49 protein-coding genes and 2 pseudogenes (2 of these 51 running past the window's edge) are annotated in these 57671 nt (G+C 42.3%); 18 read left to right on the forward strand and 33 right to left on the reverse strand.

The features are described 5' to 3' along the window. The 5 genes from QYC40_RS17090 to QYC40_RS18595 all read right to left on the reverse strand — a co-directional run. On the reverse strand, nt 1-495 hold the 5' portion of the coding sequence (locus tag QYC40_RS17090) for a UDP-glucuronic acid decarboxylase family protein (protein WP_301991423.1). The gene continues 435 nt to the left of window position 1, outside the view; only the first 495 of its 930 coding nucleotides appear in the window; the start codon lies at nt 493-495; its stop codon lies off the left edge, out of view. A gap of 50 nt (nt 496-545) precedes the next feature. Beyond that, nucleotides 546-1676: a hybrid sensor histidine kinase/response regulator gene (locus QYC40_RS17095; RefSeq protein ID WP_301991424.1), complete on the reverse strand. Its 1131-nt coding sequence runs from the start codon at nt 1674-1676 to the stop codon at nt 546-548. A 92-nt stretch (nt 1677-1768) separates the two neighbouring features. Beyond that, the gene (locus tag QYC40_RS17100) at nt 1769-1915 is read right to left on the reverse strand and encodes a hypothetical protein (RefSeq protein WP_301991425.1); all 147 of its coding nucleotides are present in this window, start codon (nt 1913-1915) and stop codon (nt 1769-1771) included. Nucleotides 1916-1921: 6 nt separating this feature from the next. Continuing rightward, the gene (locus QYC40_RS17105; protein ID WP_367652295.1) at nt 1922-2752 is read right to left on the reverse strand and encodes an endonuclease/exonuclease/phosphatase family protein; all 831 of its coding nucleotides are present in this window, start codon (nt 2750-2752) and stop codon (nt 1922-1924) included. Nucleotides 2753-2817: 65 nt separating this feature from the next. Further along, complete coding sequence (locus QYC40_RS18595) at nt 2818-3060, reverse strand: ATP-binding protein (protein WP_367652296.1); 243 nt, start codon at nt 3058-3060, stop codon at nt 2818-2820. A gap of 2406 nt (nt 3061-5466) precedes the next feature. Here QYC40_RS18595 and QYC40_RS17110 point away from each other — a divergent pair. The 6 genes and pseudogenes from QYC40_RS17110 to QYC40_RS17135 form a co-directional block, all read left to right on the forward strand. Beyond that, nucleotides 5467-5559: pseudogene (locus QYC40_RS17110) on the forward strand (integrase core domain-containing protein); the annotation flags it as partial. Between the two features lie 266 nt (nt 5560-5825). Beyond that, on the forward strand, nt 5826-6389 hold the full coding sequence (locus QYC40_RS17115) for a hypothetical protein (RefSeq protein WP_301991428.1): 564 nt from the start codon (nt 5826-5828) through the stop codon (nt 6387-6389). A 617-nt stretch (nt 6390-7006) separates the two neighbouring features. Beyond that, nucleotides 7007-7342 (forward strand): hypothetical protein, encoded by a 336-nt coding sequence (locus QYC40_RS17120; protein ID WP_301991429.1) that lies wholly within the window; start codon nt 7007-7009, stop codon nt 7340-7342. Nucleotides 7343-7360: 18 nt separating this feature from the next. Then, nucleotides 7361-7813 (forward strand): annotated as a pseudogene (locus QYC40_RS17125) (glycosyltransferase); the annotation flags it as partial. 3 nt (nt 7814-7816) lie between these two features. Further along, complete coding sequence (gene glf, locus QYC40_RS17130) at nt 7817-8914, forward strand: UDP-galactopyranose mutase (RefSeq protein ID WP_301991430.1); 1098 nt, start codon at nt 7817-7819, stop codon at nt 8912-8914. Next, nucleotides 8904-10049 (forward strand): amine oxidase, encoded by a 1146-nt coding sequence (locus tag QYC40_RS17135; RefSeq protein ID WP_301991432.1) that lies wholly within the window; start codon nt 8904-8906, stop codon nt 10047-10049. Before glf ends, QYC40_RS17135 begins: the two co-directional genes overlap by 11 nt. A gap of 727 nt (nt 10050-10776) precedes the next feature. Here QYC40_RS17135 and QYC40_RS17140 read toward each other — a convergent pair. The 16 genes from QYC40_RS17140 to QYC40_RS17215 form a co-directional block, all read right to left on the reverse strand. Continuing rightward, entirely contained in the window at nt 10777-11352 is a 576-nt protein-coding gene (locus QYC40_RS17140) for a ferritin-like domain-containing protein (RefSeq protein WP_301991434.1), read from the reverse strand. A 457-nt stretch (nt 11353-11809) separates the two neighbouring features. Continuing rightward, nucleotides 11810-12583, reverse strand: coding sequence for a hypothetical protein (locus QYC40_RS17145; RefSeq protein WP_301991435.1), 774 nt, complete (start codon nt 12581-12583; stop codon nt 11810-11812). 21 nt (nt 12584-12604) lie between these two features. Further along, nucleotides 12605-13432: a conjugative transposon protein TraN gene (gene traN, locus QYC40_RS17150; RefSeq protein WP_367652297.1), complete on the reverse strand. Its 828-nt coding sequence runs from the start codon at nt 13430-13432 to the stop codon at nt 12605-12607. A gap of 10 nt (nt 13433-13442) precedes the next feature. Then, complete coding sequence (gene traM / locus QYC40_RS17155; protein ID WP_301991436.1) at nt 13443-14690, reverse strand: conjugative transposon protein TraM; 1248 nt, start codon at nt 14688-14690, stop codon at nt 13443-13445. Next, on the reverse strand, nt 14680-15096 hold the full coding sequence (locus QYC40_RS17160; protein ID WP_301991437.1) for a hypothetical protein: 417 nt from the start codon (nt 15094-15096) through the stop codon (nt 14680-14682). The genes traM and QYC40_RS17160 overlap by 11 nt, the downstream gene beginning before the upstream one ends. After that, nucleotides 15096-15716 carry a conjugative transposon protein TraK gene (gene traK, locus QYC40_RS17165; protein WP_301991438.1) on the reverse strand — a complete coding sequence of 207 codons (621 nt, stop codon included), beginning with the start codon at nt 15714-15716 and terminating at the stop codon, nt 15096-15098. Before traK ends, QYC40_RS17160 begins: the two co-directional genes overlap by 1 nt. A gap of 11 nt (nt 15717-15727) precedes the next feature. Further along, nucleotides 15728-16921: a conjugative transposon protein TraJ gene (gene traJ, locus QYC40_RS17170; RefSeq protein ID WP_301991439.1), complete on the reverse strand. Its 1194-nt coding sequence runs from the start codon at nt 16919-16921 to the stop codon at nt 15728-15730. Between the two features lie 26 nt (nt 16922-16947). Then, entirely contained in the window at nt 16948-17574 is a 627-nt protein-coding gene (locus tag QYC40_RS17175; protein ID WP_301991440.1) for a TerB family tellurite resistance protein, read from the reverse strand. Next, nucleotides 17564-18223 (reverse strand): hypothetical protein, encoded by a 660-nt coding sequence (locus tag QYC40_RS17180; protein ID WP_301991441.1) that lies wholly within the window; start codon nt 18221-18223, stop codon nt 17564-17566. Before QYC40_RS17180 ends, QYC40_RS17175 begins: the two co-directional genes overlap by 11 nt. Before the next feature lie 11 nt (nt 18224-18234). Then, complete coding sequence (locus tag QYC40_RS17185; RefSeq protein WP_301991442.1) at nt 18235-18915, reverse strand: conjugal transfer protein TraI; 681 nt, start codon at nt 18913-18915, stop codon at nt 18235-18237. Between the two features lies 1 nt (nt 18916). Next, on the reverse strand, nt 18917-21400 hold the full coding sequence (locus QYC40_RS17190) for a TraG family conjugative transposon ATPase (protein ID WP_301991443.1): 2484 nt from the start codon (nt 21398-21400) through the stop codon (nt 18917-18919). 10 nt (nt 21401-21410) lie between these two features. Next, nucleotides 21411-21734, reverse strand: a complete 324-nt coding sequence (locus QYC40_RS17195) for a DUF4133 domain-containing protein (protein ID WP_301991444.1) — start codon at nt 21732-21734, stop codon at nt 21411-21413. A gap of 13 nt (nt 21735-21747) precedes the next feature. Continuing rightward, the gene (locus tag QYC40_RS17200; protein WP_286651439.1) at nt 21748-22023 is read right to left on the reverse strand and encodes a DUF4134 domain-containing protein; all 276 of its coding nucleotides are present in this window, start codon (nt 22021-22023) and stop codon (nt 21748-21750) included. 171 nt (nt 22024-22194) lie between these two features. Beyond that, nucleotides 22195-22551: a hypothetical protein gene (locus QYC40_RS17205; RefSeq protein WP_301991445.1), complete on the reverse strand. Its 357-nt coding sequence runs from the start codon at nt 22549-22551 to the stop codon at nt 22195-22197. Between the two features lie 752 nt (nt 22552-23303). Then, entirely contained in the window at nt 23304-24980 is a 1677-nt protein-coding gene (locus tag QYC40_RS17210) for a RagB/SusD family nutrient uptake outer membrane protein (protein ID WP_301991446.1), read from the reverse strand. 8 nt (nt 24981-24988) lie between these two features. Next, nucleotides 24989-28087 carry a TonB-dependent receptor gene (locus QYC40_RS17215; protein WP_301991447.1) on the reverse strand — a complete coding sequence of 1033 codons (3099 nt, stop codon included), beginning with the start codon at nt 28085-28087 and terminating at the stop codon, nt 24989-24991. 458 nt (nt 28088-28545) lie between these two features. Between QYC40_RS17215 and QYC40_RS17220 the strand changes: the two genes are divergently transcribed. The 6 genes from QYC40_RS17220 (at nt 28546) to QYC40_RS17245 (ending at nt 35094) form a co-directional block, all read left to right on the forward strand. Continuing rightward, nucleotides 28546-29052: an RNA polymerase sigma factor gene (locus QYC40_RS17220; RefSeq protein WP_301991448.1), complete on the forward strand. Its 507-nt coding sequence runs from the start codon at nt 28546-28548 to the stop codon at nt 29050-29052. 690 nt (nt 29053-29742) lie between these two features. After that, nucleotides 29743-30651: a toprim domain-containing protein gene (locus QYC40_RS17225; RefSeq protein ID WP_301991449.1), complete on the forward strand. Its 909-nt coding sequence runs from the start codon at nt 29743-29745 to the stop codon at nt 30649-30651. An 11-nt stretch (nt 30652-30662) separates the two neighbouring features. After that, nucleotides 30663-31013 carry a hypothetical protein gene (locus tag QYC40_RS17230; protein WP_260041191.1) on the forward strand — a complete coding sequence of 117 codons (351 nt, stop codon included), beginning with the start codon at nt 30663-30665 and terminating at the stop codon, nt 31011-31013. Then, a complete protein-coding gene (locus QYC40_RS17235) occupies nt 30997-32124 on the forward strand; it encodes a relaxase/mobilization nuclease domain-containing protein (protein ID WP_301991450.1) in 1128 nt (375 codons plus the stop codon). The genes QYC40_RS17230 and QYC40_RS17235 overlap by 17 nt, the downstream gene beginning before the upstream one ends. Nucleotide 32125: 1 nt before the next feature. Then, entirely contained in the window at nt 32126-34114 is a 1989-nt protein-coding gene (gene mobC, locus QYC40_RS17240; RefSeq protein ID WP_301991452.1) for a conjugal transfer protein MobC, read from the forward strand. Between the two features lie 776 nt (nt 34115-34890). Next, nucleotides 34891-35094, forward strand: coding sequence for a hypothetical protein (locus tag QYC40_RS17245; RefSeq protein ID WP_301991453.1), 204 nt, complete (start codon nt 34891-34893; stop codon nt 35092-35094). A gap of 172 nt (nt 35095-35266) precedes the next feature. Here the strand turns inward: QYC40_RS17245 and QYC40_RS17250 are convergent, their stop codons facing one another. The 4 genes from QYC40_RS17250 to QYC40_RS17265 all read right to left on the reverse strand — a co-directional run bounded on the left by QYC40_RS17250 (nt 35267) and on the right by QYC40_RS17265 (nt 38975). Further along, the gene (locus QYC40_RS17250) at nt 35267-36154 is read right to left on the reverse strand and encodes a hypothetical protein (protein ID WP_301991454.1); all 888 of its coding nucleotides are present in this window, start codon (nt 36152-36154) and stop codon (nt 35267-35269) included. Between the two features lie 395 nt (nt 36155-36549). Further along, the gene (locus QYC40_RS17255; protein ID WP_301991455.1) at nt 36550-37296 is read right to left on the reverse strand and encodes a LytTR family DNA-binding domain-containing protein; all 747 of its coding nucleotides are present in this window, start codon (nt 37294-37296) and stop codon (nt 36550-36552) included. Between the two features lie 18 nt (nt 37297-37314). Then, complete coding sequence (locus QYC40_RS17260; protein WP_301991456.1) at nt 37315-38352, reverse strand: hypothetical protein; 1038 nt, start codon at nt 38350-38352, stop codon at nt 37315-37317. 83 nt (nt 38353-38435) lie between these two features. After that, entirely contained in the window at nt 38436-38975 is a 540-nt protein-coding gene (locus tag QYC40_RS17265) for a hypothetical protein (RefSeq protein ID WP_301991457.1), read from the reverse strand. 821 nt (nt 38976-39796) lie between these two features. Between QYC40_RS17265 and QYC40_RS17270 the strand changes: the two genes are divergently transcribed. The 3 genes from QYC40_RS17270 to QYC40_RS17280 all read left to right on the forward strand — a co-directional run bounded on the left by QYC40_RS17270 (nt 39797) and on the right by QYC40_RS17280 (nt 41480). Further along, nucleotides 39797-40207: a hypothetical protein gene (locus QYC40_RS17270; RefSeq protein ID WP_301991458.1), complete on the forward strand. Its 411-nt coding sequence runs from the start codon at nt 39797-39799 to the stop codon at nt 40205-40207. 441 nt (nt 40208-40648) lie between these two features. Then, nucleotides 40649-41080, forward strand: a complete 432-nt coding sequence (locus QYC40_RS17275) for a MauE/DoxX family redox-associated membrane protein (RefSeq protein WP_301991459.1) — start codon at nt 40649-40651, stop codon at nt 41078-41080. A 127-nt stretch (nt 41081-41207) separates the two neighbouring features. Then, nucleotides 41208-41480 (forward strand): hypothetical protein, encoded by a 273-nt coding sequence (locus tag QYC40_RS17280; protein ID WP_301991461.1) that lies wholly within the window; start codon nt 41208-41210, stop codon nt 41478-41480. 59 nt (nt 41481-41539) lie between these two features. Here the strand turns inward: QYC40_RS17280 and QYC40_RS17285 are convergent, their stop codons facing one another. Genes QYC40_RS17285 through QYC40_RS17295 form a run of 3 tightly spaced genes read right to left on the reverse strand, consistent with a single transcriptional unit; the run spans nt 41540 to nt 47549 of the window. Next, nucleotides 41540-43003, reverse strand: coding sequence for a TlpA disulfide reductase family protein (locus QYC40_RS17285; protein WP_301991462.1), 1464 nt, complete (start codon nt 43001-43003; stop codon nt 41540-41542). Between the two features lie 37 nt (nt 43004-43040). Then, the gene (locus QYC40_RS17290) at nt 43041-44423 is read right to left on the reverse strand and encodes a RagB/SusD family nutrient uptake outer membrane protein (protein WP_301991464.1); all 1383 of its coding nucleotides are present in this window, start codon (nt 44421-44423) and stop codon (nt 43041-43043) included. 15 nt (nt 44424-44438) lie between these two features. Then, the gene (locus QYC40_RS17295) at nt 44439-47549 is read right to left on the reverse strand and encodes a SusC/RagA family TonB-linked outer membrane protein (RefSeq protein WP_301991465.1); all 3111 of its coding nucleotides are present in this window, start codon (nt 47547-47549) and stop codon (nt 44439-44441) included. 665 nt (nt 47550-48214) lie between these two features. Between QYC40_RS17295 and QYC40_RS17300 the strand changes: the two genes are divergently transcribed. Next, nucleotides 48215-48349, forward strand: coding sequence for a hypothetical protein (locus tag QYC40_RS17300; protein WP_301991466.1), 135 nt, complete (start codon nt 48215-48217; stop codon nt 48347-48349). 42 nt (nt 48350-48391) lie between these two features. On the opposite strand, the gene QYC40_RS17305 is transcribed toward QYC40_RS17300, so the two are convergent. From QYC40_RS17305 to QYC40_RS17315, 3 genes are read right to left on the reverse strand one after another with little or no spacing between them, the layout of a single operon-like run. Beyond that, nucleotides 48392-49750, reverse strand: coding sequence for a RagB/SusD family nutrient uptake outer membrane protein (locus tag QYC40_RS17305; RefSeq protein ID WP_301991467.1), 1359 nt, complete (start codon nt 49748-49750; stop codon nt 48392-48394). Between the two features lie 19 nt (nt 49751-49769). Continuing rightward, the gene (locus QYC40_RS17310) at nt 49770-52979 is read right to left on the reverse strand and encodes a SusC/RagA family TonB-linked outer membrane protein (RefSeq protein WP_301991468.1); all 3210 of its coding nucleotides are present in this window, start codon (nt 52977-52979) and stop codon (nt 49770-49772) included. A gap of 21 nt (nt 52980-53000) precedes the next feature. Continuing rightward, the gene (locus QYC40_RS17315) at nt 53001-54395 is read right to left on the reverse strand and encodes a TlpA disulfide reductase family protein (protein ID WP_301991470.1); all 1395 of its coding nucleotides are present in this window, start codon (nt 54393-54395) and stop codon (nt 53001-53003) included. A 408-nt stretch (nt 54396-54803) separates the two neighbouring features. On the opposite strand from QYC40_RS17315, the gene QYC40_RS17320 reads away from it, so the two are divergent. After that, on the forward strand, nt 54804-55082 hold the full coding sequence (locus QYC40_RS17320) for a helix-turn-helix transcriptional regulator (protein WP_301991472.1): 279 nt from the start codon (nt 54804-54806) through the stop codon (nt 55080-55082). On the opposite strand, the gene QYC40_RS17325 is transcribed toward QYC40_RS17320, so the two are convergent. Then, complete coding sequence (locus QYC40_RS17325) at nt 55079-55942, reverse strand: HEPN domain-containing protein (RefSeq protein WP_301991473.1); 864 nt, start codon at nt 55940-55942, stop codon at nt 55079-55081. The two genes, QYC40_RS17320 and QYC40_RS17325, sit on opposite strands and share 4 nt — an antisense overlap. Before the next feature lie 51 nt (nt 55943-55993). On the opposite strand from QYC40_RS17325, the gene QYC40_RS18600 reads away from it, so the two are divergent. Further along, nucleotides 55994-56464, forward strand: coding sequence for a sensor histidine kinase (locus tag QYC40_RS18600; RefSeq protein WP_367652298.1), 471 nt, complete (start codon nt 55994-55996; stop codon nt 56462-56464). Nucleotides 56465-56834: 370 nt separating this feature from the next. On the opposite strand, the gene QYC40_RS17330 is transcribed toward QYC40_RS18600, so the two are convergent. After that, nucleotides 56835-57671, reverse strand: partial view of a glutaminyl-peptide cyclotransferase gene (locus QYC40_RS17330; RefSeq protein WP_301991474.1) — the 3' portion only. It continues 216 nt past the right edge of the window; only the last 837 of its 1053 coding nucleotides appear in the window; its start codon lies beyond the right edge, outside the window; it ends in the stop codon at nt 56835-56837.

A 57671-nucleotide genomic window follows, 5' to 3' on the forward strand; every position in this document is an offset into this window, starting at 1 on the left:
GCGTACAATCTTGATATCGAGCTGATGCTGCCGATGATAATCCATAAACAGTGTTTCGGCACAACGCTTCCCTTCATCGTAGCAGGATCGAATTCCCACGGGGTTCACATGTCCCCAGTAGCCCTCTTTTTGAGGATGTTGCTGGGGGTCGCCATATACTTCACTGGTGGACGCTTGCAGAATCCGAGCCTTCACTCGTTTGGCAAGGCCAAGCATATTGATTGCACCGGCAACAGAAGTCTTGATCGTTTTAATGGGATTAAATTGATAGTGAATTGGACTGGCTGGACATGCGAGGTTAAAAATCTGATCTACTTCCGCTAAAAACGGTTCAATAACGTCATGTCGGATGACTTCAAAGTATTTCTTTTCTTGGAGATGAACTATATTTGCTTTGGATCCTGTAAAAAAATTATCCAAACATAAAACTTCGCAATTCCGTTTTAACAGTTCCTCACAGAGATGCGAACCGATAAATCCTGCTCCCCCCGTCACAAGTACTCTTTTTCTTGATCTTATCATTGAAAGTATTATTGAAAATATAATTACAGCTCTTTTCGGTCCAATTTTGGTATTCGCAATCCAAATTTGGAACCCTCATTTTCAACAGATTCGAAGAAGAACTCGCCTTCTTTACCCTGCACAAACTGCTTGACGATCCACAAACCCAGTCCGGAACCCTGCTCATTTGCTGTACCCGGCCTAGAGCCAGACGGCAGAGATTCGCGAATAGACTTTTGAATACTTTCATCCATTCCTATGCCCGTATCGACAACTTCCATCACAGCACAACTTCCCTCGGAATAAAGCAAAATCTTTACCGAAGAGCCTTTATGGCTAAATTTTAAAGCGTTTATAAGCAAGTTGCGTATAACACTTTTTAGAATATCTGTGTCGAAATATATCGTAATGCACGATTCGATACACGTCTCAATTGTTATATCTTTCAGCAGCGCACTGGGCCTCAATACCTCAACAACTCCAAAAATTACTTCATCGAATTGAACGAATTGAGGAACGAAACTTAGCATACCCAAACGCGATTTGGTCCACTTAAGCAGGTTGTCCAGAAGCGAAAACAACTGTTCAGCAATATCATTACCGGAGTATACCATTTGACGCAAGGATTCCTGATCCTTGTGAACTTCTTGAAGGGAAAGGATATTTAAGATCATCTTCAGCGAAGCAATGGGGGTACGTAAATCGTGAGATATGATCGCATAAATTTGGTCTCTGCTAGCTATAGCAGCCTCTAAAGACTTTTTCTGTTCCTCTATAATTTTACGTTGATACAACAAATTAATTTGCTGTCTAACCCGTCGAAGAAGAATTTGCGGCTCGAAGGGTTTCCTAATATAATCAACGGCACCAGCATCGAATCCTCTTATAATGTCCTCCGTACTTTCCAATGAAGTGATAAATATAACTGGAATATCCTGATACTCGGGTGTTTCCATAATACTTTTCACGATATCAAAACCCGACATATCGCCCATGATGACATCCATCAGAATTAAATCAACATGGTCTTTTGATAGAATAGAAAACGCTTTATCGAAGCGATCCGCTAATAACACACCATAGCCTTGCATTCGCAAAATATTTTCTAAGATCAGGGAATGTATTGGATTGTCTTCGGCGACCAGTATATTAAACTGGTTTAACTGTATGTTCATGGTCTTTAAACTCCTTTCCTAAAACTCCCAAAGCAAACAATATATGTAAAGATACCTTTATTTTAAACATTTTAAAGGCACAATCGCTAACCTTACTGTTTATCATCGCTAACTTTATATTTCATATCGACCACGACGGGCAAATGGTCACTATACTCAAAATTTTCTGTACGATATCTTAACGCTTTGAAGTGTTCCTCATCATAAAAAACATAGTCGATTCGAAAAAACTTCATCATGTACCTTTAGGTATACCCATATCCGATCCCCGCTGTCTTAAACGCATCTTTCAGCCCCTTTAATCGTGAATAAGAATATGAAATGGGTGGGACATTAAAATCGCCACAAATAATATTTACAGCATGAATACTCAATTCTTTTTGAAGCATCTCAGCTTGCTCCCCCCGGATTTTAGCATTTTTCAATATCAGTTTAACACCTTGAAGCAACCCCATGTTTTTACTCTTCTTTACTTGATTTATATTAGTGGTCTGCAGGTGACAATTCATCAAACGAACCCGTCTGTTAGGCAATATGATATCAACCAGTTGCGCTAAATGCGGACGCCCAGGAAAATGCAAAGTGCGATGTTTAGCTAAAGGATGCTGTGAAAGTACCGCCAAGCGCTGATCATGAGGTATTCCTTCACACACCGCTAGATAGGGCATTTTAGTCATCTTCTGTAACAGACGAATCGTTTGCTCATCGGACACCTCTTGAGGACAAATTATTTGTGGGTTATTTTCGATCAAAAAATCGGAAATATGCATTAATGAGGGCATATTATGTTTCATCTGAAACTTTGCAACGTTATATGTAATGATACGAAGGTCTGCCGGGCTGGGATCTGTCAACGACTGGCGGTAAGGTTGCCATATGAAGGGTATATAATATATATTTCCTAAAAAAGCAAGGCATGAAAAGAAAGTTAACCACTTATCCTTTTTGATTATTCCGAAAACTCCTAAAGAAAACCCAGTTAGCAGAAGAAAGGGAATCAGAAATGCCAATACGTGAAAAAAACGAACGTCTCCGGGGGCACAAAGAATGCTAACCAAGAAATCGATGAGACGCAAAGAATCGCCAAGAGCACCACACGTTTTACGTTTGTTCCCATGAGTTCAATTACCAGTTATCTTGTTTAAACATTTGCTATGGGAATTTCTATAAAAAAAGTTGCGCCCTCACCTTCCGTAGATTCGACCCATATTCGGCCATCCATTTGGTTTACGATACTGCGGCAGATGGCTAGCCCCAATCCTGATCCATGGTACCTTTCATCTACTTTGTAAAAACGATCAAATATTGGTTCTAAGGCATAAATTATAGTGAGGCTATAAAACAAAGGTCCAAAAATTGCAGTTTGAGCGCCCACACGGCGCATCCGCACTTCAAATCACGGCTGCCAATAACTTAGCTCAAAATTTGAATTATATTAAAAGATGATCAGACGAATGCCCCTTTGAAAACGAACACAATAGAAAGAATACTTGCTATAGTTAAAACAAAGAAGAACAGAAAATTGCCTGACGAACTGCGATCGTCAGGCGAGTAAAACGTACCAATCAACATTGGCCATGTGCAATGGTAGAATAAATGTAGAATTAAATAATGAAATAAAAAAGCCTAGCGTAGAAAACACTAGGCTCTTATGAGCCATTTAAACCGGGCGCCAATTCGGCTCCAAATCATTTATTAAGAATACAAGATCAGAAAAAATATAGAAATAAAAAAACCCGACGTTGTTTAGACGCCAGGCTTATTAATTAACCTCTGAAATTCATTATAAATATACCAAACTAATGTCAAACAAAAAAGTCTAACCCACACTATATAAAAACTCTACCTGTGAAAACTATAGAGTCACTAATCAAGCTATTTTATTGATGTGCCGTGATGAAAGAAGGGTTACCCAGATAGGAAACAAATAATGGAGCGACAGGGCCGTCAATTGAAATAATGCCTGAGGAACAGCGGAACGTCAGGCTGAATGGAAACATTGCTCTTCGAAAACAATGTTTGTTTAAATATAACAAAAATTCTAAAAAAAAGCCCAGCGTTTGAATGCGCTGAGCCAGTTACTTAACATATCATTGAAATCCTATCTCAAATATAATAATTACACCGATTAAAACGAACCCTAACCACCGATGATTAGGGTTTAGTAAAATAATTAATCGGCCTAGGGAGACCTAACCTACGTTCCGTGTTAATGTGATATTTAAGGTAATCAAAAATATAAACAAAGGATTAAATTAAAGCTAAAAATCCATAAATTATTTGTTAAATAAGTGTGTTAAAAAACAAAAAAGCGAAGTAAACAAAACTCACGAATTAAACACTGAATAAAACATTAAAGGTACTAAGCGGAATCTCCATATAAAATTAGCCTAGCAAATGTAGGTATGCTAGACTAAAAAGGGCCCAATAACCTGGGAGGCTATGAGCCCACACACACTAACTAATACCACGCAAGATAAAGAAAAATAGAAATAACCTCAAGTTGAACGTATTTTTTTATGAATATTTTTAGAGTAGCCTTAAGTAGGCTACTGGTGTTGGAAATGTTATAAAGCGTTAAAGGGCTTACAACGATGTGGGCATCGCAAACTCGCTCAACAAACTTTGAATGATACTACCACATAAGGCGAGAGTTGACTCGCCCGTATTTTTAATATTTGACAACCTTTTGTATGTTATTGGAAGATCATTGAAAACCGAAAGACGGAATTAAGATTATCAGGGATAACAATTCAAACAGATGAACCGACGAGAATAACAACCTATCGTGCCGAGATCAATTATAGATGGAGAGCCCTAGATCTACAGTGGTTGTATAAAATTAGCAGTAATTACTGAATATTGTAGGCGTATGTCATGCTAAACCGAAATCCAACAAAAATTAAATTTTCCAAGAATTGAGGTACTGCGGGAATAATAGAGCACTTGGATATATTAGCGTAATTTAGATTACAATCTTAAAATTGAAGACGGATGTTCTTCCTTTAAGCAATACGCATCAAAATAACGGAAAAGATCTCCACTGGCAATCCGGACAGAAAAAGACGTCTTCCAGAGTAGGCCTCTCTTACTAACCAATCCACTCATAGCCGCGAGTTTTTGTTTTTAGATATTATTTTATTATTCTTAATAAACTTCTTCAAAACAACTAACACGAGCCTAGCGCACTGTTCGCTAGGCCTCCTTTTTGAAATATCCATGCGGTAATGATATATTGAATTGAAGTCTAATGGTACATTAACGCTATGCTTCTCTGTGTAACATTTTTCTCGCGTTTCTTATTTACGCTTGACCTCCCCAAAAGAACAATAACGTTTTATCCGGGCAAATCAACATTTGCATTATGACTTGTTCCCACGGCATGGTTTAATGCTCTAAAAATGCTATACCATTTTGCTCTAAAAAGATTTTATTCACCATTTCGGCATACCACGTTAAACAAGAATTTGCTAAATTTACATAAAATTTAAAGGTTTGTTAATGAAGCCTAGCGTCAATAGACGGTGGGCTTTCTTCGTTTTCAAATAAATCCTTAATTTTGCGTTCTATCAACTTTTTGATAGGCACACTCAGTAGTTTATGTTTATTAGCCCAACTTTTGTATAAGGGGTGGGGCTTAATTTTTCACATTCACAGCTAGCTCCTCCGCTTCTATTTCCGCTATGACATTCCCGTTTCGAGATGGAATTCGCTTGTTCACTATTAGTGATGGTCATTGTAGGGTATGGTTTCTGATCTTTAACTTCCAAGAGGTCACTAACAGAAAAAACAGTACATTCAACCAGGCAGGCTCATGCAAAACGGTTACATTGAACGTTTCAACCGCACGTTTCGAGAAAGCATCCTTGATGCCTACCTCTTTACAAATACTTGCCGAAGAATGGATTCAGGATCGCGACCAAATGAATCATTGGAAGGAAAGACACTGATGGAATACGATGCGATGCCGGCAGCATGTTATAATTGATGAATTAAAAATTGGACAACTCGGAAAGCAATTGACTCTATTGAGTAAAACAACACTTCTTTCCTGCTAAGCCCACTAAAAATGTATATTACTAAAAATACTAAAATATCTTATCATTTTCACAACTATTTCAGCCTATACCTGTTATATTCAAAAGATATATGCAAAAAAACATACTAGACCATTCTCAGGGCAAAAAAATGGATATTGAAGATCCAGTGGAGCTCGACAATGAAATAGCTGCCCAGAACTTCTTTTTGGAGGCCAAAAGGAGACTTTTAAATATTAACAATTGGCATAAAATCGCTGAGGTTCGGTCCTCTACCTTTGAACATCTAGATATTTTTGGCAACCCGATATTTGTATTGCCCGAGGAAGGAGATTATATAAAAATTGATATTCCGGAACCTGGTCTGAATAGTACAGGGGGTTACGATTATGCTCAAATAAAACAGATCAGTGAAACATCTTCTGCAGAAGATGAATTACTTAGTATAACGGTCAGACCTAGCTCCGACCCAAATTCTGAGCACGATGATGGGACAAAGCATTTCTTTAAGAATATGGTCAGCCAAACCTTTCCAGCGAACAGAGAAAGAAAAATTGTTAAAGCACATTATTATGGAAGAAACGAGGTTATAAACTTAGAAGTAGATTCCTTTGTAGACAGGCTAAGAAACCTTTTTGTAGGACTTAGCGCCAAACTGGGGGCATCGTATCCATAGTGGAAAGCGTGAATAAAGGGCATCTTAAAAACCTAGGCCCATACAGCATGCAGTGGCGGAACTAACTTTGGGCATAGCTAAAAATATGCAACTTGCTAACTCTTAACTAATTTTAAAGCGCTAACTTCTTTCTTGAACCGATCTATGTCTGGCATTACTCTTCGCAATTACTTGCTAGTTTTAATTGAGATGTCTGATGTCCAAGCGGCAAATTCAAACTTATTTTTTTGGTTCGTAGTTTTGAACTTATAAACATCAGGTTTAATTAAATTATATCTATGCTCAGAAATGCGGTGAGTAAAGTAATTAGTCGCGTATATGTAAAACTTTGTATGAAAAATTTATTATGCTTTAGTCATCTGAACTGGGAGTTTGTCTATCAGAGACCTCAACATTTACTATCAAGATTCGCTAAAATTTATAAACTATATTATTTTGAAGAGCCACGACCTCATCATTGCGATGATATACATAAGATAATGAAGGGCGATATATGTATAGTTAAAATTTTGTTTGATGAAAGTAGAGGGTTCAGCCCCTCATTGACCTCTAATCTATTAAAAAATTTCCTAAGAGAAAATGACATCAACTTTTATGATTGCTGGTATTATACTCCTATGGCACTTGAATTTACGCGGGAATTGAAACCCGACATAACCATTTTTGATTCTATGGATGAGTTAAGTGCCTTTAGATTTGCTCCTGCGAAGTTGCTTGAACTGGAAGAGGAGTTATTCAGATATGCGGATGTAGTTTTCACAGGAGGAAATTCTCTATTCCAGGCGAAAAAGCACCGTCATCATAACATACACTGTTTTCCGAGCAGTATAGATATGGAGCATTTCGCAAAAGCAAAACAACCTTGTGAAGAACCCCTAGACCAACAGCATATACCCCATCCTCGTTTCGGATTTTACGGTGTTGTTGACGAAAGATTTGACATTGAATTATGAAAAGAAGTATCACATCGCCGCCCAGATTGGCATTTTATTATAATTGGTCCCATTGTGAAAATTAATGAGGAAGAGTTACCTAGAGGAGAGAATATCCACTATTTAGGAGGGAAGTCCTATGGTGAGCTCCCGGATTACATAGCTCATTGGGACGTTGCATTAATACTATTTGCACTAAATGAATCCACTAGGTTCATCAGCCCTACAAAGACGCCGGAATATCTCGCGGCTGGCCTACCAGTAATCTCCACCCCTATAACGGACGTGGTAAATCCCTATGGGAATGAAAATCTTGTCTATATTTCCTATGATTGCCATCAATTCATAGAGCATGGAGAAAGCATACTCCATCTAAAAGATAATTATAAGTGGAAAAAACAAGTGGAGAAATTTTTAGGAAATATGTCGTGGGACAAAACTTTCGAGAAAATGAACTTAGAGATACGTAAACTCTCAAAAATTAAATCTTAATATATGTATGACTATTTAATCGTGGGCTGTGGATTTGCTGGATCCGTACTTGCTGAGCGCCTTGCGAATGCTGGCTATAAAATTTTGATCGTTGACAAACGCGACCATATTGCAGGCAATGCATATGATTTTTATAATGAAGCTGGAATCTTAATACACAAATACGGACCCCATATTTTCCACACTAATTCAGCCGAAGTTTTTAAGTATTTATCCCGATTTACAGCATGGCGCCCTTATGAACATCGAGTATTAGCTAGCGTAGACGGTCAGCTTGTACCCATACCGATCAACCTAACCACCATAAACAAGCTTTATGGATTGAACCTAAGTGCTTTAGAAGTAGAGGATTTTTTAGCTTCAAAAGCTGAAAAAAGAAGCCCTGTACGCACTTCAGAAGATGTTGTAGTGAACGTTGTCGGACATGAACTCTTTGAAAAGTTTTTTCGTGGCTATACAAAGAAACAATGGGATATGGAACCTGCCGAACTTGATGCTTCCGTTACGGCAAGGGTTCCCACACGTACTAATACCGATGACCGGTATTTCACCGACACCTTTCAAGCAATGCCCCTGAACGGTTATACGGAAATGTTTCGTAGAATGTTATCACATGAAAGGATAAGCATCATGCTGCAAACAGACTACAGAGATCTAATAGATGTAATCCAGTACAAAAATCTTATATATACCGGTCCAATAGATTCTTTCTTCGACTTTAAATACGGGAAACTGCCTTATCGTTCTTTGAATTTTGAATTCCAGACCCTAGACGTGGAAAAATACCAGACAACCGGAACTGTCAATTATCCGCTGAATAACCTTTACACAAGAATTTCTGAATTTAAACACCTCACGGGTCAAAAGCATGATAAAACGACCATCGTATTCGAATATTCTTCTGCGGAAGGAGACCCCTACTATCCCATACCTCGTAGGGAGAACCAGGAATTATACGATAGATATAAAAAATTGGCTGCTGAAGTGCCGAATGTTTATTTTACAGGGAGACTTGCATCTTACAAATATTACAATATGGATCAGGTGGTTGCACAATCCCTGGCACTTGCTAAAAAATTGGAGAGGTTAAATGAACAATAATTATAAGGGCAATCCGTTTCGCTCTTTCCGGATGGCTGGCTTTGAATGTGCCGACCACCTTAATGCATTCGGCAATCGGGTGGATTTTTATAAATTAACTCAGCATGAAGGGTTTCTTGCTCAAGATTACCGAATGCTTGAAGGACTGAAAATAAAAACTGTACGTGAAGGAATCAGGTGGAGCGTGGTGGAAAGAAATGCTTATCAGTATGACTGGTGTGAAGTGGATAGGATGTTGGGAATTGCTGAAGAAAAGAATATACAAATCGTGTGGGATTTATGCCATTTTGGGTTCCCCGATGATCTAACCCCACTCCACCCCATGTTTGCTCGCAGATTTGCTCATCTTTGCGAAAATTTTGTGAAACATATCCGGACCCTATCCTTTGATGGGGAAATAGTTGTTACCCCGATTAATGAAGTTAGCTTTCTTTCCTGGTTAGGCGGAGATGCACGAGGAACCTCTCCCTATTGTACTGCTCAAGGATGGGAAGTCAAATATGCATTGATGAAAGCTTACATCGAAGGAATTGAACGTATGCTTTACGTAGATCCATCGGTAAGAATATTGACAACTGAGCCGCTCATCAATATTGTCCCGGGCGAACCTCAAAAACCCGAAAGTGTATTAAATGCACTTAAAGCGCACGAGGAGCAATTTCAGGTCCTAGACATGTTAAGCGGCAAAATATGTCCAGAGTTGCGAGGGAAACCGGAATACCTCGATATGATAGGATTGAATTTTTATTTCAACAATCAATGGAAATTAGAAAATCATGAGTGCCTCCCATGGGGGGAGCTACCGCCCCATCCGCAATGGAAAACTTTACAGGAACTAATTACGGAAGTATATTTTCGTTATGGTAGTCCCATTGTTTTAACTGAAACAAGCCATCCTCACGAGCATCGGCCAAATTGGATTAAAATGGTAGGCCGCGAATGTTCAAAAATTATAGCGTCGGGAATTCCTTTATGGGGAACTTGTATCTACCCTATAATCGATCGGCCCGATTGGGATTTTCCCGGGATTTGGCATAAGAGTGGGATATGGGACATATTCGACCCGACGACACTTGAACGTGTTGTGAATGTGGAGACTTATAATGCAGTTAATAAATATTTACCGTCGGATTAATCCAGCCTACTAATTTTGACAATGAGAAATTTTAATCGATATATCGGAAAGCTATGTGCTTTTAGTATTCCTTTAGAGGCTGCAAAGACCAAAGTAAAATTAAGTAAATTGAGCGGGGGCCGGCCATTGGATCCGGCGGAGCCTCCGCCGATCGGGTGGATACCCCTTTTATGAAATTTTAGGGCTGTGGATGCGTAGTTCTGCCAAAAAATGACCAGTTTAACAAAACCCAAAAAGAATAGAACAAGGAGTAAAATAGATGAGTTAATTGCATAATATTGTCTGATGGCGTGGAATGAAGAACATTAGATAAAATCGCAAAGTTGCGTAGTTTGCTACTGTAAAAATAGCTCGTCATATAAACGTGTCAGCTTTCACGAGATGCTCCTAAATTGATTAGGTAAGAAATTGATGTGTTTGAGGCTTTAGATATTTCAATGAGGGCCAAGGAGGACATGGAGAGGCAACAGTCCACTGCTGCTTACAATAAGAACCCATCTTGGCAACACTAACTGAACTATTTACGCCTTCAATATTATATTACTAACACAAGGACGCTGTTGATTTACATCGCATATTAGTCGGTTGGTTATCTAGCACATATGCTATAGGTATTCTAAGTAATTTATAGTTTGAACTAGGCTTGGGTAATTTAATCTAGTGACAAAAAAGATTATTCATCAAGATGGCGGAACTAGATTCCGCCATCTTTTGAATTATGTCTAACCTACTTTTTATCAGCCTTGCTATTCAAGTTAGTATCGGCGAGTGATGTTAAACTTTCATCGCACGCTTTCTCTTCCTTAAGCGTGGTCAATAACAATTTGAGCGCATCTTCGTGTTTCAAGACTTTTGCGAAGGCCGCCAGTGTTCCATAAGAAGCTATTTCATAGTGCTCGATTTTTTGAGAAGCTGCAATTATTCCCGCATCACGTACTTCCCCGGGCGCTGTTTCTTCCATGATACTCTTTCCTTCCTCGATGAGTCCCTGCATGGCGTCACATTTCTCAGTTTCAGCTTTCACGCCGATCGATTTAAAAACCTCTTGCAATCGCTCGACATGTTGTTTGGTCTCTTCCAGATGTCCAGTGATCGCATCTTTCAACTTTTTCGATGTGGCATTTTTCTCCATTTTAGGCAATGCTTTAACTAATTCCTTCTCTGCCCACAAAATATCTTTCAGCCCATCTTCGAATAATTCTTGAAGATCTTTTGCAGCGTCCGTTTTCGCTTTTACCGTTGCCTTCTTTTGAGAAGCCGGCTGTTCATTTTTCTTCGTTTCTTTTTTAGTTGTTGTTGCCATAATTAAGATGTTTATGTTTTCTGTATAACAAACTTTTTAATATATGGTTTGGCAACTACACGAAATTATTGCCGAGGACACCATCCTATTGCGCTGAACGCTAACTCCCGCAGCAGCTAGCCAAGACTGGGATAGCAAGCGATAGTTTGATATCATCTATCTAAAAAATTCGATTTGGCTTCCGATATCGCTGCGGAACGATGGACGGTATCGAAGATACCCCATCTGGTGCAGATCAATTATGCATTGGTGGTAGGTAGCGACCGATACTCTTGCCGCCCGCGCACCGTCGCGCGCGAACATGCGCAAAGGAGAGCGGTATTCATGCTCATACCATCGTTGGAGCAGTGCAATATACACGGCTAAGTGCGACTTGCCTATCCGCGGGTCTTGAGCGGATTTGCGGAAAAATCGATGCAAGCAAGAAGAAACATTCATACCATCCATCTTTTTTGAATTAGAGCCTCTTTCCTTTTGATTGCTTAGCGGGTGGCTGCTGATCTACCTGAAGTTTTTGTTTATTTTCCACCTGCACATCTTGCGCACTTTGCTGTCCGTGCTTGTCTAAGTTCATCGAGACGAATTCTAGGCGCATCGAACCATCGTAAATTGCCACGGACTTAAACTTGGGATTCGCCTCCAGAGAAACTCGCCGCGCCCCTTGTTCCAACATAAAGGTTACATCATGGCGATTCCCGCGTTCTAACGAAGCGATAAGATATTCTTTGCTGTCCGGATATTGCAGATCGCTGATGGGAAATTTCTCTAGCTCTCGAGGGAGATCAAACCCGTAATTTTCATGATAATGGCGAAATTTCCTATTACCCTCCAAATCAACTGTTTTAAAATCAAGCTGCACCCATGCCCGATAGCGCTCACCCTCCTTGTTAGTTAAATCTTTGTGCACAGCCCTCCCATGCAAAAGATTATAGGCCTCTTTTAAAGTGAACCGATCTCTTCCGTTCACATAAAACCGCTGCTTGATGCCCTGCAGGCTCGCGCGGTTGGTGATCTTCAACTCGTAGGAATTAAAAAAATACATGTCGGACTGTTTAGATTTAGAGAATCTTAGTTGTGCAGCAATTCGTTCGGCTTCGTCTTCTCGCTTAAAATTCAGCGTAAATTGATCCTGGCCTTTTTTCATCGCTTTCTGCAAATTAGCATTCATCGAATCGCCAAATCCGCTGTACAATAGTTGGTCTCTGAGGTACTCATAATTTTTTTGGTTCATAGTAATTTTCCTTTCTTATGTTTAGTTTAATGGAACCGCTTTGATTAAGTGCTTATTCTTTATCACCAGTTGTTGGTGGCGCCCTCCTTGATCTTCCCAAAGCTGCAGTCGTAATTCTTTCCCTTTGCCTAGCGACAATTTAGGTGTCACTAGCACTACGGAATGTGCAGAACGTCGTTCCAATCGTCTGACATCACCCAAGATATACAGCGGAGGTATCTCTACTTCTTGGTGTGCCCCACGTCGCGCACGTTTTCCATCGCTGCTATAGAGCGCTAGCCGACTGATATCAAAAGGAATATAGCTCTTATTGGTAAGCTTAACATGAAAGTACATCTGATCTTCGCTGATATAAATCCCGTTAAGGCGTAGGCCAATCTGTTGCCTTTCCCGGCCGACCGACATACTAGGCACTAGCAATTGCGATACCTTTAGGGCGCGCGCGTGATACCGCTGGCGAGCCTGAGTAGCGCGATCGTTGACGGCGTCTGGTTGTACAAGACCAACCTCCCAGATGAGTTTTGTGGGGTTGTGCTCGTAGGAAACATTGAAAACATGCAGACTACCATCCGCGCACAGCACGGAAAGGTTAGTGTTCTCAAAGCCGGATCCTGATGCTTTTATTTGGAGTAGGTCAGCCGCCATGGGTGACCGTTGAGCCAGAATGTCCGCGCTTCCTCGGTCAAACACCGTGATGGGATGGGCAAACAGAATATTAGTAGTTTGCTTGTCATTAATCTTTATTGTATCTCGGTGCACACGTGCATACGTTTTTATCGAAGACTGCGCCGAACATAGCTCTGCCATCAGCAGTGGCATGTAAAATAAAATGTTTAATAGGAGTTTCATAGCATAATGATTATTTAGCAATGGATAGGTCTTTTAAAAGCAAGCGATAATCAGACTTGAGTTCTATTCTAATACGCCTAGCTCTCTTGGAAAACAGGGACTTTGCAGCTTGAATACCGGCGCTGGTAGCCTCAGAAATTAGTGCAGAAGAGATATTTTGTCCAAGTCCTATTGATTGTACGGATTGATCTGCTGATCTGATGATCACCTCCCGGTCCAGCATCTCGGGCACGTATATCCCTTGAATGCCATCAATGTCATGAACCTCTAACTTAGTATTTACGATGCGACCATTCACATTGATGTTCCCGACGCGGATCTTCATACGTTCACCATTTAACTGAACAGCTCCATATACAAACGTGCCTTTGGGAACTTTTACACTTCCGGCATGGTAGTCTTCTAAGAGCCTCATCTTCAGCACCGATCCATTTCCAACAACTTGATTCTCGTGGATAACGGCAGCTACTGCCTTGTGAGCGGCCATATCAACAGAAAATACACTGGAATAAAACCCGCTGGTCAATGAAGAATCTTGCATACGCTCCTGGATTAATGTTCCTCTACTGGAGGCTTCTCGCTCCAAGTGGCGTTGTTGCATAAGCTCAATTTCGGAGGGGGATTCCTTTGGGCTTTCCTTCGGCCCTTGAATTTGGATAATTTTATCTAACATCGTGTTCAGCTGCTGTATTTCAGGATCTGACTCAGTGTCCAGCGTGGAGTTTGAGTGATAAAGCGGAGTAGCTCTCGCTGGCCTTGCCAGCGATTTAGGACCATCTACTTCTAAGGGTGTCTCGATCCGCTGAGCAGCGGTGGAGGAACCATCAGAGGTGGCATCAAAATCCGAAACTTCGTGGAGACTGCGATCCAACTCCGCCAATTTTAAATAGAGCTGCTTTTCATAATCAGGACCCTGCTCATGCATCTCATTAGCGTGTTCACTTACCGGATATAAACCATCGATTCTTTCGGTCCAGTTGTCCGTAAGTGGTTTCCATCGGTTGTTCTGCTCGGCGCTGTCCTTTTCCGATTTACGGTAGTGGTCCAATTTGGACATTTCACGGTCCCTGTTGAGATCCGTCGAGGGAAGCTGCATTAGCCCTCCATGCGATGCTGTACTAGCCTGTTGGGCGGATTTCCCTGATTTCATCGCCCAAAAGATGACAACCAAAAAAGGGGAACACAAGAATGGCAGGGTAAGCAAAAGCCGTTTTTTAGCCTGTGTAAGTTTCAGCGGTAATCTAATTCTAAAAGTCATGGTAACGATTTTTATAGTGTAACAATATCAGTTTTGCGCTATCTAATAGCCCTGGGCGTTTGCTCATAATGCTGTCATGGAGATGTTTCCCCGGCTCGCTTCTGCTCAGACTGTCCATATAGCGGCAGAATCGTTCAATTCGGCGATATTCTTTCTCCATTATCGGCAGTTGGTCTTCTGGGAAAGATATCGCTGACCAAGCAATTGGAGCTGTTTTTGGAAAAACAATGCTATCCAACATTGACGGGCGATAAACAAAGTATTGAATGATGATTACTAGGAAAACAATAAGAAGAAACAGGGCAAGGCGTGGTCCTGGCCGGAGCAACTTTTTCTGATCCTTCCTTGCCAGCCCATATAGGAACCGATTCGGAGGAAACTTGTTAAAGAACTTTAATTTTCTCATCAGTATCTGTTTTGAGTGGATAAATCTCTATTACGAACGGTCCGCCAACGCTCAATAAGGAAACCGTGGGGATTGTTATCGCTACGGGACACTCTTCTTAAGTAGCCTTCGGTAACCAACTCTCGATGGGTTATACTGCGTGGACGAATAATCTGTTGATTTGAAAAGCATCGAAAACGGTAGGGATACTCTTCCACATCGACCTGTACGCTGTCCACCCGAATAGTTTGATTGACGTTGCCTGAAATCAGGCTTGCATAGAAGCCATTTTCCTGTAGGTCATCATAAGCGCGCTTGGCACTCACATCGGCCAAGTACAATGCGTTCTGGAGATTATATTTGATGGCTTTCTCGTCCGGATCTAAGGTGAAGAAATAACGGTGGAAGCTGCGTATGTGCTCACGCGCTTCTACGGGAATATTGTCTCTGGTACTGGATGCAAAAACCTGAAAGGCCTTCCCATCGGCCAGTACATAGATACGGTCCTGCGTTCGACTTACCAGCCGGTAGGCGAATCCTAAAGCGATTACTAGTACAAGACCGCTAGAAATAATCACCAGCACCACTGTCTGTCGCAGCTGACGAAAAGCCGTATCGATATTTTTTATTTTGTTGAACATATTTATCTTTTTTAGGGTGTTCCTTTCATTTTTTCGCGCATATAATCTTCTGAAGCTTGGGGGCGTTCCTGGGGCTTATCGGAACTTGATGGAGTTCCTACAGCATCTGCAATGTGGCTGACGGCATGCTGCGCTCCTGCCAGCGCCACACCAGCGGCGCCGCCAACAGCTGCCGCTCCAGCATTTGCCGTAGTAGTGAAAGCCGTTGAAACTTGCCGACTATAGGCGTCGCCCATACCAGCACTGACAATGTAACCCGCAACGGCGGGCACTGTAAAATACCCCACGATCCCGATGAGCAAGAAGATAAGATAGGCCACATCGGTACGACTGAAAAAGGTATCGCCCGCATCTTGGATCTGGGCGAGATCAATCTTCAGCATATTCTCCTGTATACGGCCGATAATGCTACCAAAGATGTTCGCTACGGGCAGCCATAAAAAGACTTGTATATATCGGGCCAACCATCCGCGAAGCAGATGTGTAAATCCATCAAAAACACACAGCCCAAATACCAAAGGCCCCAAAATAGCTAGCACAATCAGCTGAAATGTGCGTAGCGTATTGATACATAGTGCGGCAGACTGAAAGAGCACCGCTAGGATCTCGCTCATCCATTCTTTAACACTGTTGCGAAAAGCGTATGACGCTTTGGCCATCGCGAACTTAATATCATTGCCAACCCCCTCCAACATCCCTTCTCCCGAGGGGGAATCATCGTAGGTATACTTATACCAGCGATCCCTATCACCCGCACCGTCGTGCCCGACGTACATTTGCCAGGTGTCGGTTTCTTTTATTTGCTCCTTTTTTGCTTGTAAAAGCTCGCTTATCGCTTTATCTGATCTGCCAACCATTTGGCCCGTGGCCTGCACGATCGGCTGCAGCACCCCATTAATAAGCCCAACGACACTAGGAAAGAAAGCGATGCAAAAGCCAAGAGCGAACGGCCGAAGCAAGGGATAGAAGTCGATCGATTCAGCCCGCACGATATGTCGCCAAACTCGAGCACCGATATACCACAGCGCCGCAAACCCGGCTATACCTTGCCCGGCCCCGACCAGTCCGCTGCAGAGCGGGATCATTTCTTGATATAGTTGGTCCAGCACCTGCTGCAAACTTGCTATCTCGCCGGCAAGATCTTGGGCCCTGCCCCCTTGGGGTAGAGCAAAGAGTAAAAGCGAGGGTACTAAAGATCTTCTCATAAGCATATATTTTTGATAAAAATTTATCAGCGATTCATCCTTTCAACCCAGAGCACATCATTGTATTCCTTCATGCGCTGAAGGACCAATAGCTTGTTACGGGAATCAAAGGCGTTTATCGATAGTTTGCGTTCTCTTTGTTTTTCCAGCAGTGCGTCTATCGCTTCTATCCTTTCTGAGTCGCTCATTCGAAACTTACCATCTGCAAGGATTGCAGTGAGCTCTTCCAAGGCTTCCACACTTTCTTTAATAGCCCTACGATGTACACGCGCTATATATTGGAGTTCATTGGAATTAAAACAATCGGAGCGAATGAAGGATAAATAAGAGCGCTTGGTTTGATCCAGGAGTTGAAGCTGTAGACTGATTAGTTCGGAGATTCCGTAATATTTTTTAACCGTCGGATTAACTTTTAGCAATCCGTCAAGGAAAGCTTTGTGCAAGGAGAAATTACCCTGTGTAATATCCTTAACGCTTCCATAACCTTTCGATAGAATCTCATATCCCTGTTTCATTTGACGTAGGACATCCTTGAACTGCGCCAGCTTTTCTACGTTCAGCAGTAATTGTGTGACTTCGTGTTTTTGACCCGAAACGTACACGGGTAAGTGAAAGATCAGCAATGCTAGGATCCACCTCGCTTTAGTTTTCATCCACAACCTCCTTTCCTAATAAAAGCCGATTAAGTCTATGATACTCTCGTTTCTGCGCCCCTCTTGCGGCTATCAGCGCATCTAAGTCCGTAACGAGGGTTTTTGAAAAGGCGAACTCAGACTCCATTTCGGCTAAACAACGATCCAGGAAGCTTAAACGTTGGTGGTCGTTCATCGCCGGTTCCGATGCGTATAGAACCATTTTGAGCTTTTCCTCTCGCCTCATCCTATCTAGGTTTATTCTCGAAAATATTCCACGGAAATACTGTTTTTCCGATGCCGCCAAGGCACCATTTTCGGTTAGTTTAGCTGCAAGTCGCAGGTTATAGGAAATACGTAAATTTATTCTCTTAAATTTTTGCTCATAAGATATAGGGATAGCGCGTATCATGCCCATACGGACTCGTTCGAAAAAAGTGCGATGTCCCTCAAGTTCGGACCTTTTGCTGCCTGCCACAGTGGCCAGACCCGCGGCAAGTACATCATAACCCTTCTTGATATAATCGTTATACACATTGGCTGCGAGAACCTGTTCTAAAGAATACCGAGTTTGAGTCCGCTTCTGCCGGAGCCACTCGGCGGTGTTTTGCGCATTGGTATGGGTTACAAAACTTGCCAACAATACTGAAATAATAAGTTTCTTATCCATAGGATTCATTTTTAGTTTAGTCCATAAATAGATCGGAGATGTTGGTCGTCCAGTACATTTTTTTGCCGATTCAGACGCAGGATATTGGTCTGTTGGTTGAAAACTTTCATGTCAAAGTAGTTCGTTTCCATGCGTTCACGCACCTGCTCGATCAGCGATAAACGCTCAGCATCGCTCATTTGAGTAGTGAAAGATTGGATCACAAGGGTAAGCATGTCCACATTCTCCATACAGTCTTGCAAAATGCCTTGATGAACTTGTTTAATGTGGGCCTTGTCCGCCACACTAAATAGCGGATCTGAGGAGAAGTTCCTCCAGGCCTGTTGAAATTCTTGAAGAATCGATTTCTGCAGGGCCGCCATTTCAGTAATCCGGCGATAATACCGAATCACAGTCTTCACCTTCGTTAGTTCATTGTAATATTCACTATAAAGCTGGCGCTGACGTTCAGACCATTGTGTGATTTCTTGAAGTCGAAGTTTAGAGAGCTTATTTTCTAATTCTTTCTGAGCGTTCTGCAGCCATATTGTTTGGTTCTGAAGCCGCTGCACCCGCAGGTCTACCGCTTTGATGACCCTCTTGATCCCAGCTTTAATGATCTGAGCGATCGCCAGCTGGCTATATCCCTGCGTTATGGGAACACAAACGAGTAGGCCCACTAGCAGTATTTGTGCGAATTTTCTATTTTTCATATCAATCTCCTAGTTTTACCTGTCCGCTTCTAATGGCATTAGCTAAGTTGCGCAACCCGCTAGGCAGGCTGCCGCCCGCCAGACGTACATATTCGCTGAGCATTAACTTTTCTTTCTGTTCGGTACTGAAAATCAGATATTCTTCCAAGGACACCTCGGTACGAAACACTCTGCTTACCACTCCTCCTAAACTGATAAATACTTCTTTGTATTTTAATGCCGGATCATTGGAGCGGTTCAGAGAAAGCACTTGGGCCTTTTCCTTTTCCGTGAGTCCCAAGAGCTCTTGGATATGATCGAACTTATTCTGGTATTTGCTCTGATCGAGCAAGATTTTGCAGTCGCTGTTGTTTATGATAGCCTGTTTAACGATTGGCGAAGAAATGATATCGTCAACTTCCTGTGTAACTACAATCGCTTCGCCATAAAATTTTCGAACCGTCTTGAATAAATATTGTATATACTGGGCAAATCCTTCCTTCATTAGCGCTTTCCATGCTTCCTCAATTAGGATTACTTTGCGAATGCCTTTTAACTTACGCATCTTAGAGATGAACACTTCCATAATGATCAAAGTAACTACTGGGAAAAGAATGGGATGGTTTTTAATTTGATCCAATTCAAATACAATAAAGGGCTGCTGAATAAGATCCAGATTTTTTCGTGCGTTCAGCAAGTAATCGAACTCTCCGCCTAAATAGTAAGGTTTTAGAACATATAGAAAGTTGTCCATATCAAAATCTTGTTGCTTGACATGTTCTCTTCTTAGCTGATGGTGGTAAACCTCTTTGAGATATTCGTAAAAGGTATTGAACGACGGAAAAATATGGGTGTTAGTCCCCAAATACTCGTAGAATCCGGTTATCGCATTAGATAAGGCAACATATTCGGATCGCCTAAATGTTTCATCATCTTTTTTCCAGAGTGCCAGCAGAAGCGATTTGATGCTCTCTTTTTTCTCGGTATCTAGTGAATCGCTCGCCTCCAGATAAAAGGGGTTGAATTCAAGAGGCTGCTGTTCGCTGTAGGTGAAATAATAACCTGAGACCATCTCGCACAGACCCTTATAGCTGTGACCAACGTCAACTAACACGATATGGCTGGACTGCTGCAAATAGGTCCGCACTAGATGATTTGTAAAAAATGATTTGCCGCTTCCGGAGGGTCCAAGAATGAACTTGTTTCGGTTCGTACAAAATCCTTTTGTTATCGGCTCATCGGAAATGTCCACGTGCAGGGGATTGCCGGTCAACCGGTCTCCAAGACGTATTCCTACCGGACTGTTCGAACTTCGAGCAGCCGTCTCCAAATTCAGCAGGCAAGCAGCCTGCGGTGCAAAGGTGTGGAACGTATCGTTCATTGGAAATTCTGCGGCATTACCGGGTATGCCGGCCCAAAAAATTTGTGGCGCACCGACGGTTTCCAACTTGGTGACAGCATCGATTTGAGACAATGCTGAGGAGACACGATCTTTTATCTGCTGCAATTGCGATTTATCGCTGGCCCAGACCAAGAGGTTAAAATGTGCTTTGATAGGTTGTCGCTTCAAGCTGGCAGCTTCCTGCAGAAACTCATCGGTTGCCTGGCGCGCAAACGCATTTTCTCGAGAATATGCTGAAAGCGATTGAAGCCGAAGTCTCCTACGCTCAAATCTCTCGATCGTTTTGATGCGATTATCAATAAAGATATATTGGTTATAGATATGATCGCAAGGGAGCAGTTGACCGATGCTAGATACGAAACCGATTCCTAACTTGGATCTTTCCGTCGAATATCGACTGTAGTCAATTCTGCTGCCACATACATTAGGAAGGTCGTTGACGTCCGAAAGCGAATATAGCTGACAGAAACGATCGCCAATCTTGAGTTCTTCGCCGATCGTTATATCATTAAGTTGTAAAGGCTTTTCAGTAAGGGACAAGGTTAGGTAAGCCTCAATAAATCCTTTCTTGTGCGCGTCGCTCAGAAGCTCCTCTCTTATCAACCGCTTAGTTTTTACCAAACCGCTATCGTTCAAAATACGTATAAACTGAGAACAGATTCCCTCGAAATCTTTTAGCCATTTTTCTTCCAGCAGCTCCGTCGGAATAAATTTCCCAGAAACCAGGCTGCTCGTTAGTGAGTTCACTGTTTTTCTGCTGCTCGAACATCGGGTTAGCATCATAAAGCAGCGATGTTTAAGGAAAGGCCTACCGTTGAAGTGTTCTTCACTGCACCGGTCTAAATGGCTGAGGCTGCCGTCATGGAAATTCGCAGTATATTTTGCTAAGTTGAACCAGTCTTGTTTATGAAAAATGGTCCCCTCGGGAAGCGTGCGTATCGCTTTAATCCACGCTTGATGGAGCGACTCGTATTCCAAATCCGACAGCGTAAATATTTCAGGCAGCGTTACCTCATAAGCAATAGTTACATCTCCCGATTTGCTGAGTATGCAATCGTGCTCCACGTCCATTATAGGGAAAATATCTTTTAAATTGATGCCCATAAGATTGAATTTATGATTTGTTAGGTCGGATAAATACACGGCGCGAGTCGATGTGTAGGCTATTGGGCATGCGACTTATCGCCAGCTTTTTCAATAGACCAAATTGACCATATCGGTTGCTTAAAAGGTGAATGTATCGTACCCAGAAAAGCCCCGCGATGAGCACGCCAGGCACACTCAGGTAGGAGGGCATGCCAAAAAAGTGCATGATCGCAAACAGCAGGAGCAATGCGACCAGACCAATAGCTAGATACGTGATGTATTGGGCCTTAAATCCCTTGAACATAATGGGTTGGTTAACCCCTTTATTGATGGAATAAATTGAGTTTGCCATAGCTCTGCCTTAATTAAACGCCAAAGAATGATTTGATAACCGTTGCCACGACAACCAGAAAAACGCAGCTTCCGAACCATGCTGCCGCCACCTTACCAGTATCGGGGTCGCCGTTGTTCCATTTCTGAAAAACCTTAACGGCACCGATAAGACCAAGTATAGCCCCTACAGCATACATCAACTTGGTACCTTCCTCGAAATAGCTACGCACCTGCTCATTGGCGGCATTGATTCCGGCGATACCATCTTGAGCATGGCCATGTAATGTCCAGATAAAAAGTAGGAGCATGCAGCTCACGCGATGTGCTGTGGTTATGAACCACACCGGTGGTTTCCCCATCCAATCTTTTTTAGTTGTTTTCATAAAAAAATAGTTTTCGTGTTTAATAGAAAGGCCCGTCACCTCACATTCCATAGGTGATACGCTGGGCGTGGGGAGCGGGTGAGGAGCCTTTGTGGATTATTTAGCTAATAGCGCGTCCCATGCCAGGTCAGGGACGAAATCAATTTCCGCCTGCTTCAATTCGTTTTTTACCAGTGCTATAAAGCCCTGCGATCCGAGCATACTTAATATTTCAGGATATTGAATTAATAGACCGGCAAGTACCGACATGATGCCTTCCCGGTCGATCGTTTCACCTTGATAGGGTTCGAGGTAAAATCGGAGCTGGCTAACAAACTCTTCGTGGATTGTCCCTTGCTCCGCGTTCTGGTCCCCGGTAGTATCCTTCAGGGGAGATGGATTAAGATCTGTATCTTCATTTTTCAAGCTCCCGGTTCTGAGGAGCTTTTTAAAATCCCCCTTACTGAATAACATAAAAATGACTAGGTAGTACAACAAGACAACAAGCAGTAGAGCCGTCAAAAATTGTAACCAAGTGATTTCTTGAAACATAAAAGCCTCCTTTTTTAATTTTTGGTCTGAAATTGCTGAACATGATGTGGCAACATTAACGATGTTTAACCTTTGCCATAGCAAAGCAAAACCAAATCGCTAGGAAGCGCAAGCACAAATTTATTCTGTACCCTAAGTTGTACCTCTTCAAGCAATGTACTGTGTGCAACCTGCTGGAGAGGGATAAAGGCTGTTAATCCCTCCCACTCAAGTTTTCTTCTAGGGTTGACTCGAACCGTATTCAGAGGGTATATCGGAAGTAACTGCTGAGTCCCCTATCTTTCATCAGAGATGATAGATCAAATGACCTTGGGCGATGCGGGCTGAAAAGATGTGGTGGGATTCTACAGGTAGAATATACATCTGTTTGGGAAGAAGCAGATTGTCGAGATTCTCCGCTGAAAAGCTCGAATGGAAGGTTGTCGGTCGATACTTTTAGTTAATGGAGCGCCTACATTAACGTTGGCAATATCCCAGAAAAGATAACGCGCCGATCTCGATAAGCTGAAATAAAAAAATAGCCAGCCCCTGTTTTGGGCTGGCTATTGATAGAAGTTGAGTTCACGCTGGGCAGCGATAAATAAATATCCCATAAATGCGTAGAGCTGTTTATAATTTATCACGCCAAACAATGTTGAACAGCTACGAGTATCCCTCATTTGAACTCAGAGTGCTTACCAACCTGGGTTCTGACCTAAGTTCGGGTTTCTATCGATTTGAGTCTGCGGCACGGGCCATAGGTAGTTTTTAGGGCTTTCGAAAGCTCTGTTCCACTGTACTACCAAATATCCTTCTGCATTCTTTCTATACGCGGAGCTTGCTAGCTGCCCAAACCAAGATGCTTTTACGCCTTCAATATCTTTACCCAATCGATCACCTTCTTTCCATCGGCGAACATCAAAATAGCGCTGTCCTTCCAGAACAAGCTCGACGCGACGTTCACGGCGGATTTCCGTACGTATATCCATGCCGTTCTGCGCTAAAAAATTCAGGTTCATATGTTTCATCCCCACGCGATCCCTTAGCAGATTGATCGACATATCCAAGTCGGCTTGCGTTAATTTACCCTGTTCCATTCGTGCTTCTGCATAAGTCAATAATATTTCTGCGTAGCGGATATGATGGATATCGTTATCATCTCGGTTGTAATTGGGCACAGCAGACAGCTCTACATATTTTTTATAGTAATAGCCAGTTGTAGTTACCGATCCGCGTCCGTCCTGGGTAAATTTGGGTACCATGAAAATACTTGGATCTGGATTCTGCGCTACAGGGCGACCGTCATATCGTCCTCCCCATTGATCTCCGGGCACCAAGATGGTCTGGGTCATTCGGGGATCGCGATTTTTAAATACATCTTGGTAGGTCGCATCGCTATAGAGCGGTGATTTCTCGATCGGCAGCCCATCGATACACAGGTAGGAATCTACCAGTGATTTAGTCGGCACGAAACGCGCAAATTGGTCGGGTACTTGAATCTCTCGACTTAAATTGTGCATAATCACGTCCATTTTGTGGAGTCTTGCGAACAAGGTCTCTTGATTTTTTCCAGATGCCAATTTCCCATTTCTAGTGAATAGGTCGTGATAAGACGTTTTGGGATCGCCCGTCGTATAGAGCTTGTACACCCCCATATCCATTACCTGTTTTGCTGCTTTCTCGGCTACCTCATATCGCTGATAAGCTAGTGCAATTCTGGCTTTCAACGCAAGCGCTGTTCCTCTGCTAATGCGGCCAAGGTCTTTTCCTGTCGGGATCTTTTCGGGAAGAACCGCTGCTGCCTCATCAAGTTCTTTAATCAAAAAGTCAACGACTTCCTCCTGCTTTTTGCGCACTTCATAAAGCTGAGGGTCATCGGGTTCTAAGGGCAATAAGATAAGCGGGATATCGCCATAGAAGGATGTTAAGAAGCTATAGCCTAGAGCACGAATGACTCGGACCTCTGCTGCCAGACGTTCGTTAGCTCCAGGTACGGTCTCTTGAGCTCGCTTATAGTTTTCCAAAAACACGTTACATTCTCTAATGTCTCGGTACATGTTGCGCCACTCGTTGTCCACTGTGGGCTGCGTCACCGGAAATACGCCAGAACCGATATCCTTATACTCGGTGGTAGTAGGCCACATGGTGTTCTCCCCCATATTCTCCATATCGATGATATTTTTGGCTTTGACACGCGAATAAATTCCCGTTACAGCCATTTCCAATTGTTCCTGCGTCTTCCAATAGGTTTCATCGACAATTTCGTCTTGAGGGACCCGGTCTAGGAAATCACTACAACTATTTAGGGCCACCAAGGGAACAAAGATCCATACATGTTTTAAACGAGTGATATTTTTAATGATATTTTTCATGGCTGTTACTATTTAAGATTAAGATTGACACCTACGACATATGTTTTCACCTGTGGGTAAAAGTTACCCGTATTTCCCGATGGAATTTCCGGGTCGTAGCCATAAAAGAAGTCTGTTTTGGTAAATAAGTTGTCTGCCGAAACAAATACTCTCATCTTTGAAACTCTCAATTTCTCCATCCATTGGGTCGGGAAACTATAACCGATCTGAATATTTTTTAGTCGAAGATACGAGGCATCTTCTATCCATTTGGATGATAAGCGCGTATTATGGGTTCGCATATAAACCAGCCGCGGATAGGAAGCATCTAAATTGTCGGGCGTCCATCGATCGAGGTGTACCTCTTGAGGCATCGCACTGTTGTTGATGAATGGATGGCGTGCTGAACCGCCTAAATAACCGTCGGCTTTACCCACACCTTGTAAGAAAAAGCTCAAATCAATGCCCTTGTAGGCCAGATCGCCCCTGAATCCGTAGGTGTAACGTGGAATGTCGCTGCCCAATATAACGCGGTCGTCCTTCGCTGTAATTTCTTTTGCCTCAGGATTCTGAGGAACATAAATCAGGTCACCAGGGGCAACCAGATCTCCTTTTTGAAATGGAAAGTTGGGAACTAACTTATCCCCTACCAATGTAAAGTCGCTCTGCTGTGCTATCCTATCCGCCTGAAATCCATAGAATGCATCCAACGGATAGCCTTCTAATCGAACTTTATCCCCTAAATTGGTCGCATAATTCTCCAACTTGGTAATCTTATTCTTCACATCCGACAGGTTAAAGTTTGCAGAATAGCTGAGTTCGCCTACCTTGTCCTTCCATCCTACTACAACTTCCCAGCCCTTATTCTGTACTTGTCCAGAATTCTGCGCGGGGTATCCTGTGCCGACACCAATTACATCGGGCAATGGAGGATTTAAGATAATCGACTTGGTGTTGTTCACGAAGTACTCGCCCGTTACGCTCAATCGGGAATTCAAGAATGCAAGGTCTAGGCCCACATTCGATTTTTCTGAGGATTCCCACGTGATGTAGCGATTCGGGATAAATGTCTGCCGAAACCCTACTTGTCCTTCATCGCCTATCGGATTGTTACTGGTGATCTGTACCGAGGAAAGGGTTGCCATGTATGGGAAGTCGCGGCCCACTTTATCATTACCTTGCGTACCGTAAGAAAGTCGCAGTTTGGCGAAATTCCAGAAGCTCTTCATATCCTGAAAGAAAGATTCTTCGGAAAGCACCCACCCCGCCGAGAAGGATCCGAACCAGTTCCAACGCACATCCGGGTGAAAGCGCGATGATCCGTCGTAACGAAAGTTACCTTCCAATAGATACCTGCTTTGATAGTCGTAATTTAGGCGACCAAAGAACGACATGAGTGCATTCTGGTTACTGGAACTGTTATTTAACTGATTCTCCGTTCCTACTGCCAGGGATTCCAAATCCTGAACAGGCAGGTTTTGACGCGACGCCCAAAAATCGGCGCCAACCGTTTCTTCTAGCGAGTAACCCAGCAGGGCGGTGAAGTTATGTTTTTCTAAGATACTTTTTCGATAGGTCGCCGTCCCCACAAAGGTTTGGTAGGTCTGCGAATAATGATCCATGCGGATGTTATTTGGGTAATTTGACCGATAGATCAATTTATCATCATCCGGACTATAGTAATTGATTGTCTTGAGTAGTTTATTACGCTTTGAGTTATATTTTACCAAACCGTATTGTCCGCGAAGATCAAGTCCGGCCATCAGGTTTACAGTAGCCGAAATGTTCGCTGTTATTTCCTGTGAGGTAAAACGATCGGTTCCACCATCTGTTGCGATCGCCACGGGGTTACTTTGGCCACCGTGATATCCCCAACTACCATTTGAAAAACGCACCGGCACCAGCGGTCGTATCGAGGTTGCCATGGATAACGGATCATTTCCTGAGGCCGATCCATTATATCCGCGATCGACATAGCCTAAATTTCCGTCGAGCTGCACGCGATCTAGAATTTCGGTGCTTAACCGTATTCTAGCATTGTGCCTGCCCGCTTTGAAATTATCACCGATGACCAGTCCACCTTCTCCCAGGTATCCATAGGAAGCGTAATAGCTGGTTTTATCCTTTCCTCCCTGGAGGCTCAGGTTATAGTTTTGCTGAGGGGCTGATTTTTTATATACTTCCTGTATCCAATCGGTATTGGCGAAATAGTTTAGGTCAGAACCATTTCGGGCAATTTCGATCTGATCTTGGGAGTAGGTAGGACCTTGCCCAGCATTTTCGTTTGCTTCGTTTTGAAGAATCATATAGTCCACGGATCCGAGGAACTTAGGCAAAGCTGTGGGGGTTTGCCATCCGTAATAGCTATTGAAGTTCAAGCTCGGTGTTCCCGATTTGCCTTTTTTGGTCGTAACTAAAATGACGCCATTGGCTCCGCGCACACCATAAATTGACGAGGAAGCAGCATCCTTGAGCACTGAGATATTTTCGATATCCTCGGGATTTAGAATATTCATGTTACCTCCGGGTATACCATCGATAACGATCAGTGGGTTAGCATCGCCCCAAGTTCCAATACCGCGAATGCGGATTTGTGGCGCAGAATTCCCTGGTCCAGTGTTATTGTTCTTAATGGTCAATCCTGGTAATTGTCCCTGTAGCCCTTGCCCTACGTTGGCAATAGGCCGGCTTTCTAACTCATCGCCAGACAGGGTAGCTACTGCACCGGTCAAGTTCACTTTTTTTTGCGTTCCGTACCCTACTACAACCACCTCTTCCAACGCTTCATCACGAGGATCAAGTGAAATTTCCATGTTATAGGAATCCACCGTAAGTGTTCTCGGATCAAAGCCGACAATGGTCACTCTCAGCTGCTGCCCCACCTGTCCTTCGATTTGAAAGCGACCTTGTTCGTCGGTTTGTACAGAGCTTCCGGTGGATAAATTACTTACCGATGCATTGGGAACTGATTCGCCGGAAACGCTTTTCACGGATCCTTGTATCGTTCGTTGTAAGGAGGCATGGTGCAAATTTCCCAGGTCTTTGCTGAGGAAGGGTGGTTTTGCATCTGCCCGTGAATGAAGTGCTAAGCCCATCGCTGCCCATAGCAATAAATTTCTTTTTTTCATAGGTGAGTTTTGTATTTCCTTTGCCAGGAAATGGTTATAGATTAATTAGCTAGGCTTTCCTAACGCGCACAAAACTAAGAAAAAAAAAGATGCATTGTAAAGTCATCCTGGATAAAGGTTAGGTTAAGAAATCATTAAGAATCGGTTTATACGACGCTCAAGAAGGAACAAAATGTTCAAGGTCAAAAGCTAGCGTGCCATATTTGGCCGATAATTTCATTTTTTTCCGCTATAGCTATCCATATACAGCTATTTTCAACGATTCAAGAATTTTGATGCAATACAGCGACATAAATCGTCATTTTGGCATAACGCTTGCTCTTTCATTAGCATTACAACCGTTAACATTCAACAGGCTAGCGCGTGGCGCGAGGCTTTCTCGCTAGCTCAGTTATCTAAACCGTCTTTGACCAGAGACATAGTCAACAATTCGTAGGGATAAACTTAACTTTTAAAACATGAACAATGATTTTTTTAAGAAGGAAGTGCTGGCTCATTCGGCAGCGCTTATGCAATATGCGACTAAGTTTACAGGAAATGATGAAGACGCCCAAGATTTGGTTCAAAGTACGTTATTAAAAGTTGTGCGCAACCATACAAAATTTGTCAAGGGCACCAATGTCCTTGGATGGATTTACACCATAATGAGAAATACGTTCATTAATGAATGTCGTAAATCTACCTTAGCGCAGAAATATCGGTCTTATCAACAGTCTCAAGAAAGCAAGGTCTTGACCTCTGTATCGAACCACGGGGAAAGGACTTTTATAAAGGGCGAAATTCAAGAGGCGCTTCAAAGCTTACCTGAGAAATATTATCAAGCATTTATGATGCATTTCGAGGGTTATAAATATCATGAGATAGCGGCACATTTGGATATTCCTGAAGGCACGGTAAAAACTAGGATTCATACTGCTCGGAAAATCCTTCAGCAAAAACTGAAAGAATATCAGTGGAATGCTTAAGAACGTTGTCTGATTGTCTTTTCATCATCCATCCAGAAATCCCACCCACCCCTAGGTTTTTAAAAGCAATTAGCCCTATAACACTCAATCGGCCTGTTTTAAATCGGGGGTATGAGTAACAAGGTGAAAAATTATTCGAGATCGTCATACACAAAAAAGAAAGCTATCTTCTATCCATTAGGATTATATTGATGGCAAATAATTAGATCTCCTCATTCGAGAGAAGTTAGCGTAATTAGCCAGCCTCGCCCGAGGTTGGCTACTTTTTTCCATTGTTTTTTTATTCGCTCATCCTCGTCTGCTTGGTTAGCCCTGTTTTGTATTCGGAAAAAAATCGTACGTGAATATCTAGAATAATCTTTCTAAGACTCGATTCGGAATCTATCTGAGCAACCGGCTCCTCGCTTTTTATCTCACGCATTCTATTTATAAAAGCAATATCGTAAAACATCTACTCGCTGAACGCTCCGATGCAATGAGTTTACGCTAGGGAGTCCGGCGAGTTTGGTGGCGTTACAGCTTCCGCTCAACAGGCGGTGACCAAGATTACGTTTCTGGAATCATTATGAGATGCCCTATCCTATTTTTGCAATGGGCACCCCTATCGTTTTTTTGCGATGTATTCCTTTGTTGACTATCACTTACTAATTTAGTTTTACTCAGAGTCGTTCAGAAATTAGAAGAATAGGTATGACGTTTCAAAAACTAAAGCCCGACTTGAACGAGATAAAGGGAATTGACATGGTGAGTTATCTCTCAAGTCTGGGCCACGAGCCTACACGGGTTCGTGGGGATAATTTTTGGTATCTTTCTCCTCTGCGCCTTGAAAAGGAAGCTTCTTTCAAGATCAATCGACGGTTGAACAGGTGGTATGACTATGGAATGGGTCAGGGAGGAAATATCATTGATTTCGCAATGCGATACAATCAATTCACTATTGGAGAGTTTTTGGACTCTATTAACCACGCCTCGACGCTCAAGCAAAAAAGGCAGCGAGCAGAGGCCCCCGCATGGAATACCCGAAGCGGACTGAGGATTGTAGAGAACCGCTCCTTGCGCCATGATGCATTGCTTAACTACCTTCAAGAAAGGCGCATTTCGATCAGCATCGCCGACCGCTATCTTCGCGAGCTTCATTTTGAAATCGACAATAAGACATATTTCGGTTTGGGCTTTCCTAACCGTTCTGGTGGATACGAAATTCGCAACAGTTTCATGAAGATTAGCAGCTCCCCTAAAGATATTTCTACTTATATCCGAGACCATCCAAAGGTGGCAGCCTTTGAAGGCTTTATGGATTTTCTCACTTTTCGAACCTTACATCGAGATTTGGATGAGAACAGAATGGATTTCGTTATTCTCAACTCTGCATCGTTCTTCGATCGCGCCAAACCAGTGCTGGAGCAGCATCAAAACATCTCTCTTTATTTCGACCAGGATCAGACAGGTAGAAATCTGACACAGATGACACTTGCATCTGATCAAAGGTATACGGATGAGAGCAATCTATACAAAGAGCATAAAGATCTGAATGAATGGGCCTGTTCAATCGGGCGCTCGAAGAAAGTAGCATTCGGATCATTGAAGATAAAATCATAAGCAGCCCCTTTATGAAAAAAGCAAGAAAGAAGGTCGTGCGTTCCTTAAGCATTCGTATTCGTCTGACGCCACAAGAATATAGCTTGCTGATCGAAAGACAGCAAGGCAGCACGTGTCCATCGCTATCTCATTATGTTCGGCAAATGATCTTCCGACGGAGAATCATAAAAACTACTCGAAATCTATCAGAGGATGCCATGATGGACGCTCTTTCAAGGATTCAACGCGAACTAGAACGGATTGGCCTTTATAACCCAAGTCTACGCTGCATTGATGAGGCAGAAATCAACCAACTAATCAAATTATTAGACGAATTAAACCAACAAATTAAACACCAATGGAGCTATGTTCGCACGAATTGAAGAAGTAACCCAGATGAGTTCAATATTGCACTATAACGAGCAAAAGGTTCTTTCTGCGAAAGCGAGCTTGATCGACTGCTGTAACTTCCCATTACCTTTACAGCAGATCACAAGCTCGTTCTATCAGTCTTACCTCAAACATAGAAACAACTTGAATTTGAGGTCTCACGTAAAGAGCCTTCATATCATGCTTTCATTTTCACCTGACCAGACCAATCTTTCACTAGAACAATTGCGGGGGCTCTCGCGGGAGTACATGGCCTTGATAGGCTTTAGGGACCAGCCCCATCTAACCTATCAGCACATGGACACAACAGTTCCCCACCTACATATCGTGACCACAGCTATAGACTCTAATGGAAATCGTATAAACACCAGCAACCTGTGGAAACGTTTATCCCTTCCTGCTGTAGAAATTTTAGTAGAAAAACATAACCTGCACCGAACGCCGAAACACCTTGATTTGACCCAACTGGATAAAATGCGTCCCACTCGATTGCAGTACGGAACATCGGCGACCAAACACCGTATGGAGCACATCATCCGGTTTGTTCAAAAACGGTATTGCCTCACCCATCTAGTGGAGTGGAATGCTGTTTTGGCCTCCTATGGGATTAGAGCCGTAACGTTGGCAAAAAGATCTACGGGAGCACATCCCGGCTTGCTATACTTCAGTATCGATTCTCAAAACAAAAATATAGGCACGGGTATCCTCGCAAGCCAACTGAAGACCAAACCTACCTATAGGAATTTAGAACGTCTCTTTAAGATGAATTCTTTCCGAATTTCTTCAAGCAGCAGGGAAACGCGAATCCACCTCAGCTTTCTTCTTTCCAATCACCAGATTTCTGATGATCAGCTAAGCTCTGAGCTATCCAAGCGGGGTATTGGCATCTATCACGCTCCTCTTCAAGATGGAGAAAGCAAGGTTATGCTAGTGGATCATATCCACCATTGTGTGCTGAGCTCGTTGAGTCAAGGGCTGGCAAAAGAAGCTTATCAACAAATTGCTAGTGCGTCAAAGCGCCTGCAGGGCCGCATTGGCCCTTGCGACCGGAATATTACAGAGCTCAAAACTACTACACAGAAAGCCTACAAGAAACGTTTTTAGCATGAATACGGGAGAAAATATAGAGGCGCTGCGAAAAATAAGCGACATGTGCAGAGTTTTGGCGTTCTGTCTTTTGATCCTGCATATACTTTTGGTGGTGGAAGGCAGCTTTGCTATATCTCTTCTCGACTCGCCATGGGTAGAACGTCTGAAGAATATCTTGCTACAGACTACCCTATTCAGAACTTATCATTTTGCGAAAATACTGGCTCTTGCGTTTTTGCTGTTATCGTTGATAGGCACCAAAGGGAAAAAAGAGAAAAAATTCAAAGTTGGCCCCGCACTGGTCTGTATCGTAAGTGGTTTCATCCTCTACCTTTTGAATTCGGTCGTTTGGTTTACTCCCTTAACGCGTCAGATGCAGTCCCTGTTTTATACCTTCACTTCGATTGCTGGATTTATGCTACTCATCAGAGGATTTACGCAGATCACTAGAGTGATTCGACAGCGCTTGTTAGCTAAAGACATCTTTAATCGAGACAATCAAACTTTTCCACAACAAGAAGAGCTTATCGAGAATGAATATTCTATCAATTTACCCTGCCGCTACCGTTTGAAGAACCAAGTCCGCCGGAGCTGGATAAACATCATTAATCCTTTCAGGGCGCTCTTAGTGTTAGGTAATCCAGGCGCAGGCAAGTCCTACTTCGTTATCCGCCATGTCATCTCCCAACATATAAAAAAGGGGTTTGCCATGTTCGTATATGATTTCAAATACGATGACCTGACGCAGATCGCCTACCACCACTGGAAGCTCTCCCAACAAAACAAATCTGTTAAAAGTCGTTTTTTCTGCATCAATTTCGATGATCTGCGACGCTCACATCGGTGCAACCCTTTGGAGCCTTCTGCGATGACCGATATTTCAGACGCCGCAGAATCGGCGAGAACCATTTTGTTGGGATTGAACCGAGACTGGATAAAGCGCCAGGGAGATTTCTTTATCGAATCATCGATCAACCTTTTAACCGCCGTTATATGGTATTTACGCCGATATCAGGACGGTGAATTTTGCACCTTGCCTCACGTCATAGAGCTTATGCAATTGGACTACGATAGACTTTTCTCTCTGCTACGCACAAATAAAGAGATTGAAGTGTTGATCAACCCATTCGTAAATGCTTATATTAACAATGTAATGGAACAGCTGGAGGGACAAGTCGCATCGGCAAAGATTGCCCTTGCCAGGCTTTCCTCGCCCCAGCTCTACTTCGTGCTATCGGGCAATGACTTTAACTTGGATATCAATAACCCAATGGATCCTAAGATCGTGTGTATGGGCAACAATCCTCAGAAGATTCAAATCTATGGTGCAGTGCTATCGTTATACGTCAATCGCCTTATCAAGCAGGTCAATCGAAAGGGGATGCAGAAGTGCAGCTTGATTTTCGATGAATTTCCGACAATCTACCTCAATAATATCGACAGTTTGATAGCTACAGCGCGAAGCAATCGAGTAGCCACTTGTCTAGGCGTTCAAGACATTAGCCAGCTGCGAAAAGACTATGGCCGCGACCTTGCCGACGTCATCATGAACATCGTGGGAAACGTTATTAGTGGTCAGGTTTCAGGTGAGACTGCTCGTCAATTATCCGAAAGAGTGGGAAAGATTATGCAGGATAGGGAAAGCATATCGATCAATGATTCGGGAACTTCTATCAGTCATTCTCAACAGCTCGACCTGGCCGTTCCTGCATCTACAATATCATCTCTTTCCTCAGGAGAATTTGTAGGTGTGGTTGCCGACGAGCCGCAAACCCCGATAGAATTGAAAAGCTTCCATGCGCAAATTCTGAACGACCACAGTGCCTTGAAAGCTGAAGAGTCAGCATATGAGCCGATTCAATTGATCAACCCTATCGATGATTCTTTCGTAAAAGAAAACTATTTACAGATAAAAAAGGACGTTTCTGAAATAGCATTCTCTGAAATCGAACGATTACTCTCCGACCCCGAATTGCAGCATTTAGTACTTAGTAAGACGAAATGATTATCTGACGGAATAGACCGCTAGCTGGGGCACGCGGTATACGGTAGTCGAGCACGGTTGAAACCCAGCCCTTATGAGAAATTTCATCTGAATCTAAATCCATAGATGACCGATCCTCAGGGTTACAAATTACAACAGGCCGGATACGTTGCGCGCTCCCTGCGGAGAACGTCACAAACCTTAGCTTATAATAGTTACGGCTCCTCTGTCATTTGAGTAATCTTTAGGGATCAACAAACCGTCTTCTTTTTAGGACATCATTTATCGATTGTCGCCATATTGTTATTGTCTGGTTTTTCCTTGCGAACCAATTTTTTTTCCATTTTCTTTAAACTGGATAACCAAATATTAATTTTAACCGGAAATTAGGTCGTTTGTAAATTTTGCACTGAAGTTGCAAGAATATTCCAAAACAACTAATAAACATTCACCATAACAACTAATATCATGAAAAGCATAGAAGAAAAAGCAGCAAATTTAGGGTTAGAGAGAGGTTACTATTTACTCCTTATGGCCATTCTGGAAATGGATGAAGATAAAAAAGGTAAAGATGCGGCGTAGCGTACAGATCTATGCTCGCCTAACTATCCCATGGGTTCTATTTATTGCCAACATCACAAGCAGCATGTAGAGCCCTTTATTATTTTATTTTGACTGCGAAAAAAAAGAAAGGTAATTTTGTTAAAAATTTTTTGTGTTCTGCCGAATGTCAACTGAAAATTTAACTTGAATCACACCAATTGTTCGGAAGTTGGTTTACCCATATAAAAAAACTTATGAAAAAGACATTGACATTCAAGCGTTATGTTACCCTCGAACAAGCTAGTGATATCCAGTTAACCGCCAACTTTATATTAGAAATCGAAGACATTTTACGTAAGATTGAGGAAGTCAAGGAATTTACATACAAAGGCTATTCTGATGAAAACTTTAGAAACCAGATTTTGCTACGAATAAAGTTCGAGGTTGATTGGCGCTAAATCAACATGTCAACGATCGCGCAGAGAAACGACTTGGATCTTTGTAAATAAAGTCTAATAATAGTTTATGCTGTATTGAAGGCTTTTACTGATTCCGCTAAGACTACTGCGATAGGCCTAGTGCTGGCTCATAAACGCTGGATGTGCGCAGATCGATCCACAAGCGGTCGCATCAATAGTCTTTTATTTTCTCAATCATTTGATGCAATTTATCGATCACAAAGCTCTTATCTCTATGCTCTGGATGGTACGATTTTACTCTAATAGAAGAGGGGGAGAGCGTCGACCTATTGTCGGTTGCAATATATGGAATCATCGTTTTGAATACCATATTTAACGAACGCGATTCGATCATTCTCACCTCATCAGCGGCACGCAAAACAATCGCAATCTGATCACCCGAAAGCCCGCAGCGAATTTTCTGCTTAGGTAGGGACACCTGTTGGGCAAGCGGCGCTTTTATGGATGGATTCGACACCCCGTGATCAGCGAGCGCCGTAGTGGAGCGCAGAAAAGCGATTTCCGCTTCAAACCATTTCTCGATGAACTGATCGAGCGACCAATAGCCCGGATTTAAGCAAATACGCGGCTTACGATGGAGCTGCCTAAACGAGCGCAATCGATCCATCAAATAGAGCAGCTTATCTTCGGATTTCTCCAATAGCGAGAGCTGGCTTTCCATCTTGGCGATCATCAGATCCATGACAGCTTTGGAATTGAAGTTCATATACACAAAGAATCGCTCTATGGCCTCAAAGGACTTGTGCGAGTTGTCCCAATCCCACTCATGTATCCTGCGAACAAGTGCATTCATATAATCTAATGAAGATTTACTGAACACGAAACGGGAACTGACGCGCTCTGCAAGCCGGACGAAGTGCATGCTGAGAAGCTCGCTAAACAGGCCCGAAGGAAGAAGTGAGCTTACCGATTGAAATTCCTCCGAGATCTTAACTACGCGTGCTTTTAAATTTGAGTCGGGGAGCGGATCAGGGAACCTGAGTAAATAGCCATAGCGTTTTTCCAAATATTTTCCTAGTCCGGCCAGTACGTCGGTCAATGTATCCAACAGGAGCGACTGGCCATTATACCAGCTCGGATCCTTGTGAATTCTTGCAATCAGGATTTCTTGGAGATGTAATGCCTCTAAATAGTGCCGGGACAGGAAACGCTGCAGTTCAATTTCTCTTGAGATAGAACATACGGCTTCCTTGATGGCGATCTGAAAATTTAGCTGCTCACGGCGCGTTCGCTCGGCTATACGAGCTTGCTGATCTGGAACCATATCCTCTGAATCGGAAACAAGGCGATGAACCAGGTTATCGAAGTAATGCAAAATATATTTTCTAGATTTCATAAATTAACTTATTGGGTAGTGGTCGATCATATTTAGGCACGGCAGAGCCCGGGCCATGCTAACGCGCGGCCATAACGCCAAGTAAAGCCTAACTCAACTTAAATCTTATTTGTCTCTAAAAAATTTCTAAGGTCTTTATAAAGCGATAACTTGCCAGCATGGATCGGCTCTTTTATGAGATTCAATTTTATGCTTTGGTCAACGTAGGAATGGAAATACATAACGTTAAATACCGTAGATTGGGCGCAATGGATGAAGAAATTTGTCGGGAGCAGGCTCAGCACGTAATCGAAACTTTCCCTGCTGACAGCCGGTATTAAGCCGTCGTTCTGGTAGATCAAAAGGTGCCTGCCCGATTTTGTAATGTAGATAATGTTCTTAAACTCCACCCGGGTTCGCATAAACTTCGTATGGCCTTTTACCTGAAAGAAATGGTCGTAATGGTCCAAAGTCTTTGGAAGCCCGAGGTCGGGAAGTTGGAGGTTGAGCTGCTCGTTAATCCGCTGCATGGATCGCTTCAATCGAAGCGGGGAGACTGGTTTGAGTAGGAAATCTACCACGTTGCGCTCGTAACCAGGGTCTTCAAACTGCGCATGGGCTGAATAAAAGACTACTTTAGCGTCATTACGAGGCATGGAAGATAAAAAGTCAAATGCGTCCATCGATCCAAGTTCTACGTCCAAGATAATCAGGTGTACTTCGTTGATGCGCAAGTACCGTAGCGCTTTCATCGGATCGGTAAAGGTACGTTCTACTTTAATATATTCAATTTCTTTCATGATTAATATCAGATGATCGATGCTCGCTTGCTGATCATCGACAATGATTGCGCTCCACTGTTTCATTTTTTTATTGTTTAGTGATCAAATGTCTGTGATTTTCAGTTCGACTTTAAAGGTCTGTTGGAATGTTCCGAAGCTGAGGCTTGCGTGATCTTTGAATACGAAATCCAATCGTTGCTTTAAGTTTGCTAGCCCTAATCCGTGGCTTGCAAACGAAGATTTATGTAAAGGAAGTGCATTTTCCATACGAACTAGGTAAGCGTTTTTTTCTACGTCAACCCGTATGCGCACCGGACGGCTCTGGCAGAACACATCGCCATGTTTGAACACATTCATCAGCAAAGTAAGCAAGCTGGTGGGTGGGATGACCACGCCATGAATATTTCCGGAGACCCTCCAATCGATATACATGGGACGCCCCGCGAGTTGCTCTTGGATCCGCTGATACTGCTGACATACTTCGATCTCCCGTGCCAAAGATATCGTTCGGGGACTTTCCGGTAGGCAGGAGATCATGAAGAAGCGGATCAGTTCGTACATTTCAAGCAGTTGATCTTTCATGGGAAGATCATATTCGTGCAACTGATTATGCCAAGATTGGAACACATTGACCAGCAAATGCGAGGGGACAGGCAGGGAAAGTGCACTGTACTGAAACTCTTTTCTCAGACGCTCCTCTTTCAATCTTGCTTCCATTTCCCTGAGACTGTTTTCCCAGGCCAGTCTGCGTCTTGCATCCAGATGGGAAAGTACCGCCAAAAATGTAAAGTGGCCGATGAAAACCAAATAATTCTGCAGGAACTGACGCCATTGGAAATCTCTTCCGGCAACCAAATATTTCCCATAGACCAAACTCATCCCGGACTCGGGTCGGGTCAGCAGATACAGCAATATTCCAACACTCCCGTAGACCGTAAAAAAGCCGAGACCAGCACTCCAGTACTTCCTTTGCGAAAAATATTGCTCAAGGATCCAGGAAATAGCGTAAAATACATACATAAAGCCAGGAACAGAAAGCAGAACAGTTGCAATCGGAAGCTCGGGGTTCCCCAACAGATTAATAAGGTAGAAATAAAAAGTATAGCATATCCAGAGCCAAACATGTTCTTTTATTTTCATATGAGATTCCATATTTTAACAAAAAAGCAGGCACTCCTGATGGGTTAAAATACATTTTATGAACCATAAAAATACAAAATAATCTATTCTGTACAAATCCTTGTCATCAGTTGTCTATATGTCGTTTCGCTGATCGAAAAAACCTCATATGATTGACAGTCGAGTGCTCGATATCCTGTTCCATTGACCCACGGAATCATGTCCTCTATAACAGCTACTCGTCTGGGGAGCCTCGGTGGCACTGCTTGCTCATGAAGGTAATACCAGGCCTCCCAAAGATATGGAGATTGCCATAGCGAGTGAGAAAAATCGATATAGAGTTTCTCTAGAATACAGCGGATATTGTTTCCTCGCAATTCTCCCGATGGTGATGATCGTATCGGCGAAAGCATCTGTGGATCATGCGACTCATCCAATAGCAGGTGGACAGGCAAGCCAAGCAAAGCCGCTATACGCAGGTAACCGTAGCGAACGTTCAATGTTGTCCCCAAAAACGGAACGGGAATCAGATTCCCTTGTTGAGCGGGCCATGCGCCGTAATTACCATCGGCAAAAACAAAAGGATGGAACTGTTCGTGGACTTTTTGGCGTAGCTGAAAGAAGAGTCTCGGGTCTTCGGCCATTAAAAAACAGAGACGTCCGCTTGGGTGATATCTTTCAAGCGCTCTTGTATAGTAGGTAATAAATTTTGGGGCTACCTTCCGAGATATGATCAAACAAACCGATATACCTTGCTGGATTAGGCGAAAAGGTAAAAATTGGTAAACTCCATAATGAAAACTAACCCAGAAATGTGGGATGTACATAAAGGGGGAAAGGGCGAGCGCATCCGCACCGGCACATTGTTCGATCGCATCGGGATGAGCTCTTGAACGATTATGAGCGAAGGACTCAAATTTTTCAAAAAATTGCAAACCAGCTGCTAAATCTTGGTTAGCGAAGACATTTTTAAAATTTGCAGTGGCGTATGCCAATCGCCGCTTTGTTGGTGCATCCATCTGCTGGAAGTATTCAAAAAGGTGTTGGTCCATTTCTAGACTTTTTATTTGCAGAACAGGACCATGTAGTCTGAGTACAAGAAGGGTTAAAACTAGCGTGTTCTGGTTAGAACACGCCAGCGGAACCTAGAAAGGAAATACAATATTGCATTTTCTATCATCTGGATCGTCCTGTCCAAACATTCGCTGCTCTGGGCGAGCCAATAACCGGTTGGAATGAACCTGGGCATTTCCCATTTCTTGTATCAACTCCATAGTCGTTTTTTGTTCTTGTAAGCAATACTCCGGTCTCGCACCGGAATTACGGCTTCTGGCCTAGAAGTCTTCTGATCGATCGAAACAAAAATATCTTTTTACCAGAGAACATTGAAAAAACATGTATCAACTCGCCCTATTTGCGGTGTATTTATATAAGTTTATTTGATTTGACTGCTTATTATACGCTTATGACAGACAAAACGTCGCTTTTGACCTATTTACTCGAAAATTACCTCAGCATTCATGAACTTAGCTCATCAGCAGTCTTGAAACTGAACATGGCAGCCAAGCAAATCCATCATCACAATAGGGCATTTAAAAACCTGATAAACAGATGGTCACGATTCTGTGACCTGAAGCCCGAGCATATCCGATGGGCAAAACAAAATCTGCAGGCTATCCGGACGCGAAAAGGTCAGTTCCTTTTTGAAGAAGAACGGCCGAAAATGACCCTTTTCATCGTAGATCAGGGTGCCATTATCAATGTGGTCAACAATTCATTGGGTAAACCAACGATCTTGAACCTTGCTGTTCCTCAAATGGCACTCAGTACGACGGCCCATCTACATAGCAATAAGCCTATTGCTGGATCGATCTAGGTTATCCGCCCAGGTCAGGTATTGTGTCTCCCTTATAAAGACCTCAAAAAATGGATCCATCAAGACCAAAATATTAATACGCTGGTTTCGATTCTTTTCAACAAACAAATTCGGTTCTTTTATCTGTTGAACCAAATCCGAGGACAACATACACCGTTAGAACGCTATCAGCATTTTCATAGATTACTTCCCGAGATCGCCTCTTATCTTACAGAATACCAACAAGCACAATTGCTTGGCACCTCCCGTTCAACCTTACAAAAAATCAAGCGTAGCGAGCTGTGGTCCCGCCAATGAATCACCTGTCCTACTCTACATAATTCGAGGTAGAATAGTATTATAAATCCACTGCTATGGGTTTAATTGATTAACAATAGCCTTACTAGAGAAGCTAACTAGAGTTATGTATATCCAGCTAATTTTGATAAAAAACAGTTTGCTATGAAAAACAGTACTCTTCTGCGGCTTTCCGCCATGCTTCTAGCCAGCATGTTCTTCTACGCGGCGCTCGTGAAACTAATGGATTATGAGCTCGCGCAAGCGAGCATGCGCAAACAGGTGTTTCCGTTGCCCATTGCTGATGTCCTGAGCTGGCTGATCCCTGTATTGGAGCTTCTAACGGTTCTACTTTTGCTCTTTCGTCCTTCTCAACGCTTGGGCTTATGGAGTTCATTCGTCCTTTTGATAGCATTTACTGTATACATCGTCATTGCTATGAACGGCACCTTCGGGGATCGCCCCTGTTCCTGCGGCGGGATTCTACAGCACTTGAGCTACCCATGGCACATTGCATTTAATCTTCTTTTTCTTGGCATAAGCATAGTCGGTTTATGTTTATCACGGCAAATAAAACAAATTGCAGTGCAACGATAACTAATGAACATCGAAGCAGGGATCGGGATCCACCCTGACATATGATATCTATATTCCATTTTCCTTGTGGCGGGGATCCAGGAGCCGCAGGGAACTAATCGAAGCCCATGCTTCAAAAACTTAAACAATGAAAAAAAATTTTAAAAATGTCAATATGCTAGCTATTGCGGGCGTATTGATTACCGGTAGCGCCTTAGCTATGAGCGGCTCTACCCTGCAGTCGCCGACGCATTACAATGCTAATAGTTCCCATGGAACGCCTGACTGGCAACCTATCCCACCTGATAAGATTCTTGAAGATTGTGAGGGATCAGAAATCTTTTGTTCGGGCGTACTAGTAAACGGCATCGTTGTTCCCACAGCGAATCGCGGCATACCTATCTTGGTTGATGCGAGATAATTGAATTTTAGCGCCAGCACATAGCTCCTTGGCTGGCGCTATCTCTGAGATTACAAACTTTAGCCCGTGAGAGCTTTTTTAAGCAGGTCGATCAGGTCCTTACCTTCATTTTTTGTAGGCTTTGGTGGGTTTCTGTCGATTAAGTTTCCATCCTTATCAATGACATAGAGCCTAGGATATCCTGTCCGGGTATCAAATTTTCGGATAAAAGAATGATCGTCTCCTCCGCTGCCTGTATTCCAATAAATTGTTTTATCAGAAACATAAAAGCTACCCGCCGGACTCCCTTGGGATGGATCAGGTGGTTGAATGCTTTTTAGCCATTTGTTCTTATCGCGATCGGTCGAAATGCTCAAAAAAACGATGTCGTCTCGATTTTTAAAGGCTTCCTCAACTTTGGGAAAGGCTTTAGCAACGGCCATACAAGGAAAGCAACCTGTGAACCAGAAATCCATGACCACTACTTTACCTTTCAGATCATCGAGCTTAACTTCGTTACCATCCCGATCATAAAATATATCTCCTTGGTGAAAATTCTTGCTTAGTATATATTTCCTTTCAAATTCATTGACAACTCTCTTTCCATATTCAGTGGTCACTTTCGCTTTCACGGGATAGAAGATTGGTAGAAATTTCGCACTATGCACATAAAGATAATCCGTGATGATTTCGTCCTTTATGCGACCATCGGGATATCTACGATCTAGCACTTCGAACAGATCAGTTGGTTTTCTGCTTTGACGCTTTTCAAACCTCATGTCTGACCAATTCTTTGCGAGTAAATACGCAGATTGTGCATTTGAATAGCTTGAAAAGTCAGCTAAGGCGATATGATCCGGTTTATCATAAAATTGAGTTCGGTAAATATGTTCTCCGATCCTACCGAGCGAGTCACTATAGGCATAACCAAAGCTGTTGTTGCGGAAATTATCATAAATAGTCTTAAGGTGTGTGGCGATAAAGTCCGCCTCAATCAATTTGTACATCTTTTCTGACAGGGTAGGTTTAGCACGCAACAACACTTGTTTACCCCGCTCCATCGTAGCCAATTTTTCCTTCACAAACCTTTCCAGATCTATAACTGTAGGATCCGATGAACGAAAAGGTAAATTATTGAGGCTATCAATGAGCCTAAACTTCGCCGCAGCTTTCCCATAAAATGTGAATTTACGTTTTTCATCCGCCTTTATTTCCACGGTATCACCCCTTTCAATAGGGATGTAAGGAATGATTACTCGCTCACTGCCATACTTATTTACAAAGAAATCAAGCGTCACATAAATAGGGGTATCCCCGACCGGGATCGAGAAGTTAAATTTTTTACCCACCAACTGCGAATCAAGATCTAATCGCGTTGTATCGAATAAATGGTGAGTTTTTTTATTTCGTACGTACAGGCCTACCACGTCGCCGTCTTGTCCGAATCCAATCTCTCCTGAGATTGAGGCATGACTCTGCCCTATAGCGGATCCAGACCAAACGCAACCTATTAACAATATCCAAAAGACAAATATTCTTTTCATAACTTCTTATTTTTTAATTGTTTTATTTTTATTTTTTCTAGCGAGGGTTTTGTTCCATATTGGAACGAGAAATTACATCAAAAGCGATCGGTAAGGTATACCTAATATCGTTCGGTAGAAGTTCGATCCGCTTTGTTCCGATCTGGCGGTAAATCACTTTTTTAAATCGGTCCTCCAGGTTGAGGCGCCTTAGATCAATCCATCGCAAATCGCGGTAAACCAACTCCTTTCTTCGTTCCTGTAAAATTAGAGGAAGGATATCATCCACCGAGTCCAAAGTAATGGGCACATAAGTATCAGTTCTCCAACGTTTGACCAATAATTTGTTTAAATCATCCAGCGCTTCTTGAGCGGCGTCCCGACGAGCACGACATTCGGCACGGGTCAGCAGTACTTCATCTAGCGCTAGACCTGTGAAAATGGAGGAGGATCCGGTATACTGTCCCTTGAAACTATAATTTCCATTGTTCTGCTTTCTAAAAAATAGCGCCGCTCTCAAATCATTAGCTTCGTAGGTTTTAATTAGCGTGCTATCCACGCTGGTGATTGATGCGCTTTGTAAGGCAGAATTTGCGGTCATAACACTGTAGAAAATTACCTCGGGGTTGTCCCCGTTGAGGATGACGACAGGAAAGGGCCTTGTGGAAGAGGCAGAGAGCTTGTTATAGTCGATAATTGCATCACTGTGCTCAAGCACTTCCGTCGAATAACGTTCAGCCTCCGCATAGTTCGCCATTATCAGGTATACGCGAGCCATTAGAGCCTTTGCCGCAATTTGAGTTGGTCTTGTCAGTTTTACCTGAGATTTGGGCAGCATTTGGACCGAATGCTGCAGATCTGATAAAATTTGATCATAGGTCTCCGCCAGAGACGCCCGCTTTGACACTGAGGTGACATCCGAGCTGAGTCGAAGAGGAATCCCCAACTGCTTATTGCTGATGCTTTCCTGATAAGGTTCGGCAAATAACTGCGCAAGATGATAAAACGCAAATGCACGATGGAAATAAGCCATTCCTGCGACATTTGATTGTTCTGCACTGAACCTCTCAAGTTTCCAATCCTTTACCGCGTCCAACACGACGTTGGCGCCGAAGACCTGCGAATAACACCGGTTCCAGTTCGCATTTGTGGTAATATTAGCTGGATAGAATTCTTTATCCCATTTGTAGGCACGATCATAGGGAGGCAACAGGGTTAGCAGCCCCTCCTCTGTGAGGTAAATGTCATCAGATCCAAGAAGCCCAAAGACTGGGGTCGAGTTAAAAAAGTTATTGCTGTTATCCAGAAGCGCCAGAAGGTCTTTCTCGTTCTTGGGCACATTGAGCGACTTGTCCGGTTTAGCTTCCAAAAACTCTTCGCTACAGCTGGATGCCTGTAGGATAAAGATAAAAAGCATAAATATTTTCGCAGTAATTTTCATAGCTGATTTTGTTGGTTAAAAATTTAGTTTGGCTCCAAAAGACACACTTTTTGGCAAAGGACTTTTCTGGAAGTCGGGATCGATACCTTCACGATTAGCGGTCCATAGGAGCCCCAAATTATTGGCATACATAAAAACATGGATGGAATTAAAAGGAAGCGTTGTAATATCGCTCCTATTTAATGTATAGCCTAAGCGTAGATCCTGGAAACGTATATGATCTGCTGGTCTGCTTAAGACCTCGGAAGCGAGATATATATTTGACGAAGGATCGTTGTTTGACTCCGGCAAAACGGGGACATCGGTAAACCTTTCATCTCCCGGCTTTAGCCATCTCCTTGAAAAATCACCATGACCACCCTGAGCCTTTAATACATTGTTGTAATTAACAGAGTTCTTTCGGAAGAAATACCCCATTCTAAATACCATGTTCAAAGACATTGTAACATTCCGCCATTCGAAGGTGTTGCGCAATGAACCGAACCATGTTGGACGTAGCGATCCGTGGTAAATGAGGTCTTGAAGTCGCGTTTCCTGAATAACAGCGTTGTAGTCCATAGTCTTCTCTCCATTTAGATAAATCTGTGGCTTGCCGGTTGATGGATCCAGTCCTCCCCAAGCAAAACTATGCATAGCATATAGAGGCTTTCCTACCAAAGGATAACCTGAACCTACGTAAGTCGATGCGGGATAGGCGATATCAAATTCCGTCACTTTCTCTTTTACCAGCGATCCAATCAGTTCGGTATGCCACTTCAGCTTGCCAACGAGATTTTGACTCCGAATAGACCAGTCTAGTCCTGTTGTTTTCGTTTCGGCATTATTGGTTGTGAACGAAGACACGCCCACCGTGGGATCCATCATGATTGGGCTGATGAGATCCATTCCAAGCTTGCGAAAGATATCCACTGTTCCAGAAATTCTGCCGTTCATCATTTCGAAGTCTACCCCAAAGTTTGTCGCTTGAACTCTTTCCCAACGGAGATCAGGATAGGGCGGGTTGACGATGACGGCATAGGGCAATCCTGAATTGTTAGGATTGTTATAGCTTGTCGATCCCTTCGCAGTGACCCATGACGATAAGTTTTTATAGACGTTTCCGTTGTAACCATAGCTTGCCCTTACCTTCACTTTAGTAAAAAGATCACTTTCAAAAAAAGGTTCCTGATGCACGTTCCATGCTACGCCCAGAGCATATAAAGGGACACCTTTTGCATTTGTATTTACGCCGAAGATATTACTCTGATCGATTCTACCGCTGCCGTTCACGATATACCGATTAGCAAACGAGTAGGAAACATTTGCATAGTAGGATCGATACCTATCCACCAAATGTTGTTCGTTGTCTTGGAAAGGGATCGTCGCAGTTGATCCAAACATAGACCAAGATTGCACAAACGGCGTCAAGTATCTCACGGCAGAAAATGTTCCCAGTTCGGGATTATATCCATACCGACGGATGTCGCTAATCTTCGTCTGAAAATCTTTGACTTCAAATCCCGCAATGCCATCAATTTTATGGGAGGTATTCCAAATCTTATTGAAATTTAATTGCGTACGCAAATTCTGATTTCGTCGCGACTCATGTGTTAGTCCCAAAATTCCTCCATCAGGAATTGCACGCGTCAAGCTACCATCGCTTTCAACTTGAGTGAACGAATTCACTAGGTTTCTAACATAGTAGCTATCCGCGGTTTGTTGGTTTCTTTTATTGTTCAATATCACATTAAATTGATAAGAAAGATTCAAGGAAAGAAATGGTAAAATTCGAAAGTTGCTATTTAGATCAGCTTTATAGTTTGTTCCTTGTCCTTCATTAAGATGGTTGGACAAATCGTTTAAAGGGTAATAAGACCAGTCCAAGAACCCTTTGCTAAATGCATCCTGTTTAAAGCTATCACGAAACCCGTTGGTCACCGCGAGTGGATTTCCATCTTGATCTGCGAAACGCGCGTACGGATAATATGGGATATTAGACTGCGCACTAAAAAGTGCCATTGGAAAGTTTTCTACCGTATTGGAATAGAAGAGATTTGTTCCGAGCTCCAACCGATCATTGAATAGCCTCAATGATTGGTTACTATGCAGAGAGGTTCGCTTAAAGCCTGTTTTTACTAAGCTGTTAGTATTTTTGTCAAATCCTCCTGAAAGGAGATAGCGATATTTCATACTACCCCCAGAGAGGTTCAACGCATATTGTTGAGAAATCGGAGATTGATAGAAATATCGGTGCAAATCATTTCGTACGTCTAAATGTTTCCACTCTTCGATTTGTGTTTGTGCCTGCTGAGGACTGATGAGTCCGTCACGACTCGCAATTAAAAGTTCAATCACTGGACTAAGTGGCTCGTTTGAAAATGAATACTCGGTGACGGTATAATATCCCCGTTCAAAAAGCAATTTCTCCATATCAATAAATTCGGCGGTGCTCATTACTGGCTCGTAGAATAGATCTGGTTTTTCCGCGATGCTCACATTTGAGGTAAGTGAAACGTTTGTTGAACTCCCATAGCTCCCTTTCTTGGTGGTGAGAACTATTACTCCATTGCCTGCACGAGTTCCCCAAATGGAAGCGGCAGTAGCATCCTTCAACACAGAAACAGACTCTATATCCTGAGGATTAATATCTCGGATATCTCCTTCAAAAGGAAAATTGTCTACGACTATTAAGGGAGCCGCATTCCCCATCAATGTACTTTGTCCTCGTATGCTGATGTCACTTGTTGAAAATCCCCCTGGACTTGCCTCGTTATTCCTATTGAAAATCAAGCCTGGCACAACATCTTCGATTCTACTCAGAATATCCGTACTTACGCGTCTTTCCAAAAATTCATTATTTACATGAACATAGCTACCGGCACTTCTTTCTGCTGAGATCTGTTGATAGCCAGTACTAATCACATTGATCTCCTCGATACTATTTTCAAATGGCCTCAATAAAATATGTAGGGGCTTCTGAGAAATCGACACCGTGGTGTCATGGAAACCTACGTAGCTCGCACGAAGTACGTTTTCGGTGAATGGTCCTGAAATTCTAAATTCGCCTGAATTATCTGTTTGGATGGATCTATCTCCAATGGTGATGGTCGCATTCTTTAATATGCTGCCGTCGGTAAGAGATTTCACAGAGCCACTCAGTTCAGTGTCGCCCTTAGCCCCAGGGGTTTGGGGCGTTTGGGCAACTACTTGACCACTAATAAAACAATTAAAACAACAAAATAAGAAAATAGATATGCTCCTTAGCCACCTCCTGCGAGGCTCTAACAGCAATTCCAAGGAAGGTCGCACCTGTCCATAATAAAATAGATTATAGTTTTTCATCGGTCAAAAAATTTGTGAGTGCACTAGGCAGAGCTCATAGCACTCGATTATAACTGGTCAAAATACGCTCTAATGAAGAATGTTAACATTACTACATCGAGCGATGTAAAAGTAAAACAAGAACGTGACCAGCTACCTGAACGAACTGAAGAGTTCAAAACCATGAGATATGCCTTAACACAATGATACAAATAGCTTAGATTTAAGATTGAAAAGTAAAATCAGTGACTATCTAAATCTTTGTGGAAAGGATTTCCATGTCTTTTTTTACTAAGAAAGTAGCTGGCTGCAAGGTGTTGGGCAATAGCAAATAACTATTCCCGTCCCCTTGCTATGTTGACCGATGTTTATTCGGACGAACGATACACGTACTTATACAGTAATTTTTTGGATAAACAGCTACCCTGTTCCTTGAGCTGAGTAGCTGGCGATACGGCTTGTGAATGATGGACATAATAACCCTGCAAACTATGTTCCCGCTACTGGAAGTGAAAGCTGCGCCAGCGAGTCGGATGTTCGCTGTACGCTTGAAACACCTGATAATGGAAGCGGACAACTACATCTTTCACAGGCTACCAACATTACGTTTAAAGCAAGGTAGTTAGCTCTTGAAAAGCGGAACTTAGAGTTCCGCTTTTTTAATACAACTAACGCGGGTTCTGCTCAATCCCGGACATCTGAATTACAGCAGATGGTATTGGGAATACGTATCGGTTATCGTTAGGTGGTAACACATACTCCTTACCTGATATCGTCTTTTCCAAAGTTACAGCGAAGCGTGGCTCTTTATTTAAGCGTTTTAAATCAGACCATCTCAGCCCTCTAAAAACTAATTCTTTTCTGCGCTCCTCCAGAATTATTTTTAATGCATCCTCCGATGTCATCGCAGTAAAAGGGACAAAAGATCCGCTTTTCCATCTTTTTGCCAATAGCGCATTCAGATTCTGGATTGCTTGCGAGGTTTTCCCTAAACGCGCAAAGCATTCCGCTCTTATCAAAAGAAGTTCGTCAGTAGCTAAGCCGTTAAAAAGCCCGTCATCGCCATTGTAACCAGCTTTGTAACTGAAAGTTCCATCATTATTCGTAACGAAAAACAAGCTCTTTCGAAGGTCATCTTCATGGTAAGACTTCAACAGTCCACGTTCAATTTTAGGAGCTGGAGGATAGGGCAAAAAGTTCCAAAGGCGAACATGATAGATCACTTCTTCATTAAATGTAGCAAATGGAAATTCGGCTGTTGCGTCTAACGTATTGTAATCTATGACTTGATTGTTAGAAGCTAGAGCGTCATTTGCCGAAGCCTGCGCAAGTTCATAGCGACCTATGTTTAAATATACCCTTGCTAAGAAAGCATGTGCAGCAGTTTTTGATGGTCTAGTTTTCAATGCGGTTGTTTCATTTAACAAACCGGCTGCCTCCTGCAAATCTTTTATGATTTGCTCGTAACACGCCGCAACACTCGAGCGTCCGACAGGGATATTGAAATCCGAGGATAGTCTTAATGGGATACCGAGATCAGATTGTGCGGTTGTATTGTCCCAAGCTTTTGCGAAAAGTTGCAACAAACTATAGAAAGCATAGGATCGGTAAAATAAAGCCTGTCCTTGCACATCGGCGATCTCCCGTTGTGTCCCCTGCTTGATCTCGCCATTGGCAATCGCGTCAAGAACAATGTTAGCGTTGTACACTGCAACATACGGTAGAGACCAGTCATTTCTTTCCATATCGTCAAATACATGATCTCCCCATATATAACTCTGCCGATGCGATTGCCAGCTAAGCGATTGCCAGTCTTCGGTAAGCAAATAAAAATCACCAGCAGCAAATTCACCGGATGTGGGGTGCGTAGTTATGAATACACTCGAATTGTTCATCAAAGCCTGCGCGTCTTTTACGGATGAAAGGACAACCAATTTCTTATTCGGCTTTTCATCCAAAAATTTTTCACAACTCACGAAAAAAACACAGCATATTACGGCCACTATGTATAAGATTCTTCTTTTCATATCTTGTAATATTTTTGATTTAAAATGTCGCTCTACAGCCTAAGGATAGAGTTACCGGCAGCGGATAGCCTCCTGAATAATAATCTGGATCTAAGTCAACCTTGTTAGCTCTCCATACGATTCCAAGATTGTTCAGATAAGCGTAGATCTGTAACTGTTTAATATATTTCCCGGTTTTGTTATCGTCCAAACGATATGACATGTTGATATCTTGCAGCCTCAAATGATCGCCTTTCTCCACAAGTACAGTCGAATTGTTGTAAAAAGCGTCCCTCGCGGAGTTTGCCGGATAAGGTAAAGAAGGGACATTTGTACTTTTCTCATCGCCAGGATTCTGCCATCGTTTTAGGTAGTCAGCATGGCCGCCCCTCCAGTTTGCGTATAGCGCCAGATAATCAATGCTACTTCTTCGGAAATAATATCCTCCTTTTAACGTCATCGTAAACGAAATGGAAAAATCCTTGTACGAGAATGTATTGCGTAAGGAACCATACACGGTCGGCACAGCAGAACCGTGAAAAACTAGTGAGGACGGCGATCCAGATGTTATAGCGTAATAATCCTTGCTTATTTCACCATCAAGATAACCCTGGGGATCGCCATTTTCGGGATCAAGACCCGCCCAAGGATAACTATAGATGCCGTAAACCGGCTTACCCTTAAAGGGAGAAACCAGAAGTCCATACCCTACATAATTAGCCGCCAGAGATGAACTTGACATTTCGTAATTAGTGACCTGGTTGGTGGTATAATTCAAGATCGCATCTGTTCGCCATTTAAACAGGCGCTCTATAATACGTCCATGCAGCACCAGATCTAACCCATTCCCTTTCATTTGCGCTACGTTACCCTTATATAGAAACTCAGCAGTTGGAGATATAACACCTGTGGTAGGATCAATCGGTGCTTGTCCGATCAGATCTATTCCTTTTCTCGCATAATAGTCTATACTACCTGAAAATCGATTGTTTTTAAAGCCGAAGTCAATTCCTAGGTTTAACATTCCTGATTTTTCCCAGCGTAATTCGGGATTTCCGGGGCTGAAAACGTAAGCGTAATCAAGCCCGGTAAGATAGGTATTGCTGGCAGACCGCAAGGTTGTAAGCGCCGACAGCGTATTGTCGACATTACCATTGTAACCATACGTCGCTCGGAATTTGAGCACTGGCAACATGTCAAGCCTGTAGAAGTCCTCTTTATGCACTTGCCAGCTGACGCCTGAAGACCACAGCGGTACCCCTTTCTGGTTGGTCGCAACACCAAATAAGTTAGAGGCATCTTTGCGCAGACTTGCCGATAACGTGTACCTATCTTTTAACGTATAAGCGGCATTTCCATAATAGGAAGTAAACCTAAATAGAACATCTTCAAAATTAGTATTATTCGGTATGCGCAACATTCCACGCAGATTGTTGTAAGTTGGAAGGAGGTCCGCATAGTTTACGCTTCCGAATGTTAGAAGCTCACCATTGTAACCATAAGTACGGTTCCTATTGGAAGTAGTATGGGTTTGCCGAATCTCCATACCCACGATTGCCGAAAGTTCATGCATCGCATGCCAGTTTTTGTTATAGTTTAGCTGTCCTCGTCCAACATGGGATTTCAAGTTTGATTGCGCTAAATCGAGAAACCCACCTGTGGGAACACGGTAGTTTATTACCGATCCATCCTGATAACTGAAAAGATTAACCCAATTGCGCGCAGGGAAACTATTAGGAACGGCATAGTTTCGGTCGCTCCCCGATTGCTGTTGATACTGATATCGTGCTTCCACCCCAAATCCATTGGAGAGTTTATATTGGATCCCCGCATTCAAACGGATATCGTTTTGTTGTGACGTATTATCTGCGAGATTCAGTTCTTCCAAAGGTCTGTATTGCCAGTCAAGAAGTTTATCAGAGCCGACCGTATCGATATAAGCCAGACGATATTCATAAGGTATCGCTAATGGGTTTCCATTTGGGTCAGCTAGGGAAGCATATGGGTAAAATCCCTTCGGAGCGGAATTAATCATTTGAAGGCCCAAATTATTATTTTGGCTATTGATTTGGGTGAAAACTATGCCCGCTTGGAGGTATAATCCATCCAAGGGATTGAGGTTATTTTCCGACCGGAGCGTTAACCTATCCAAGCCATTCCGCTTTAGGTTCTCCTGGTTCTTATCCCATCCAGCCGATAGCATGTAGTTGTACTTATTTGAGCCGCCGCTATAACTCAATGCATACTGCTGATTGAAACTTGGCTGATAAAAATATTTACTCAGGTCTTTGCGAACATCAACTTTCTTAAACGATTCAATTTGTTCACTCACTTCTTGGGGAGACAGGGTTCCGTTCCTTTGCTGCGAGAGAAGTTCTACGACCGGGGAAACCACTGGTTTCCTTGCGTTGTTTAAGGCTGCATTGTAATAGCCCTTATCAAAAAGATACAACTCCAAATCAATAAAATCAGCTGAGCCTAACATCGGAGCATAGTAAAGATCGGGTTTAGCTCCATACGTGAGATTGGCAGAGAAATCGACCGAAGCGGGCCTATTGTATTTCCCTTTTTTGGTGGTTATTACGATAACGCCGTTGGCGGCCCTTACTCCCCAAATGGAAGCTGCCGCGGCATCTTTAAGAAACGTAATATTATCAACATCATTGGGGTTGATATTATTGATGTCGCCCTCATAGGGGAAATTATCCAATATGACCAAAGGGGATGCATTCCCCATAATGGTGCTGCGCCCTCTTATCGATAAGCTTTTACCGCTTGACCTATTGTTGAAATTAAGGCTGCTGACTCCTTCTAAGCGACTGAGAATGTCCGTACTAACACTGCGGTTGATTAACTCCTGGTCTAGGGTTTCAAACGAGCCAGTGGCTCTCTCCTTAGGGAGGCTTTGGTAACCTGTATTAACGACTACTTCTTCAATCTGTGTTGCCCCCCCTTTTTTTAGTGTTACCACAATAAATAGCGGACTCGTATTTTTTATACTCATTCTTTGTTCGTGGTAACCTAAATGACTGACCAGAAGGGTATCCACATTTGAGATGAGATCAATCGTAAAGTTACCGTCACCTTTAGAAATTACGGAGCCTTGTTTTCCCATCAACCGAACACTGCTACTCGTTAATGGATAATTATTTTCATCCACGACTGCTAACGAAATTGTGCGCCGCGGGGTGGTTTGTGCAACACCGAGTGTTACGTAAAAGGATAAAATGGTAAAAATAATATATTTCATACACATCGTTTCGTTAAATTCTTAGTTATCACTGATAATGAAAAACTCAATCTCTCGATTCCCTTTTTCCAAAGAAATACCCTGCTTGCGAAGCGCTTCCTGAAGCGGTTTTAAGTTTTGGATGTCCGGTTGTGGAAACTTTAAATCAAGTGTTCCTCGGTAACTCATTTCGTCAACTACCGCTAGAGGCAGAATTTCATTAAGGTAGCCGGATAAGAAGTCAATTGTCTGGTTTTGAATATATTTTTCTTCATTTTGCTCACCGAACAGGTTATCTTTTCTTTCTCCGCCTTTAGAGAAAGCATGTTTGAGCGTGGGAAGAGCCGTCAGTACGTAGCAATCAATTAAACGCCTCTCGAAACGTGCACTCAAGCCAAAGAAATGTTGAAGATCGACCCCCACTCGTTCCCTTACTTTGTCAGACGCGTTTAAAGGAGTAATTAATTCGTAAGTGAACAAATGATTTTTGGAAGTCTGACCGTCTTTCGTGGTAACAAAAAGCGCTCGTTTCGCAGAATCTTTAATTTCATACTCAATACGTTCTTCAGGAAAGCTTTGAAGCTTTTGATACGCAAGCGAATATAATGTCAAGGCGCGGCAGTTGATACCATAAATCCGGGAAGTGTGGTTAATTGTGTCGGATATTACTGAAGAAATAGTTTGGAATAAGCCTGGGATCGCTTCTGAAAATAAGGATCGGTATTTTATAGCGGTACCACTTCCACCATTCCCATCGATAAATAAAGGCTTCTTAGAATCGAAACTTAATAGGTCGATTTTATTGGCAACGTCCAAGTTCCTACCATCGATTACTGTCTTAATATTCGCTCTGTTAACGGGCTCGGCCCCTGTGATGGCCTCGATTATTCCCTCTTGATTCACCCATATATAATGGGGAATATATTTATGAGGAAAGTACTCTTGTAATATCGAGTTGTTTACTACCGTGGGCAGTTGCCATCCTCTTTCCTTAATAAATGCCTCAGCCTTTTGCACGTTGTCATTGGTGATAGGTATAATAACGACTTCATTGGGTAATTCTCTTTGAATAGTATCTAAATTCTGTAAAGAAGTGATACATCCTGGACACCACGTAGCCCAGAAATCAAGGATAATGGGTTTATTTTTATAGTCAGCTAATCTGATTGTTTGTTTGCCTTCGGGGTGGTTTATTACGGTCAATGAAAGATTCCACAGGTCTTCAGGAAGGGCATCTCCGACTTTCAGTTCAAGCACACCTGGACGCAAAGCACTGGTCCCGTCTTGGGACCAGGCTTCGACGTAACTAAACAAACTGAAACAAAGAGTAAGAAGTGTTAAGCACAGATTTTGATAAGCTCTGAAATGTAGATTACCGAGACACCCCTGTAACAACTTAAAAGTCTTGGATATATTTTTTTGGATAAAATTTGTCATATAAAAGGGATTTGATTAGCGAAACTGGCGAATGATACGCGACCTCAGCAAATTAAAAGCCATCGTCTCGTCATGCCGACACATTAAAATAAAAACATAGAGGTAGAGCCTATTCGGGAGGACAAATAAGTAGGATGTAAGTATGCAGGAAGCTTACTTTCAATAGTAATACTACACAAGAAAGGCAGCTCCCTTGCCCTATGGTTGAGCGTGAGAAACTACGCGACCTAAAATTAAGGGAGGCCTTCCTTGAATATCTTTCAGGAATGTATAAGTTTATAATTCGCATTCACATTGGTTCTAGGTTTCTCACGCCTAACCATATGAATGATTTACAAATATCAAAATTAAAATTAATTATTCCAAATTTGGTATAATAAATAATAAATTTTACGTGTCTCTTTGTTTATGCCTGAACAATACATTGACAAAGAAACGCTCGGAGTTATCAGAAATAGGCTTTGGGAAAGGGCAAAGTCCATTGAATTGACTTTGGAGGATATAGAAGATCGTACAGGATTTAGTTATAGTCAAGTATATAGGATATTAAGAGGAAAAAATAATATTTCAGTCAGCGGATTGGTAGCGGTCTGCAAAGCTTTAGAAATCCAGCCAAAAGTGATTTTTGATTTCGAAGTCAATATTCCCAAATATTTACCGGCGAGAAAGTATCGCAAAAATCTCTAAAGTGAATTAATTTTTTCGTTGGTCAGTTGAACCACTAATTTTGCTAAAATCTCAACTTTTGCTATTAAGCACTCGAGATCGACCTGTTCAACTTTGAAATCAGCTTTATATCGTGCATCTATATAGCCTTTTTGAAGAATATTAAATACTCTATTCTCGTCGTTAGAGGGAGGAAAACAAAAGATTTCGTTTATCTCATTGGAGATGAATTTAGTATAATTTCTATATTCTTTAATACTATGTGTTTTAGGTTTAAATCCGGTATAAATCAAACCTAAGCCAGCATAAAGACGTTCAACAGTTTGATGTAGCAAAAATAAAACTTCATTCAACTTAAACTCTTTTTCAACAGAGGATTCAAAAATAAGTTTTACGTGACTAAACATCCTCAGGCCACTTTCAATCCAATTTTCATAATATAACAATGCTTGCTCCTTTTGTTCGTCCTTGGATAAAGCTCTAGGTTTCGCAAAAACAGATAACTTAGTGTCATAGAGGAGAATTCCATCTTCGATGATCGATTTAAAAAAGTATTGCCCTCGTTCCAATCCATAGTTAATATGCTCTAACTCATGGACCAGTGGGTTAACAGGATGTTTATAAATCCGCGTTCGATTTTCGATTCTATTTCTAATATCGAACTCCTTGAGTTTCGAACCTTGTGTAACCACTAAAAAGTCAAAATCACTTTTGTAAGAATAGATAATGCCATCTTCCATATACTCATCGTCCACCCAATCTCCCCTCGCAAAGCTACCGAACAAAATGACCTTCTCAGGCACTGCGACTTCTTTAATTATTTCTAAAATTTTAAGAATATCGTTTTGCTTATCAATCGGTAAGTGGCTTAACTCTTCCATACATTAAAGATAATAAAAATAAGAGCTAGATAAAATTCCGATACAATAAATATGACGAGTCATCTATCCAACTTTACCGCCATTATCGAGAATTCTAATTGTCTCATTTCCGACCATCTGATTCCGGTCCATCTACAACAGTTTGGACTCGTTAAATCCATAAAGCAGATATGCAATCAGATAAAAAATCAAATACGTTTCAACGTTAGGGTTATTGGCAATCCGGATATCCTATCTAAACAGCTCTCAATTGTAATTTATCGGATTGCCCAAGAACTAATAACCAACGTGGCCAAGCATTCAGAGTGTACTACATGTACTATTCATCTAAAGACGTCTCAGGAATATGTGGCTTTCAAAATACACGACAACGGAAACGGGATGTATGTACCGGAGTCAAGAATGAACGGCATTGGATTACTCTCTACAATAATCAAAGTCGAGCTCCTAAATGGACGGATAGAAATAAACGCTGTTAGGGGTGAGGGTATGACAATCAATATTAAAATTCCACTGCTTTAGCTAGTGAATGGATGGCACGAATAACCATAAGGCTCGATAACATATGATCTAAAACCCTTCTTGACCTAGCAGGAAGGGTGACTATAACAAAAGTGTATTATTCAACTCACCAAAGTTGAAATACAGGTATAATTTGACACCCAATAAAACCGCAGTGGCCATTTTTCAGCTTTCCCAGCTACCCAACATAGAAAATAAATTCAAATCTTACACCATCCCTACTTGAGCCCCGTTTCAGGAAAGTCCCGAAAGTTATTAAACTTCGTTAAAAACTCATTCTGTAATATTTTCCATTAATCATACCAATCGTAGGAACGAAATTTATCTTATAAAGTTATAAACAATAAAGATTTTTGAATATACGTCACGATTACTTCCTTATTTCAAGTCGGACTTCGAATAATTTCGTCCAGTCTTTACCAGTAACTAAGAAGGTTTTCGTGTCCGATTTATAGGCAATACCGTTCATTTCGTTATCAGCAGATTTCCTCACGCCATCATACAAACCAACAAAGTTAATTCTACCTTCGACAACACCGGTGGTTGGGTCAATTATAACAACTTCATCCTTAGATTGGTCGTAAATATTGGCGAATAGCTTTCCATCTACGTACTCCAACTCGTTGATACGATCCACCGGTCCGTTATCATCGAAAACCTGAACAGATCCAGTTTCCTGTAAGCTTACAGGATCAAGGAAATAAATATTTGCTGAGCCGTCCGATTTAATAAATTGCTTTCCATCATACGTCAATCCCCATCCTTCGGCACTCTTTCCATAATCAAAGGACTTGATTAATTTAAAGGATGCTTTATCATAGATAAATCCTTTTTTATTTAACCAAGTTAAAAAGTAAATTTTATCCCCTACTACGGTCATGCCTTCACCGAAGAAAGTACCATCACCGCCTATCTTTTGAATCACCTTTCCTGTTTTTAGATCAACTTTGCGCAGCGAGGTTCTATCCTCTTTTCCCGTTGATTCGTAAAGTGTTCCGTTATCATAATATAAGCCTTGGGTAAACGCTGTAGAATCGTGTGGATAAGTATTGACTAATTCAAAGGCGTATGCTTTTGGTGCCGGCGGTACGACTAACAGATCACTGTATGCGATATCTTCCTTCCCTTGTGCATAAATTTTCGCGCTCAAGCGCTTATTCCCATAACCATGCTTATCTGTATCGAATGCTACTGCTGAGGTATCGGT

Origin of the sequence: Sphingobacterium sp. BN32 (assembly GCF_030503615.1) — a bacterium.
Taxonomy (GTDB): Bacteria; Bacteroidota; Bacteroidia; order Sphingobacteriales; family Sphingobacteriaceae; genus Sphingobacterium.

What these genes read in the sequence shown, in the direction of transcription:
- QYC40_RS17095 (WP_301991424.1), bottom strand. Translation starts at nt 1,676, where the DNA reads ATGAACATACAGTTAAACCAGTTTAATATACTGGTCGCCGAAGACAAT.
- QYC40_RS17100 (WP_301991425.1), bottom strand. Translation starts at nt 1,915, where the DNA reads ATGATGAAGTTTTTTCGAATCGACTATGTTTTTTATGATGAGGAACAC.
- QYC40_RS18595 (WP_367652296.1), bottom strand. Translation starts at nt 3,060, where the DNA reads ATGCGCCGTGTGGGCGCTCAAACTGCAATTTTTGGACCTTTGTTTTAT.
- QYC40_RS17115 (WP_301991428.1), top strand. Translation starts at nt 5,826, where the DNA reads ATGCAAAAAAACATACTAGACCATTCTCAGGGCAAAAAAATGGATATT.
- QYC40_RS17120 (WP_301991429.1), top strand. Translation starts at nt 7,007, where the DNA reads ATGGCACTTGAATTTACGCGGGAATTGAAACCCGACATAACCATTTTT.
- glf (WP_301991430.1), top strand. Translation starts at nt 7,817, where the DNA reads ATGTATGACTATTTAATCGTGGGCTGTGGATTTGCTGGATCCGTACTT.
- QYC40_RS17135 (WP_301991432.1), top strand. Translation starts at nt 8,904, where the DNA reads ATGAACAATAATTATAAGGGCAATCCGTTTCGCTCTTTCCGGATGGCT.
- QYC40_RS17140 (WP_301991434.1), bottom strand. Translation starts at nt 11,352, where the DNA reads ATGGCAACAACAACTAAAAAAGAAACGAAGAAAAATGAACAGCCGGCT.
- QYC40_RS17145 (WP_301991435.1), bottom strand. Translation starts at nt 12,583, where the DNA reads ATGAACCAAAAAAATTATGAGTACCTCAGAGACCAACTATTGTACAGC.
- traN (WP_367652297.1), bottom strand. Translation starts at nt 13,432, where the DNA reads ATGAAACTCCTATTAAACATTTTATTTTACATGCCACTGCTGATGGCA.
- traM (WP_301991436.1), bottom strand. Translation starts at nt 14,690, where the DNA reads ATGACTTTTAGAATTAGATTACCGCTGAAACTTACACAGGCTAAAAAA.
- QYC40_RS17160 (WP_301991437.1), bottom strand. Translation starts at nt 15,096, where the DNA reads ATGAGAAAATTAAAGTTCTTTAACAAGTTTCCTCCGAATCGGTTCCTA.
- traK (WP_301991438.1), bottom strand. Translation starts at nt 15,716, where the DNA reads ATGTTCAACAAAATAAAAAATATCGATACGGCTTTTCGTCAGCTGCGA.
- traJ (WP_301991439.1), bottom strand. Translation starts at nt 16,921, where the DNA reads ATGAGAAGATCTTTAGTACCCTCGCTTTTACTCTTTGCTCTACCCCAA.
- QYC40_RS17175 (WP_301991440.1), bottom strand. Translation starts at nt 17,574, where the DNA reads ATGAAAACTAAAGCGAGGTGGATCCTAGCATTGCTGATCTTTCACTTA.
- QYC40_RS17180 (WP_301991441.1), bottom strand. Translation starts at nt 18,223, where the DNA reads ATGGATAAGAAACTTATTATTTCAGTATTGTTGGCAAGTTTTGTAACC.
- QYC40_RS17185 (WP_301991442.1), bottom strand. Translation starts at nt 18,915, where the DNA reads ATGAAAAATAGAAAATTCGCACAAATACTGCTAGTGGGCCTACTCGTT.
- QYC40_RS17190 (WP_301991443.1), bottom strand. Translation starts at nt 21,400, where the DNA reads ATGGGCATCAATTTAAAAGATATTTTCCCTATAATGGACGTGGAGCAC.
- QYC40_RS17195 (WP_301991444.1), bottom strand. Translation starts at nt 21,734, where the DNA reads ATGGCAAACTCAATTTATTCCATCAATAAAGGGGTTAACCAACCCATT.
- QYC40_RS17200 (WP_286651439.1), bottom strand. Translation starts at nt 22,023, where the DNA reads ATGCTCCTACTTTTTATCTGGACATTACATGGCCATGCTCAAGATGGT.
- QYC40_RS17205 (WP_301991445.1), bottom strand. Translation starts at nt 22,551, where the DNA reads ATGTTATTCAGTAAGGGGGATTTTAAAAAGCTCCTCAGAACCGGGAGC.
- QYC40_RS17210 (WP_301991446.1), bottom strand. Translation starts at nt 24,980, where the DNA reads ATGAAAAATATCATTAAAAATATCACTCGTTTAAAACATGTATGGATC.
- QYC40_RS17215 (WP_301991447.1), bottom strand. Translation starts at nt 28,087, where the DNA reads ATGAAAAAAAGAAATTTATTGCTATGGGCAGCGATGGGCTTAGCACTT.
- QYC40_RS17220 (WP_301991448.1), top strand. Translation starts at nt 28,546, where the DNA reads ATGAACAATGATTTTTTTAAGAAGGAAGTGCTGGCTCATTCGGCAGCG.
- QYC40_RS17225 (WP_301991449.1), top strand. Translation starts at nt 29,743, where the DNA reads ATGACGTTTCAAAAACTAAAGCCCGACTTGAACGAGATAAAGGGAATT.
- QYC40_RS17230 (WP_260041191.1), top strand. Translation starts at nt 30,663, where the DNA reads ATGAAAAAAGCAAGAAAGAAGGTCGTGCGTTCCTTAAGCATTCGTATT.
- QYC40_RS17235 (WP_301991450.1), top strand. Translation starts at nt 30,997, where the DNA reads ATGTTCGCACGAATTGAAGAAGTAACCCAGATGAGTTCAATATTGCAC.
- mobC (WP_301991452.1), top strand. Translation starts at nt 32,126, where the DNA reads ATGAATACGGGAGAAAATATAGAGGCGCTGCGAAAAATAAGCGACATG.
- QYC40_RS17245 (WP_301991453.1), top strand. Translation starts at nt 34,891, where the DNA reads ATGAAAAAGACATTGACATTCAAGCGTTATGTTACCCTCGAACAAGCT.
- QYC40_RS17255 (WP_301991455.1), bottom strand. Translation starts at nt 37,296, where the DNA reads ATGAAACAGTGGAGCGCAATCATTGTCGATGATCAGCAAGCGAGCATC.
- QYC40_RS17260 (WP_301991456.1), bottom strand. Translation starts at nt 38,352, where the DNA reads ATGAAAATAAAAGAACATGTTTGGCTCTGGATATGCTATACTTTTTAT.
- QYC40_RS17265 (WP_301991457.1), bottom strand. Translation starts at nt 38,975, where the DNA reads ATGGCCGAAGACCCGAGACTCTTCTTTCAGCTACGCCAAAAAGTCCAC.
- QYC40_RS17270 (WP_301991458.1), top strand. Translation starts at nt 39,797, where the DNA reads ATGACAGACAAAACGTCGCTTTTGACCTATTTACTCGAAAATTACCTC.
- QYC40_RS17275 (WP_301991459.1), top strand. Translation starts at nt 40,649, where the DNA reads ATGAAAAACAGTACTCTTCTGCGGCTTTCCGCCATGCTTCTAGCCAGC.
- QYC40_RS17280 (WP_301991461.1), top strand. Translation starts at nt 41,208, where the DNA reads ATGAAAAAAAATTTTAAAAATGTCAATATGCTAGCTATTGCGGGCGTA.
- QYC40_RS17285 (WP_301991462.1), bottom strand. Translation starts at nt 43,003, where the DNA reads ATGAAAAGAATATTTGTCTTTTGGATATTGTTAATAGGTTGCGTTTGG.
- QYC40_RS17290 (WP_301991464.1), bottom strand. Translation starts at nt 44,423, where the DNA reads ATGAAAATTACTGCGAAAATATTTATGCTTTTTATCTTTATCCTACAG.
- QYC40_RS17300 (WP_301991466.1), top strand. Translation starts at nt 48,215, where the DNA reads ATGTTCCCGCTACTGGAAGTGAAAGCTGCGCCAGCGAGTCGGATGTTC.
- QYC40_RS17305 (WP_301991467.1), bottom strand. Translation starts at nt 49,750, where the DNA reads ATGAAAAGAAGAATCTTATACATAGTGGCCGTAATATGCTGTGTTTTT.
- QYC40_RS17310 (WP_301991468.1), bottom strand. Translation starts at nt 52,979, where the DNA reads ATGAAATATATTATTTTTACCATTTTATCCTTTTACGTAACACTCGGT.
- QYC40_RS17315 (WP_301991470.1), bottom strand. Translation starts at nt 54,395, where the DNA reads ATGACAAATTTTATCCAAAAAAATATATCCAAGACTTTTAAGTTGTTA.
- QYC40_RS17320 (WP_301991472.1), top strand. Translation starts at nt 54,804, where the DNA reads ATGCCTGAACAATACATTGACAAAGAAACGCTCGGAGTTATCAGAAAT.
- QYC40_RS17325 (WP_301991473.1), bottom strand. Translation starts at nt 55,942, where the DNA reads ATGGAAGAGTTAAGCCACTTACCGATTGATAAGCAAAACGATATTCTT.
- QYC40_RS18600 (WP_367652298.1), top strand. Translation starts at nt 55,994, where the DNA reads ATGACGAGTCATCTATCCAACTTTACCGCCATTATCGAGAATTCTAAT.